Origin of the sequence: Vibrio casei (assembly GCF_002218025.2) — a bacterium.
Lineage (GTDB): Bacteria > Pseudomonadota > Gammaproteobacteria > Enterobacterales > Vibrionaceae > Vibrio > Vibrio casei.
This window is the reverse complement of the sequence record NZ_AP018680.1, coordinates 1,845,483-1,903,153: the sequence shown is the minus strand read 5'-3', so window position 1 is coordinate 1,903,153 and position 57,671 is coordinate 1,845,483. Positions and strand designations below refer to the sequence as shown.

Annotated in this window: 49 protein-coding genes and 2 pseudogenes (2 of these 51 cut by a window edge); 29 read left to right on the top strand and 22 right to left on the bottom strand. The window is 39.6% G+C overall.

The features are described 5' to 3' along the window. Positions 1 to 393: the 5' portion of a cysteine synthase A gene (gene cysK, locus VCASEI_RS08925; protein ID WP_086962611.1), read on the bottom strand. It extends 576 nt beyond the left edge of the window; 393 of the gene's 969 nt are visible here — the first part of the coding sequence; its start codon is at positions 391 to 393; its stop codon lies off the left edge, out of view. A 355-nt stretch (positions 394 to 748) separates the two neighbouring features. Next, complete coding sequence (gene cysZ / locus VCASEI_RS08920) at positions 749 to 1,510, bottom strand: sulfate transporter CysZ (RefSeq protein ID WP_086962609.1); 762 nt, start codon at positions 1,508 to 1,510, stop codon at positions 749 to 751. Between the two features lie 338 nt (positions 1,511 to 1,848). On the opposite strand from cysZ, the gene zipA reads away from it, so the two are divergent. The 5 genes from zipA to cueR all read left to right on the top strand — a co-directional run bounded on the left by zipA (position 1,849) and on the right by cueR (position 7,794). After that, a complete protein-coding gene (zipA, locus tag VCASEI_RS08915) occupies positions 1,849 to 2,811 on the top strand; it encodes a cell division protein ZipA (RefSeq protein WP_086962607.1) in 963 nt (320 codons plus the stop codon). 78 nt (positions 2,812 to 2,889) lie between these two features. Next, the gene (gene ligA / locus VCASEI_RS08910; protein WP_086962605.1) at positions 2,890 to 4,902 is read left to right on the top strand and encodes an NAD-dependent DNA ligase LigA; all 2,013 of its coding nucleotides are present in this window, start codon (positions 2,890 to 2,892) and stop codon (positions 4,900 to 4,902) included. Positions 4,903 to 5,394: 492 nt separating this feature from the next. Next, positions 5,395 to 6,453, top strand: a complete 1,059-nt coding sequence (locus VCASEI_RS08905; protein WP_086962603.1) for a porin — start codon at positions 5,395 to 5,397, stop codon at positions 6,451 to 6,453. Between the two features lie 79 nt (positions 6,454 to 6,532). Continuing rightward, complete coding sequence (locus VCASEI_RS08900) at positions 6,533 to 7,318, top strand: DUF2057 domain-containing protein (RefSeq protein ID WP_086962601.1); 786 nt, start codon at positions 6,533 to 6,535, stop codon at positions 7,316 to 7,318. Positions 7,319 to 7,401: 83 nt separating this feature from the next. Further along, complete coding sequence (gene cueR, locus VCASEI_RS08895; RefSeq protein WP_086962599.1) at positions 7,402 to 7,794, top strand: Cu(I)-responsive transcriptional regulator; 393 nt, start codon at positions 7,402 to 7,404, stop codon at positions 7,792 to 7,794. A 4-nt stretch (positions 7,795 to 7,798) separates the two neighbouring features. Here the strand turns inward: cueR and VCASEI_RS08890 are convergent, their stop codons facing one another. The 5 genes from VCASEI_RS08890 to VCASEI_RS08870 form a co-directional block, all read right to left on the bottom strand. Then, entirely contained in the window at positions 7,799 to 8,653 is an 855-nt protein-coding gene (locus VCASEI_RS08890) for a co-chaperone YbbN (RefSeq protein ID WP_086962597.1), read from the bottom strand. Positions 8,654 to 8,989: 336 nt separating this feature from the next. After that, complete coding sequence (locus VCASEI_RS08885; RefSeq protein ID WP_086962594.1) at positions 8,990 to 9,904, bottom strand: TIGR01777 family oxidoreductase; 915 nt, start codon at positions 9,902 to 9,904, stop codon at positions 8,990 to 8,992. Positions 9,905 to 10,030: 126 nt separating this feature from the next. After that, entirely contained in the window at positions 10,031 to 10,315 is a 285-nt protein-coding gene (locus tag VCASEI_RS08880) for a SelT/SelW/SelH family protein (protein ID WP_086962592.1), read from the bottom strand. A 66-nt stretch (positions 10,316 to 10,381) separates the two neighbouring features. Further along, complete coding sequence (locus VCASEI_RS08875; RefSeq protein WP_226983248.1) at positions 10,382 to 10,903, bottom strand: regulatory protein ToxS; 522 nt, start codon at positions 10,901 to 10,903, stop codon at positions 10,382 to 10,384. A 19-nt stretch (positions 10,904 to 10,922) separates the two neighbouring features. Then, entirely contained in the window at positions 10,923 to 11,771 is an 849-nt protein-coding gene (locus VCASEI_RS08870; RefSeq protein WP_086962590.1) for a transcriptional regulator, read from the bottom strand. A 207-nt stretch (positions 11,772 to 11,978) separates the two neighbouring features. Here VCASEI_RS08870 and htpG point away from each other — a divergent pair, with 207 nt between their 5' ends. The 3 genes from htpG (at position 11,979) to hemH (ending at position 15,808) form a co-directional block, all read left to right on the top strand. Continuing rightward, a complete protein-coding gene (gene htpG / locus VCASEI_RS08865; RefSeq protein ID WP_086962588.1) occupies positions 11,979 to 13,904 on the top strand; it encodes a molecular chaperone HtpG in 1,926 nt (641 codons plus the stop codon). 170 nt (positions 13,905 to 14,074) lie between these two features. Beyond that, a complete protein-coding gene (gene adk / locus VCASEI_RS08860; RefSeq protein WP_086962586.1) occupies positions 14,075 to 14,722 on the top strand; it encodes an adenylate kinase in 648 nt (215 codons plus the stop codon). A 108-nt stretch (positions 14,723 to 14,830) separates the two neighbouring features. Then, the gene (hemH, locus tag VCASEI_RS08855; RefSeq protein WP_086962584.1) at positions 14,831 to 15,808 is read left to right on the top strand and encodes a ferrochelatase; all 978 of its coding nucleotides are present in this window, start codon (positions 14,831 to 14,833) and stop codon (positions 15,806 to 15,808) included. 114 nt (positions 15,809 to 15,922) lie between these two features. Here hemH and VCASEI_RS08850 read toward each other — a convergent pair whose 3' ends face one another. Then, the gene (locus VCASEI_RS08850; protein ID WP_089111129.1) at positions 15,923 to 17,422 is read right to left on the bottom strand and encodes a peptide MFS transporter; all 1,500 of its coding nucleotides are present in this window, start codon (positions 17,420 to 17,422) and stop codon (positions 15,923 to 15,925) included. A gap of 388 nt (positions 17,423 to 17,810) precedes the next feature. Between VCASEI_RS08850 and rfaH the strand changes: the two genes are divergently transcribed. Further along, a complete protein-coding gene (rfaH, locus tag VCASEI_RS08845; RefSeq protein WP_086962579.1) occupies positions 17,811 to 18,305 on the top strand; it encodes a transcription/translation regulatory transformer protein RfaH in 495 nt (164 codons plus the stop codon). A 143-nt stretch (positions 18,306 to 18,448) separates the two neighbouring features. On the opposite strand, the gene asnB is transcribed toward rfaH, so the two are convergent. The 5 genes and pseudogenes from asnB to nagB all read right to left on the bottom strand — a co-directional run bounded on the left by asnB (position 18,449) and on the right by nagB (position 25,247). Then, positions 18,449 to 20,113, bottom strand: a complete 1,665-nt coding sequence (asnB, locus tag VCASEI_RS08840; protein WP_086962577.1) for an asparagine synthase B — start codon at positions 20,111 to 20,113, stop codon at positions 18,449 to 18,451. Positions 20,114 to 20,334: 221 nt separating this feature from the next. After that, positions 20,335 to 21,964: pseudogene (locus tag VCASEI_RS08835) on the bottom strand (cation:proton antiporter domain-containing protein). An 88-nt stretch (positions 21,965 to 22,052) separates the two neighbouring features. Then, entirely contained in the window at positions 22,053 to 23,267 is a 1,215-nt protein-coding gene (gene nagC, locus VCASEI_RS08830; RefSeq protein ID WP_086962575.1) for a DNA-binding transcriptional regulator NagC, read from the bottom strand. Positions 23,268 to 23,269: 2 nt separating this feature from the next. Continuing rightward, entirely contained in the window at positions 23,270 to 24,406 is a 1,137-nt protein-coding gene (gene nagA / locus VCASEI_RS08825) for an N-acetylglucosamine-6-phosphate deacetylase (protein ID WP_086962574.1), read from the bottom strand. A 40-nt stretch (positions 24,407 to 24,446) separates the two neighbouring features. Beyond that, positions 24,447 to 25,247, bottom strand: coding sequence for a glucosamine-6-phosphate deaminase (nagB, locus tag VCASEI_RS08820; protein ID WP_086962572.1), 801 nt, complete (start codon positions 25,245 to 25,247; stop codon positions 24,447 to 24,449). 273 nt (positions 25,248 to 25,520) lie between these two features. Here nagB and nagE point away from each other — a divergent pair, with 273 nt between their 5' ends. Next, positions 25,521 to 27,014 (top strand): N-acetylglucosamine-specific PTS transporter subunit IIBC, encoded by a 1,494-nt coding sequence (nagE, locus tag VCASEI_RS08815; RefSeq protein ID WP_086962571.1) that lies wholly within the window; start codon positions 25,521 to 25,523, stop codon positions 27,012 to 27,014. A 196-nt stretch (positions 27,015 to 27,210) separates the two neighbouring features. After that, positions 27,211 to 28,875, top strand: a complete 1,665-nt coding sequence (gene glnS / locus VCASEI_RS08810) for a glutamine--tRNA ligase (RefSeq protein WP_086962569.1) — start codon at positions 27,211 to 27,213, stop codon at positions 28,873 to 28,875. A gap of 155 nt (positions 28,876 to 29,030) precedes the next feature. On the opposite strand, the gene fcrX is transcribed toward glnS, so the two are convergent. The 4 genes from fcrX to VCASEI_RS08790 all read right to left on the bottom strand — a co-directional run bounded on the left by fcrX (position 29,031) and on the right by VCASEI_RS08790 (position 31,418). After that, positions 29,031 to 29,477, bottom strand: a complete 447-nt coding sequence (fcrX, locus tag VCASEI_RS08805; protein WP_086962567.1) for a ferric iron uptake transcriptional regulator FcrX — start codon at positions 29,475 to 29,477, stop codon at positions 29,031 to 29,033. A gap of 246 nt (positions 29,478 to 29,723) precedes the next feature. Further along, on the bottom strand, positions 29,724 to 30,251 hold the full coding sequence (gene fldA / locus VCASEI_RS08800; protein ID WP_086962565.1) for a flavodoxin FldA: 528 nt from the start codon (positions 30,249 to 30,251) through the stop codon (positions 29,724 to 29,726). Positions 30,252 to 30,331: 80 nt separating this feature from the next. Further along, the gene (locus VCASEI_RS08795; RefSeq protein ID WP_027696997.1) at positions 30,332 to 30,553 is read right to left on the bottom strand and encodes a DUF2788 domain-containing protein; all 222 of its coding nucleotides are present in this window, start codon (positions 30,551 to 30,553) and stop codon (positions 30,332 to 30,334) included. 94 nt (positions 30,554 to 30,647) lie between these two features. Further along, complete coding sequence (locus VCASEI_RS08790) at positions 30,648 to 31,418, bottom strand: alpha/beta fold hydrolase (RefSeq protein ID WP_086962564.1); 771 nt, start codon at positions 31,416 to 31,418, stop codon at positions 30,648 to 30,650. A 116-nt stretch (positions 31,419 to 31,534) separates the two neighbouring features. Between VCASEI_RS08790 and VCASEI_RS08785 the strand changes: the two genes are divergently transcribed. The 5 genes and pseudogenes from VCASEI_RS08785 to pgm all read left to right on the top strand — a co-directional run bounded on the left by VCASEI_RS08785 (position 31,535) and on the right by pgm (position 35,307). Then, positions 31,535 to 31,873: a c-type cytochrome gene (locus tag VCASEI_RS08785; protein WP_089111130.1), complete on the top strand. Its 339-nt coding sequence runs from the start codon at positions 31,535 to 31,537 to the stop codon at positions 31,871 to 31,873. 8 nt (positions 31,874 to 31,881) lie between these two features. Continuing rightward, positions 31,882 to 32,793, top strand: a complete 912-nt coding sequence (locus VCASEI_RS08780; protein WP_086962560.1) for a c-type cytochrome — start codon at positions 31,882 to 31,884, stop codon at positions 32,791 to 32,793. Positions 32,794 to 33,015: 222 nt separating this feature from the next. After that, positions 33,016 to 33,069, top strand: a pseudogene (locus VCASEI_RS19875) (replication initiation negative regulator SeqA); the annotation flags it as partial. Positions 33,070 to 33,075: 6 nt separating this feature from the next. Continuing rightward, positions 33,076 to 33,558, top strand: coding sequence for a replication initiation negative regulator SeqA (gene seqA / locus VCASEI_RS08775; protein WP_374701009.1), 483 nt, complete (start codon positions 33,076 to 33,078; stop codon positions 33,556 to 33,558). Positions 33,559 to 33,672: 114 nt separating this feature from the next. Continuing rightward, entirely contained in the window at positions 33,673 to 35,307 is a 1,635-nt protein-coding gene (gene pgm, locus VCASEI_RS08770; protein ID WP_089111131.1) for a phosphoglucomutase (alpha-D-glucose-1,6-bisphosphate-dependent), read from the top strand. Positions 35,308 to 35,352: 45 nt separating this feature from the next. Here pgm and VCASEI_RS08765 read toward each other — a convergent pair whose 3' ends face one another. Further along, on the bottom strand, positions 35,353 to 36,195 hold the full coding sequence (locus VCASEI_RS08765) for a DUF1853 family protein (protein ID WP_394347158.1): 843 nt from the start codon (positions 36,193 to 36,195) through the stop codon (positions 35,353 to 35,355). Positions 36,196 to 36,389: 194 nt separating this feature from the next. Between VCASEI_RS08765 and VCASEI_RS08760 the strand changes: the two genes are divergently transcribed. Beyond that, complete coding sequence (locus VCASEI_RS08760) at positions 36,390 to 37,148, top strand: Nif3-like dinuclear metal center hexameric protein (protein WP_089111133.1); 759 nt, start codon at positions 36,390 to 36,392, stop codon at positions 37,146 to 37,148. 96 nt (positions 37,149 to 37,244) lie between these two features. Here VCASEI_RS08760 and VCASEI_RS08755 read toward each other — a convergent pair whose 3' ends face one another. Then, complete coding sequence (locus tag VCASEI_RS08755; RefSeq protein ID WP_086962553.1) at positions 37,245 to 38,534, bottom strand: citrate synthase; 1,290 nt, start codon at positions 38,532 to 38,534, stop codon at positions 37,245 to 37,247. Positions 38,535 to 38,936: 402 nt separating this feature from the next. On the opposite strand from VCASEI_RS08755, the gene sdhC reads away from it, so the two are divergent. From sdhC to sucD, 8 genes are all read left to right on the top strand, one after another. Continuing rightward, positions 38,937 to 39,329 (top strand): succinate dehydrogenase cytochrome b556 subunit, encoded by a 393-nt coding sequence (gene sdhC / locus VCASEI_RS08750; protein ID WP_086962551.1) that lies wholly within the window; start codon positions 38,937 to 38,939, stop codon positions 39,327 to 39,329. After that, complete coding sequence (gene sdhD, locus VCASEI_RS08745; protein WP_086962550.1) at positions 39,323 to 39,670, top strand: succinate dehydrogenase, hydrophobic membrane anchor protein; 348 nt, start codon at positions 39,323 to 39,325, stop codon at positions 39,668 to 39,670. The genes sdhC and sdhD overlap by 7 nt, the downstream gene beginning before the upstream one ends. Beyond that, a complete protein-coding gene (gene sdhA, locus VCASEI_RS08740; RefSeq protein ID WP_086962548.1) occupies positions 39,671 to 41,437 on the top strand; it encodes a succinate dehydrogenase flavoprotein subunit in 1,767 nt (588 codons plus the stop codon). Positions 41,438 to 41,451: 14 nt separating this feature from the next. Next, the gene (locus VCASEI_RS08735) at positions 41,452 to 42,165 is read left to right on the top strand and encodes a succinate dehydrogenase iron-sulfur subunit (protein WP_086962546.1); all 714 of its coding nucleotides are present in this window, start codon (positions 41,452 to 41,454) and stop codon (positions 42,163 to 42,165) included. Positions 42,166 to 42,307: 142 nt separating this feature from the next. After that, on the top strand, positions 42,308 to 45,121 hold the full coding sequence (sucA, locus tag VCASEI_RS08730) for a 2-oxoglutarate dehydrogenase E1 component (RefSeq protein ID WP_086962544.1): 2,814 nt from the start codon (positions 42,308 to 42,310) through the stop codon (positions 45,119 to 45,121). Positions 45,122 to 45,194: 73 nt separating this feature from the next. Then, positions 45,195 to 46,400, top strand: coding sequence for a 2-oxoglutarate dehydrogenase complex dihydrolipoyllysine-residue succinyltransferase (odhB, locus tag VCASEI_RS08725; protein WP_086962542.1), 1,206 nt, complete (start codon positions 45,195 to 45,197; stop codon positions 46,398 to 46,400). Positions 46,401 to 46,549: 149 nt separating this feature from the next. Next, on the top strand, positions 46,550 to 47,716 hold the full coding sequence (gene sucC, locus VCASEI_RS08720; protein ID WP_086962540.1) for an ADP-forming succinate--CoA ligase subunit beta: 1,167 nt from the start codon (positions 46,550 to 46,552) through the stop codon (positions 47,714 to 47,716). Next, complete coding sequence (sucD, locus tag VCASEI_RS08715; protein WP_086962538.1) at positions 47,716 to 48,588, top strand: succinate--CoA ligase subunit alpha; 873 nt, start codon at positions 47,716 to 47,718, stop codon at positions 48,586 to 48,588. Before sucC ends, sucD begins: the two co-directional genes overlap by 1 nt. Positions 48,589 to 48,700: 112 nt before the next feature. On the opposite strand, the gene VCASEI_RS08710 is transcribed toward sucD, so the two are convergent. Beyond that, complete coding sequence (locus VCASEI_RS08710) at positions 48,701 to 50,554, bottom strand: alpha-amylase family glycosyl hydrolase (protein WP_337589333.1); 1,854 nt, start codon at positions 50,552 to 50,554, stop codon at positions 48,701 to 48,703. 152 nt (positions 50,555 to 50,706) lie between these two features. Between VCASEI_RS08710 and VCASEI_RS08705 the strand changes: the two genes are divergently transcribed. Further along, positions 50,707 to 51,857, top strand: a protein-coding gene (locus VCASEI_RS08705; protein ID WP_110957783.1) for an IS3 family transposase whose coding sequence is annotated in 2 segments (ribosomal slippage) — positions 50,707 to 50,950 and positions 50,950 to 51,857 — 1,152 coding nt in all. Because the reading frame shifts where the segments join, the coding sequence is not laid out codon by codon here. A 298-nt stretch (positions 51,858 to 52,155) separates the two neighbouring features. Here the strand turns inward: VCASEI_RS08705 and znuB are convergent. Together znuB and znuC are read right to left on the bottom strand one after the other, a co-directional pair. Continuing rightward, positions 52,156 to 52,941 carry a zinc ABC transporter permease subunit ZnuB gene (gene znuB / locus VCASEI_RS08700; protein WP_086962534.1) on the bottom strand — a complete coding sequence of 262 codons (786 nt, stop codon included), beginning with the start codon at positions 52,939 to 52,941 and terminating at the stop codon, positions 52,156 to 52,158. 3 nt (positions 52,942 to 52,944) lie between these two features. Continuing rightward, positions 52,945 to 53,748 carry a zinc ABC transporter ATP-binding protein ZnuC gene (znuC, locus tag VCASEI_RS08695; RefSeq protein ID WP_086962855.1) on the bottom strand — a complete coding sequence of 268 codons (804 nt, stop codon included), beginning with the start codon at positions 53,746 to 53,748 and terminating at the stop codon, positions 52,945 to 52,947. Between the two features lie 119 nt (positions 53,749 to 53,867). Here znuC and znuA point away from each other — a divergent pair, with 119 nt between their 5' ends. From znuA to VCASEI_RS08680, 3 genes are all read left to right on the top strand, one after another. Further along, positions 53,868 to 54,785 (top strand): zinc ABC transporter substrate-binding protein ZnuA, encoded by a 918-nt coding sequence (znuA, locus tag VCASEI_RS08690; RefSeq protein WP_086962532.1) that lies wholly within the window; start codon positions 53,868 to 53,870, stop codon positions 54,783 to 54,785. 21 nt (positions 54,786 to 54,806) lie between these two features. Continuing rightward, positions 54,807 to 56,087, top strand: a complete 1,281-nt coding sequence (locus tag VCASEI_RS08685) for a peptidoglycan DD-metalloendopeptidase family protein (RefSeq protein ID WP_086962530.1) — start codon at positions 54,807 to 54,809, stop codon at positions 56,085 to 56,087. A 170-nt stretch (positions 56,088 to 56,257) separates the two neighbouring features. Then, positions 56,258 to 57,671: the beginning of a helix-turn-helix domain-containing protein gene (locus tag VCASEI_RS08680; RefSeq protein ID WP_162621040.1), read on the top strand. The gene runs 2,078 nt beyond the window's last position; only the first 1,414 of its 3,492 coding nucleotides appear in the window; its start codon is at positions 56,258 to 56,260; its stop codon lies off the right edge, out of view.

The following is a 57,671-nucleotide window of genomic DNA, read 5'->3' as shown; positions in this document are numbered from 1 at the left end:
GACAATTTCTTCTGCTTTTGCGATTGCCCCTTTCATGCCTTTTGCCGCTTCGGTTAACTCTAGATTTGCCCCTAACGCTTTAAGAAGTTTACGGCGTTCAAGGCTCATTGACTCGGGCATCGTAAGTGTCAGCTTGTAACCGCGAGCCGCTGCTACATAAGCAAGAGCGATACCCGTGTTACCGCTGGTTGGTTCAACGAGTTCAACACCAGGCTTGAGTAGACCTGCTTTTTCTGCTTCCCATACCATGTTGGCACCAATACGACATTTAACGCTGAAGCTTGGATTACGCGCTTCGATTTTAGCAAGCACATTACCTTTACTTACACGATTTAAACGGACAAGTGGCGTATTACCAATGGTTTGTGAGTTATCTTCGTAAATTTTTGTCATGTTGATGTTCCTTCATTACACGGTAGAGTAAGAAATAAATACGATATTAAAAGCATAAATCCCCTCCTATTTAGGTGAAAGGAATAAATGGTTATAAGATATGGGGAAAATGTTGTCAGAACAAAAGAGATGCGCATTATTTGAGGTAAGGCGCATCAAAAAGTCTTTTTTACATTTTATACCCAAGTGACTTTAAGATGCAGAATTCAATCAGAGCTATCATCCAAATCTTTAGGTAAGGAAGATTGGTGAAGGAATGTAAGCGTCTTTCAAATCAATCTGACGCAACATAAAGTTTGTTTTATTCTTGCTGAAACTCACGCCATGAAGTTACTTGGGTATAGATAGCAGCAATTTAATTATGTGATTTATATCGCTCAACCCACATTGCCGTTGCTCCACAAACGGCGATAGGCATAATAAATAAGTTCACGATAGGGATCATGGTAAAAACGGCAACGCTGCCACCAAAGCTGTAAGCCCTGAGTTTATCAGCTTTCAAGTCATTCTTCATTTTTTGGAAGGTTACTTTATGATTATCAAAAGGATAATCACAATATTGGATTGCCATCATCCATGCTGAAAATGTGAACCACAAGATTGGTCCTAATGTTTGCCCCAGGGCAGGAATGAGAAGAATAATGAATAAGCCAAGTGCTTTTGGTAAGTAATAAACCAATTTTATCCATTCACGATGCAGTATCCTAGGCGTGTCTTTAATTAATGAGAATAAGGATTGGTCCTGTGGCCCTTGCCCAATAAGTAGTATTTCGAGTTTTTCAGCCAGTAATCCATTAAAAGGGGCGGCTATCCAATTAGCAACGGTGCTAAAAAAGTAACTAAACGTTGCAATGATAGTTATCCCAAGTAATGGAAACAATAAATACGAAAGCCATGAAAATATATCTGGGATGGTTCCAAGCCAGTTTTCAAGCCAAACACTAAGGTTACTGTATAAATAGTAGAGTGATCCGCCAAATAAAATGATGTTGGTGAGTAATGGCAAAATGACAAAACGCCGTATTCCTGGTTTTAAACACAGCTGTGCGCCATAGATAAAGTATCCAAAGCCGCTTTTCTGTGATGAGACGGATGATGAATAAGGATGGGGTGACATGATCTCTCCATTATATTTTAGGGGGGGAAGATTAAGCGTTATTCTACTGTTATAGAAAAAGAAGAAAAGCGTGTAATCTATTACATCATGTTAAATTGGCGTTAATTAGATATAAATCGTAGATTAAATCTAGTTTATGATGACAAGATGTACTAATACTGACATTTTTTGGTTCAAAAGACATATAAAGTTTTGGTAAAGTAACCCACAGTTTTATATCACCATATTGATTATGCTATTTTTTACTAACAAGAATAGAAAACACCTTGATAGCATTGATACCCAAGCCGGTATTGGGAAATGGTTTTAAATAATTTATTAATAGTTGAGAGTGACCAATGCAGGAATTGCGACTAGTACTCATTATTGTAGGTGGATTGGCGATTGTCGGTTTGCTAGTGCATGGAATCTGGACGAGTAAAAAAGAAAGCAAAGCTAAATTTGCGGATAAACCATTAAAAAAAATGGAACCAGAATTAAAACAACCGACGGATGAAAGCATTACAGCATCTTCTAGTGAGACAGTAGAACGAAAAGAGCCCGGTTTTACTACGGATGATGCGGTAGAAGATAATGATCCTCTTTTTGGTAATTCTGATATTCCATTTTCAAATAAGAATAAATTTTCAGCGATTGATGAAAGTGTCGAAGACGTAACGCCTGCATTTGAGCAAACTGATTCGGTATTAGATACCACTCCGTTATCGGAGCCAATAACGGACACAGAATTTGAACAAGAGCAGGATGAACGAGAAAAAAATCCAACACAACAACCAGAAAAAGAACATCATTCAATAGAGCAGGGTTTGACAGAACGGTCTTCAATGAAGAAAGCGCCAGAGCCATCAACAGGTGAAAGTGACAATGTGAATGAGACGGATGTTATCGTGTTTCATGTTCATGCCGCTGGAAACACTGAATTTGTTGGTACGCCGTTGTTTGATAGCATGAAACAAAATGGTTTAGTGTATGGAGCAATGGATATATTTCATCGTCATACTGATATTTCGGGAACCGGTAAGGTTTTATTTAGTGTCGCTAATATGATGCATCCAGGCACATTAGCGCATGATAATCCTGATACTTTTCAAACTAAGGGCATTTCATTTTTCATGGCTTTGCCATGTTTCGGAGAGCCAGATCAAAACTTTAAGCTAATGCTAAGAACCGCTCAACAGATTGCTGATGATCTTGGTGCGAATGTTTTGGATGATAAACGAAACTTAATGACGCCAGATCGGTTATCCGCTTACCGCCAACAAATTAGGGATTTTGCCGCACGGACCAAGGGTGAGGGTTAATTTACAGATTTTGTCTAGGCTCCTTTATTGGGGCCTTTTTTATTAATTGGCGACGGTTTTTCGTCAAGAGAGAACATAATGAACAATAATATCGAGTTGAAAATTGAGCAATTAAGAGAAACGTTACATCACCATGGTATTCGATATTACGTTGAAGATAACCCAGAAATAACTGATGCAGAATATGACCGCTTAATACGTGAGTTGATAAAACTAGAAAGTGATAATCCAGAGTTTGCATCCGATTCATCACCAAGTATGAGAGTCGGAGGGAAGCCATTAGAGGGGTTTACACAGATCAAGCATGAAATTCCTATGCTGTCTTTGGATAATGCTTTTGATGATGCAGAGCTTGAAAGCTTTCATAAGAAAATAACTACACGATTAAACCAAAAACCCAATGAAATTTATTGCTGTGAACCTAAATTAGATGGGCTTGCAGTTAGCCTACTTTATGAAAATGGAATATTAGTTCAAGCCGCTACGCGTGGTGATGGGGCAACCGGTGAGAATATTACGGCTAATGTTAAAACTATTAAATCGATCCCTTTGAAGTTACGTGGCGAGAGTTGGCCACCACGTATCGAGGTGAGAGGTGAGGTGTTCATGCTGCTTGATGGTTTTAATGCTTTTAATGAAAAAGCATTAAAAAATGGCACCAAACCTTTTGCGAATCCGCGTAATGCTGCTGCAGGGAGTTTGAGGCAGCTTGATTCTAAAGTAACGGCAACCAGACCATTAAGTTTTTATGCTTATAGTGTTGGGGTTGTAGAAGGGGCTTTACCGGATAGCCACTATCAACGGTTTTTAACATTGAACTCTTGGGGTCTACCGATGTGCCCTGAAACGAAAGTTGTTGAGGGACTAAAACAAGTAAAAGATTATTACCAGGACATTCTACAGCGTCGAGATCAATTGGCTTATGAAATTGATGGTGTTGTTATTAAAGTTGATGACATTAAATTACAAGAAGAACTAGGTTTTGTTGCCCGTGCTCCTCGTTGGGCAATCGCTTATAAATTTCCAGCACAAGAAGAAATGACCCAGCTAAATGGTGTTGAATTTCAAGTGGGAAGAACGGGAGCGATTACTCCAGTTGCAAAACTTGAACCTGTTTATGTCGGCGGGGTTACTGTGAGCAATGCAACCTTACACAATGCGGATGAAATTGAGCGCCTCGATATTCATATTGGAGATACGGTCATTGTTCGTCGTGCGGGGGATGTGATTCCGAAAATTGTTGGTGTTGTACCAGATCGAAGACCAGAAAGTGCAAAGCTAGTTCGGTATCCTGAACGTTGCCCTGTGTGTGGTTCAGATCTTGAACGAGTGGAAGGGGAAGCGGTTACTCGGTGTACCGGTGGGTTAATTTGTCAGGCTCAGCGTACTGAAGCATTAAAACATTTTGTATCCCGTAAGGCGATGGATGTTGATGGTTTAGGCGTTAAAGTGATTGAGCAACTTGTTGAGCGTGAAATGGTTCAGACACCTGCTGACTTATTTAAATTAACGCCAGGAGTTTTAACTGTATTAGATCGAATGGGCCCTAAATCAGCTCAAAATATTGTGAATGCCTTAGAAGCTTCTAAGGAAACCACATTACCTCGGTTTTTGTACTCATTAGGAATTAGAGAGGTTGGTGAAGCAACTGCACAAAACTTAGCTCAGCATTTTAAAACCTTGGATAAAGTACGTAAAGCAACAAAAGATGAGTTAATAGAGGTCCCTGATGTGGGGCAAATTGTAGCAGAGCATATCGTTCATTTCTTTGCACAAGAAAATAACTTGAAAGTTATTGAGGAGCTTGTTTTAAAAGGGATTAACTGGCCTGATGTTGCACCGGAACCTGAAAACTCTTCACAGCCCCTCAAAGGTAAAACGGTAGTCATTACCGGTGCTTTTAGTCAAATTAACCGTAATGATGTGAAGGTGGCTTTGCAGAAGTTGGGGGCTAAAGTGGCTGGAAGCGTGTCAAAGAAAACGGATATTTTATTTGCTGGTGAAGCTGCTGGATCTAAGCTGACAAAGGCTCAAGAGCTGGGAGTTGATGTGCAAAATGAAGCACAGTTGGTTCAGTATATTGAAATGTAATACTTTATTTCAATAAATAAAAAAGAAGTAAATTCAAATTAATTTTAACAAAAGCACTCAATTAGGGTGCTTTTTTTTGCTCTCATGTTCATTGCTCGCTCTCTTATCTATCAAGGTCAGTTTATCTATTCATTCAAATTATGACCTTTATCATAAGTTTGATATCTATTGAGATGCATTTAATATAACTATATGTTTTATATGATTTTTATTTTTATCCTGGCATTGTGTGACCTTAATCACTATTGATGCGGAACTTTGCGCTCGCTCATGTTTCTTTGTTAAATAATTAACTTAATGTTGATGTTTTGCGTAGCGAAGTTAGTCTGAATGCGTGGATACACATTGTGTATGCAACGATATAAATACAATATTTTGTGAGGTTAGTTTACTTAGCGAAATAATTGGAAGAATGACCTTGGTTACTTTCGGCGGCCACTTAAAGTAATTAAGGTTTCAAAAAACAGCTATGTCCATTTTTAGGAGCTTTCCATGGAAAAAATTTTTAAACGTACGCTATTAGGCGCTGTAATTTCAGCAGCAGCATTTACTGGTACTGCTAATGCTGCAGAAATTGGTATTAACTCTGATTTTACTGTTGAAGCATATGGTGTAGCAGCAATTTCAGTCGTTAATTATAATGTGACAGATAACCGTAAAGCGAGTACTGGCGCAGTTATTGAAAATGAATCACGTATTGGTTTCCGTGCTGGTAAAGATATTATCGATGGCTTAAATGTATTTATGCAAATTGAGTCTGGTTATGTAGATAACACTGATTGGGGTCAAGGTGGTAATCCCGGTGGTGTGCTAGGTTTTCGTGATACCTTTGTTGGTTTAAAAGGTGACGATTGGGGTAAAGTCCGCTTTGGTCGTATGCTTACTCCAATGTATGAAATTATTGACTGGCCTTTCTCTAACCCAGGGTTGGGTAGTGTATTTGATTGGGGTGGCGTTCAAGCAACTTATGATCGTCAATCAAACCAAATTCGATATGACTCACTAAACTACGGTGGTTTCACATTTGCAGCTTCAGTTGGTCGTGATTCTGGTGATTTTGGTGGTGGTACTGCGACGCGTGATTCTTACTTTGGTGGGTTGAATGCAAAATATACTATCAGCAAAGTTACGTTTTTAGGTGCAGTTGAAGCTGGTAACAATTTTAAAGGTGTTGAAGGCGATGATAACTTTGCTTATTTAGCTGGTGTTGATATTGCACTACCTGCAGGTTTCGGTCTTTCAGCAGCATTTAAGCACGAAGAAATCAGCTCAGATACTAAAGCTAATGAAAAGTCTCAAGATTCTTACTCTATCATAGGTCAATATTGGTATGATAACATCGGCTTTAAGCTAGGTTATGCTGCGAATCTAGACTCAGAACAAGGTGGTATTGACATGGATGATGATGCAAGTACTATTTCTGGTCAATTAATGATGACGATTAATGGTTTTGTTCCTTACATTCGCGTTGCTGGCCGTAAAACCCACCAAGATGCAACGACAAATGATACAGATCTTGTGACACGTGTTGGTATTGAATACGGATTCTAATTACTTTTCTTCGATATAATGCGTAAACCAGACGCTGGCTTAGGCCAGCGTTTTTTCTTCTTAAAGTAGTAGGTGGTATATGAAAAAGGTTTATTTTTTACTTTCAACATTATTGTTATCAGCGTGTTCAAATTTTGCTGATGATGGTGATTATACGGATGCTATTCAGTCGGTTAAAGAACGATCTAACTTTCTTGAGATCCAAGGTAAAGCATTTTCGACGAGTGATATTGTAGTTGGAAATAGTCAGATATTAAATAGCGCCGCTAATATGACGATTATTTTTCCTAAGCAAAATGATGCAAAGGTGGATTCATCATATGTAGCAATGAGTATGACTTACTTTAAATCATATAACCTTTACACTGAAGCGCATTATGGTGATAAGACAGAGCCTTTAAAGGCTTATAAAGTAACAAGTGAAACCTGCAACGATAATTGTACAACAACTCAGTATTTTACTTTCCCTGTCGATATGGCGACTTTAGAAAAAGCGAAAATAGATGGCTTTAGTTATAAAATCTCGACGCCAAGCAATTCGTCCGTTATTGATTATAAAATACCGGCTGGCTATATTCAGGCTATTTTTAATGAGAAAAATGGACACACAGCCAGTTTGCCACAAGGTACAGAAGTTGTTCCTTTCGTACTAAGTAAACCTCAAGAAATGGTCGAATACTGGTATTCAGAAGCAACGCCAGAAGAAAAATCGTCTTTCTCTAGTTGGGCATTTCAAAACCGGAAACAAGTTTCTGGTGAGCTAAACGGTAAAGGAAAACCATCTCAAATGTTGGATTATTGGTATAAGAAAGCAAGCCCTGAACAGCGCGCTGATATATTGAGCTGGCTGTTGAAAGTAGAATAATATCTAAATTCAAATATATTTTTCAAAAAGCCGATTATAGACTAGAGCTATGATCGGCTTTTACTATTTTGAGAGGAAAGAAGATGAATATTAGTCAAGTTGCTAAACTTACTAGGTTAACCGCTAAATCGATCCGGTTTTACGAATCTAAAGGTGTTGTGGCTGAGCCATTAAGGTCTGAAAATGGTTATCGTAACTATGGTGATAAACAAATAGAACAGTTAAAAATTGTTGCGAGAGCTAGGGCGGTGGGGTTTAATTTAGAACAGTGTAAGTTTTTGGTTGAACTCGCAAATGATCCATGTCGAAGTAGCTCTAATGTAAAAAAAACGGCAGAACAAAAATTACTTGAGGTCGATAAGAAACTGGCAGAGTTAACGTTGATTCGTCAACAATTGTTAAGTTGGATAAGTGAGTGCCCAGGTGACGAAGGCTCTAACTGCCCAATCATTGATGATCTGACTGGGCAGCATTAACGCGTTAATATAATAAAGAATATAAGTGGCGACGATATTTAGAAGCAATCGTATTACCTTGTCCAAGAGCGGATAGGATATCCATACATACTTTTTTTACTTCACCATCGTGAGCATTTAAATCTTTTTTCAAAACCGATAGTAGAAGTTGTAAAGCTTCTTCATTCCTTGAAACTTGATGATATTGTAAAGCCAAATCACAAAGACAAGATAAATTTAAAGGTTCCTCGGCTAATTTAGATTCTAAAGTTTTAATTTCCGGACTATCTGCTGCCTGTTCATGCAGTTCCAGCTTTGCTGTTAAACCTTTAAAGTAGTTATCTTGATATTCTAGTGGAATGCTTGAAAGTTGTACTTTAGCTAAATCGAATTGGTTTGTTTCAAGCATGCAGTCCGCAATAGCCAATTTGATATCACCGCGTAATCTTAGCGATTCCGGTAGATTTTGTAATAGAGAAAGTGCTTCTTGGTGCTGCCCTTGCTCCATTGCACTAATGGCTGATTTCAAGACTAGATCATCTTGGCTTGGTAAATGCTTTTCTAGCATTGTCGATATTGATTCAATAGGTTGTGTACCAGCCATACCATCAATAGCTTGCCCATTCGAAAATAAAGCAATTGTTGGAAGTGATTGAACACCAAATTGAGAAGCAATGGTCGGTTCAGATTCGCAATTTAAAAACGCTAATATAAAAGAGCCTTGATGTTTGTTTGCTAAGGCTTGTAGATCATTAATGATTTGGGTGCTTTCTGCAATAGATGGCGACCAAAAGTGGATCAGAACAGGTGTTTGTTGAGATTGTTCTATTGTGCGACGGAAATTTTGCTCGTTGAGCTCAATAATGAAGTCTGATTGCATCGAAATATCCTTGAAAAGTGGCGTTTGTTGAGGATAAAAGTACCTTATTTTCGATAAGAAAACCGAGTTTTTTGGAGTTTAGGTATGCCAATAACTACAATGAGGTTGATTGCGATGAATTTCAAGTCAATGCGATGAAAAGAACGTTTTCGGTTTATATTTGATTTGAATAGATCATAGTAATAAAAATAAACTTAAGACGATGCCGATGCATAGCCAATTGAGCTGGTTAAGTGTCATATGTCTCCATTCGATCTTCATTTATAAAGTTACGAACGAGATAATGGCATACAAATATTAAGGTTTAATGACATGATGCAGTTCAGCTGCTACCGTTTAATCTAGACCGTGGTGGAGTACCTGCTTTAATGCGGGCTCCAGATGCGAAAAAGTGAAAATAAAACCGATTTCAGTTAAATGCTTGGGTTTCGCCCTTACACTATCAAAGACTAATTGTGATGATTCCCCCATCACTAGTTTCATTAACCATTTTGGTGAAGAAAAAATACATGGCCTATTTAAGCCTTGGGCTAAGGCTTGGCTGAAGACTTTATTGGTAACAGGGTGAGGCGCAGTTAAATTAAAAATGCCAGAGGCTTTGGAATTTTTTAATAAATATGCGATAGCACGTGCTTCATCTTGAATGTGTATCCAAGGCATATACTGCTCACCATTACCTAATTTCCCCCCTATACCTATTTTAAAGGGGAGGAGCATGGTTTTTAAAGCCCCACCATTCCCAATAACAATCCCAGTTCTTAAAATACAAACTCGAGTTTGAGAACTTTCTGCTTCATTTGCAATGTCCTCCCATTTTTTACAAACAAGATAAGGAAAACCATGTGATGCGGTCGGAGTATTCTCATAGACATGTTGGTTTTTTTTATTGCCATATATACCCACTGCTGAACCACTTATCAAGCAAGATGGAGGAGATGAGCTTGCTTTTATTAAATCAACGATTTGTTGAGTAAGTTGCCAACGGCTTGAACAAATCTTATCTTTTTGAGCATTTGACCAACGTTTTTGTACGATGGGCTCACCAGCTAAATTGATAACAGCATCAATATTATTTAGATCGGAGAGTGTTGATAGGGTGCTAATATAATTTATATTGGAAAAATCAGCATGACGTAACTTTTCTCTTGCTCTTTTAGGAGAGCGGGTACAAACAGTGATTTTATGGCCAGTAAGGTGTTTTACTAACTCGCATCCAATAAATCCAGTTCCACCAGTAAGTAATATATGCATGCTGCCTCCTTAATTATATTTAAGTTAAGTATATACATGAATAAAGTATTAATTGGGTTATACATGCAACTATGATGCATTTTAGAAAGAGTATTATGGGATAGATATATAGCAGAGTAGCATCAATTACTTGGAATCGAGATGGCCCATCTTTCTTTCAGGAGCGATGACATCTCTAATACGTTGTTTAAGAGCCTTTGCATCAGGGAAACCTTGATCTAGTTTCCTTTCCCATACTTGAATGTTATTACAAAAAATTTCAAATCGGCCTCCTGTATCAGGATATAGGCTTACGTATTCGATATCTTCGCTGAAAGTATGAAGCAACTCTTGGCTTAGCCAAGTGGCGCGAAGCATCCAATTACATTGCTGGCAGTAGTGTATCGATATTTTTGCTTTTAACATGGTCATAAATTATATCCATTCTATTTACAATAGGAATATATCCACAAGATAAGTCATCCTCTTTCTTTTGTATCATAGAGAGAATAATACTGTTGAACCATGACCTAAATTAGTTAATAGTAATGTTTTGTCATTAATAATATCGACTCTACGACTCTGTTGTGAGCTGATTTTAAATAGTTTTTTTAGCTTACTTACTTGGCCGGGAGAAATTTGAGTAATAGGTTTAGTTGAAACATCTTTGAACTGATCAGATGTGACAACTAAATAATTATCGCTTAGCTCCCAGCTTCCAGATTCTGAAATATTAATTTCAACAGGCGATTCAATATTTTTACTTGAAAAAATAAGTGTAGACAGCTTTAAATAGGTGTTGTTGGGCAAATATTTAATAGTAGAGTTCACGGCTGCTTTATCTAAAGAATTAGTTTGTTGGTCTGAAAGTGTCATGTAAACAAAGGTCGTTGACTGCCATTCTCTAGATGTGAGTAGTTGTCTAACTTTTGAATCCCCATTCCAATAAAACCAGACACTGATTATAGTGATGATAAGAGCCATGATAGAAAGTAGTTTTTGCATTTTTAGTGCTTTCATTTTTGAACCCTTTTAATTCTTATTGACAAAGCGAATCGAAATTTGTTTGGTCAACAAAAAGTAATATAGTCTTGTTTTCACTGGATAGATCCAAACTATGGATGTAATTGAGAAATATTTTTTCTCGCTGATCCCCAGTTGCAATTATTCTGTCTAGACCTGTTTTTCCAGGGCTGTGTGAGAGATAACGTTTGGTACAACTTTTAATTATTGGAATCCACTGTTCTAATTCTGGTTGGTTTGTCGGGACTAAAACAGGTATCCCATCAACCGTTGTCAATGAAGTGAAGTCACTGGATTTTGGGACGTTTACCATCCAAGCGAGAATCGGTAATAATATCACTATTAACCATATGAACTTGATGGTTAAGGGCGCTTTCTCTTTCCTTTGAACTTCGTTTTTTTCGGTCTTAGCTTCTGATGTTTGTGCATTTGAAGAGTCGTCAATCAATTGATTTGTCGTATGCAATTTTTCAGTATTTTGGGGTGATTCTTCTAAAATCGGTTCAAGTGATGAAATTGGTGGAGCCACTTCAACTTGAGCAATGAATTGATAGCCTCGTTTTGGCACAGTTTTAACAAATTGTGGTGATTTTGTTGAATCTTGAAGCATTTTTCGTAGTGTTGATATAGCTTGTGTTAGGCTTGAGTCGTCGACTTGAAACCCTTGGTCTCTCCAGACATATTCATGTAACTGATCTCGACTTACTACGCTATTAGTGCTTTCGATTAGGATGAGTAGTATGCGGCTTTCATTACTTCCTAAGCGCACGATTTCATTTTCATCGTTTTGATCAATTAGCGTATTGCTGTAAGGATCAAAGATAAATTTGTTAGCAAGAATGTATTTAGTACCTATGTTAGTCATTTAGGTATTCTCAGCAGAAAATGGGTGTAAACAGATATTTCGATTAATAAAATACCGAAATTTAGATTTTATGAGCTTTTCTCTCTACATCATAATGAAAATTGATAAGAAAAACACGGTTTTGATGAATTTTTACCTTGAATTTATATTTCTTAACCCAACTTTAATAGATATATCTGTGTCCAACCTATGAATAATGGAGTTCAAATGAGCGATACCATGACAAATAATAAAGAAACTCGTGGATTTCAATCCGAAGTTAAGCAACTTCTACACCTAATGATTCACTCTCTTTATTCCAATAAAGAAATCTTTTTACGTGAATTAATTTCAAATGCCTCTGATGCCGCGGATAAATTACGCTTTAAAGCTTTATCTCATCCTGAACTGTATCAAGGGGATGCTGATTTGGGTGTTAAGTTGTCGTTTAATGAAGAAACTAATACGTTGACTATCTCGGATAACGGTATTGGTATGACGCGTGATGATGTTATTGAACATTTAGGCACAATTGCTAAGTCAGGGACTGCAGATTTCTTTGCCAAATTGTCTGAAGATCAGAGCAAAGACTCTCAGCTTATTGGGCAGTTTGGTGTGGGTTTCTATTCGGCATTTATCGTTGCAGACGCTGTGACGGTAAAAACCAGAGCAGCAGGTGTCGCTTCAACGGAGGCAGTCAAATGGCATTCGGCAGGTGAAGGTGATTACACAATTGAAGATATTACCAAAGAAAGCCGTGGTACTGAAATCATTCTACATATGCGTGAAGAGGGTAAAGAATTTTTATCTGAATATCGCTTACGTGATGTGATTGGTAAGTATTCTGATCATATTGGTATTCCTGTTTCTATTTGGACTGAAAAAGATGTTGAAACAGGTGAAGAAAATGAAGATGGTACTAAAATTACGAAAAAAGAGGGCGGTTGGGAGCAAATCAATAAGGCCCAAGCGCTGTGGACTCGTTCTAAATCGGAAGTGGCCGAGGAAGAATATATTGAATTCTATAAGCATGTCTCTCATGATTTTGCTGACCCTTTGACTTGGAGCCATAACAAAGTCGAAGGTAAAAACGATTACACTAGTTTGCTTTATATTCCGTCAAAAGCGCCTTGGGATATGATGAACCGCGATCATCAAGCAGGCTTAAAGTTGTACGTTCAACGTGTATTTATTATGGATGATGCAGAACAATTTATGCCTTCTTACCTACGTTTTGTCAAAGGTTTGATTGATTCGAATGACTTACCTTTGAACGTATCGCGTGAAATTCTGCAAGATAATAAAATCACTCAGTCATTACGTAACGCGTGTACCAAACGTGTGTTAAGCATGTTGGAGAAAATTGCGTCACGTGATGAAGAAAAGTACCAAGCATTCTGGAAAGAATTTGGCTTGGTGCTTAAAGAAGGTCCAGCGGAAGATTACTCTAATAAAGAGAAAATCGCAGGCTTAATGCGTTTTACTTCAACACATATTGATAGTGCTGAACAGACCGTAGCACTTGCCTCTTATATTGAGCGTATGAAGGAAGGCCAAGATAAGATTTATTATCTAACGGCTGACAGTTATGCCGCTGCGAAAAATAGCCCCCACTTAGAACAATTTGAATCTAAAGGGCTTGAAGTTATTTTGATGGTCGATCGCATCGATGAATGGTTAATGAATTATCTGACTGAGTTTGATGGCAACCAATTTCAATCGATCACCAAAGCAGGTCTGGATTTGTCTAAATTTGAAGATGAAGCAGAAAAAGAACAGCATAAGGAAACAGAAGAAGAGTTCAAGTCGGTGGTTGAGCGTACCAAAGCTTATTTGGGAAATCGCGTAAAAGATGTACGTACGACTTTTAAACTAGCGAATACGCCCTCGGTAGTCGTCACTGATGACTTTGAAATGGGTACGCAAATGGCCAAATTATTAGCGGCAGCGGGTCAAGATGTACCGGAAGTTAAGTATATCTTTGAACTTAACCCTCATCATGACTTAGTGAAACGTATGGCAGATGAAGCCGATGACGTTGCTTTTGGCCGTTGGGTTGAAGTATTGCTTGGACAGGCGATGCTTTCAGAGCGTGGTGCAATGGAAGATCCAAGTCACTTTGTGGGTGCAATCAACGCACTTCTCAATAAGTAAAAATGAAATGAGGCTAGAATTTGTGGTAAAATTCTAGCCTCAAATGATAATAGGGCAGTAATCTTTGTGATGACAAGGATATACTACCGAAATCCTTATACCGAAACTTACCGTAGTGATCATTATTACAGTGAGCTTCGGTATAAAAATATTAATTAAGAGGAATAGTCATGCGCATCATTCTTTTAGGTGCTCCGGGTGCTGGTAAAGGTACTCAAGCTCAATTCATTATGGAAAAGTTTGGTATTCCGCAAATTTCAACTGGCGATATGTTGCGTGCAGCAATTAAAGCAGGAACTGAAATGGGCAAGCAAGCTAAAGCCGTTATTGATGCGGGCCAGTTAGTTTCTGATGATATTATTCTAGGTCTTATCAAAGAACGTATTGCACAAGAAGATTGTGAAAAAGGATTTTTATTAGACGGCTTCCCACGTACCATTCCACAAGCTGATGGCTTGAAAGAATTAGGCGTGAATGTTGATTATGTAATTGAATTTGACGTCGCTGATAGCGTTATTGTTGAGCGTATGGCAGGTCGTCGTGCTCATCTTGCTTCTGGTCGTACTTACCATAACATTTATAATCCACCAAAAGTGGAAGGTAAGGATGATATTACTGGTGAAGATCTGGTTGTTCGTGACGACGATAAAGAAGAGACGGTTCGTGCTCGTTTAGGCGTTTACCATGAGCAAACATCGCCACTTATTGCTTACTACAATAAAGAAGCTCAAGCAGGCAGCACAACTTATTTGAAGTTTGACGGAACTAAGCCTGTTACTGAGGTTAGTGCGGATCTTGAAAAAGCATTAACTAAGTAAAGATGCGGTTTAATGGAAGTTAACCTGTTCTGATAAATAGAATTTGTTATATTAAGCGACTTAAATAGTCGCTTTTTTTATACCATTTATTCGGTGTTGGGAGATTGCATGAACCATGTATCACAAGATTCGCCTAGAACTCAGGGCGTACTACTCGTTAATTTAGGGACACCAGATGAAGCAACACCCGCGGCAATAAAACGTTTCTTAAAACAATTTTTAAGCGATAAACGGGTTGTAAGCATACCAAGTATCGTTTGGAAACCTTTGCTAAATGGTGTCATTTTACCGCTTAGATCACCCAAAGTAGCTAAAGTGTATCAACAAGTTTGGATGGAAGAGGGGTCACCTTTGATGGTGTATGCTAAGCGACAAGCGGCGCAACTGAAACAAAAGATAAATATGCCGGTTGAAATTGGAATGACTTATGGTAATCCAAGCCTTGACGCTGGTCTAGAAGCATTAAAAGCCCAAGGTTGCAATGATATTACGGTTTTGCCTTTGTACCCTCAATATTCGAGCACGACTACAGCAGCAGTCTCTGACGCGTTTAATCGTGTTTTGCAAAAAAGCTTAGTGATTCCTTCGTATCGTTTGATTCGAGAGTATTACCATCATCCTTTATTTATTAAAGCATTGGCGAGTAAAGTTAAACAACATTGGCAAGAGCATGGGCAGGGTGATTACTTATTGTGTTCTTATCATGGCATTCCTAAAAGGCTAGCAGAACAAGGTGATGTTTATCCTGTCCATTGTGAGCAAACAACGGAATTACTTCGCATAGAATTAGGGCTTACGGAAAACCAAATGGGCATGAGTTATCAATCTCGTTTTGGGAAAGAAGAATGGTTACAGCCTTACACGGATAAAACGTTGGAAAGTTTGGCCAAGAAGTCAGTGGGAAAATTAGATATTATTTCTCCTGCGTTTGCTTGTGATTGCATTGAAACGTTAGAAGAGATTGCTATTGAGTGTAAAGAGATCTACCAAGGTGCTGGTGGGCAAGAATATCGTTATATTGAATGTTTAAATGATTCAGATGAGCATATGGAAATGATGGTAGCCTTAATTCGAGATGATTTTTAAAGTTTATCTTTGAATTGTATTTGAGATTATTTAGGCAAAAAATATCGCATAATGAAGTGACCCCCAATAGTTAGATAACCAACCTTGGGGGTTATTTATATCTGAATCAAGGTATTAATGAATGCCTTGATGTCTTTTGTCTAGGCGACGCATCAATGGAAGAACAGCTAGAGCGATAAACGTACAGACGACTGCCGCCATACCGAGCTTATTGAACAAGCTTGTATAAATATCTAAGGTTTCGAGTGGGTTACTCATCCCTTTTGGAATACTTGCAAAGTTAGCCACTACGCCACCTAAGTATTGTGAAATACCACAAGCAACATAATAAGCACCCATCATGAAGCCACCCATACGCTCAGGAGCATAGCGTGCGATCATTGCAAGGCCTAGGCCACTTACGAGTAATTCCCCTAAAGAGTAGGCACCGTAACCGACGATCATAACCCAAGAGGTTGTTTTACCATTAACCGCAAAATTACCAGCAAAACCGTAAACAAAGAAGCCGACCGCGACAACAGCAAAGCCTAAAGCAAATTTACCTGCAATAGAAAAGTCTTTATTGTTCTTACCTGCTTTTGTATAAAGGAAAGCTAGTATTGGACTAAGTAGCATAATCCAGATTGGATTCAATGCTTGGAATTGTCCAGGAGACCAGGTCATCAAGTTGATGCCGAATATATTGAAGTTAAGATCAACGTTTCGTAAGGCAAATAGAGCCAATGAGGTCGACATTTGCTGATAGAAAATGAAGAAAAATACGGTCTGAATGATTAATACTAGTGCGGCAATCAATCCTGCACGCTCATGCTTTTCACTGCTACGAATAAGATGAATAAAAATACCAAGAACGACAATACCTGCAACATAAACGAAGATTCGAGCCAGAGTTTGGTATTCAAGAATTAACGCTGAAATACCAACGGCTGCAACGGCGCCGGTAATCACCATCGCTAGTTTACGCTGATCTACGGGTTTGGTATCTGGTTTTGAACCATATTTACTCAGTGATTTTCGCATCAAAAAGTAGTTTCCCATACCGACTAACAGACCCACACAACAAACTGCAAAAGCCGCGTGCCAGCCAAATTGATTACCGTAATGTTCATTGACGTAATCTTTAATCCATGGTGTTAGTAGCATAGAGAAAGTTGAACCAACATTTACTGCCATGTAGTAGATGGTAAATGCACTGTCAATTTTTGAGTCATCGCCTTCATAAATTTTGCGCACAAGGTTACCAGCATTGGGCTTAAAGAAACCATTACCAACAACGATGATGCCTAAGGCAAAGAATAGTACCCATGTGTTTTCTGATGGAATCGTCATTACTGCATAGCCAAGCGCTAAGATAAATGCACCTAGGAGCATTGTACGCTTGGTTCCTAAAACTTTATCGCCAATCCAGCCGCCGATAGCCGGTGATACATAAATTAATGCAGCACAAGCCCCCCAAACTAAATTTGCTCGTGAGTCTTCAAAGCCTAGACGTTGGATCATGAAGTAAACGATCAGTGCTTGCATACCGTAGTAGCCAAATCGTTCCCATAATTCAATCATGGATACTGTCATGAATGACTTAGTTTGTGACGTTTGTGTTTGGTGTGTTGTCATGTGATTGTTCCAAATAATGAATACTTACTACCATCTTTGAAAAAGTTGGTGATTGCATACTAGGAGTCCGTATATTTAGAAAACTATTTTTTTTATCTTTTATTGATAGAAAAAAGAGCCCTCATCGCATAAGTTTTTTTAATGCTTAATATTACAGAATCTAATGCTTCTATTATATATACAGACCAAATTTTAAAACTACAATGATCTGAGACATTAGTTTTTACATCTACTTACTGATTGGATAAATAAAGAACGATAATGTTATTTTTATTCGATTGATGTTAATAAATTGCTTTATTTGTTGGTGTTCTTGATATTGATATGAGGATTTTAACCGTTAAGAGATGATGGTAGGATGGATTAAAATTTTTAAGGGTAAGTGATCATGGAATCCTGGTATTTACTTTATTGTAAGCGTGGCGAACAACAAAGAGCAAAAATGCATTTAGAAAATCAATCAATAGGTTGTTATTACCCTGAAGTAGAAGTAGAAAAAATTGTTCGAGGAAAAAGAAAGCGAGTTTTAGAAGCTTTATTTCCGTCCTATATTTTTATTGGTTTAGATATGTCAACGAGTCCTAGCTTTACGACGATTCGCTCCACTCGTGGTGTTATGGACTTTGTAAGATTTGGTGGGCAACCTTATCAAGTACCAGTAAGTCTTATCGAACAATTAAAGCAGTGTGAAAATCATGATGACTTAGATTGCACTCAATTACCTCAATCAGGGCAGGTTATTCAAATAAAATCAGGGCAATTTGCTGGATTTGATGCGATATATCAAGAACCTGATGGTGAAAAACGTTCTATTCTATTCATTACACTTATTAATCAACAGGTTAAAGTTAAAGTCGATAACAACGATGTGGTGTGGCGTTAACTTACTATCAAAGTCTTTATCTTTTTATTGGGGTAAGGTTTATAGGTAACGTTATTTTTTCCTCCTGAATCCCATGAATAAGATAAATAATGCCTCTTATGAATAAGCATTAGAGGCATTATATTTATGGTTATTAAAATCGATTAATAAGCGTCGTTATGAACCGATTTTATAGCACGCCCTGAAGGGTCAGCATTATTCTTGAATGATTCATCCCATTCAATGGCTGTTGCAGAAGAACAAGCAACCGATGGACCACCAGGGACACATTTGGCCGCAGATTCTAAAGGAAACAGTTCAGAGAAAATTTCACGATATACATAACCTTCTTTAGTCGTTGGTGTGTTATACGGAAACTTGAATGCTGCTGTTTCTAATTGTTGAATTGTTACTTTCTCTTCAGCTTGGGCTTTTAGTGAGTCAATCCAGTTATAACCAACGCCATCAGAAAATTGTTCTTTTTGGCGCCATGCAATAGATTCAGGAAGATAATGTTCAAAACACTCACGTAATATGTGTTTCTCCATCTTTCCGTTACCACACATTTTATCTTCTGGGTTCAAGCGCATTGCCACATCGATAAATTCTTTATCTAAGAAAGGTACGCGGCCTTCAACTCCCCAAGCTGCTAATGATTTATTAGCACGTGCACAGTCGAACATATTAAGAGCGAGTAGTTTACGAACGGTTTCTTCATGGAATTCTTTAGCGTTAGGTGCTTTATGGAAGTATAAATAACCGCCAAATATTTCATCCGCACCTTCACCAGACAATACCATTTTAATTCCCATCGCTTTAATCTTACGTGCAAGCAAGAACATTGGGGTCGAAGCACGAATCGTAGTCACATCATAGGTTTCGATATGGTAGATAACATCACGGATCGCATCAAGGCCCTCTTGAACGGTATAAGTCATTTCATGGTGAACTGTGCCAAGTTTCTCTGCAACTTCACGAGCTGCCTTTAAGTCAGGGGCATCTTCAAGACCAATCGCGAAAGAGTGCAGTTGAGGCCACCAAGCTTGAGATTGCTCATCATCTTCAATACGCATCGCTGCAAAGCGCTTAGCGACAGCAGAAGTGATGGAGGAGTCCAATCCACCAGAAAGTAATACACCGTATGGAACGTCTGTCATTAATTGACGCTTCACTGCATCTTCTAGAGCTTTCGTTAGATCTTCTTTATTTGTTAAATTACCTTGGACTGCTGCGTATTCCATCCAATCTCGTTGATAATAACGGACGGGTTCGGAATCATCTGAGCTATAGTAACTACCCGGAGGAAATTCACTGATTGTTTTACAAACAGGTACTAAGGCTTTCATTTCTGAAGCAACATAGTAGTTACCGTGTTCATCATAACCCTGATAAAGAGGAATAATACCTATGTGGTCACGGCCAACAAGGTACTTATCTTTCTCTTCATCATAAAGAACGAAAGCAAAAATTCCGTTTAGTTCTTCCAGTAAGTTTTCGCCTAATTCTTGATATAACGCGAGAATGACTTCGCAGTCTGAATCTGTTTGAAAGTTGAATTTATCCGCATATTTCGCTCGGATTTCTTTGTGGTTATAGATTTCACCATTCACGGCTAGAATATGTTTTTTATCTTCGCTATAAAGTGGTTGTGCACCACTATTTAAACCGACAATTGATAAACGTTCATGAGCGAGAATGGCGCTGTCGGATGCATAGATGCCAGACCAGTCAGGTCCACGGTGGCGAAGTTTTTTCGACATCTCTAGTGCAATTGGACGTAAAGCGGCTGGATCTGATTTTATGTCTAAAATACCAAATATTGAACACATACTCTTTCCTTAAAAATCCATTTTGAAGTTATTATTTTTTCGTTACATTCAATTTGCCAGTATCAATAAAAAAAGCAACCAATCATTGTTAAAAAAAACCTTAAACTACACCTGTGGTGAATATTTTTTAATTAAAATCGATTTTTGATTGATATTATCCATTTCAAGTTGGTTTTTATACGCACCAGTATCCAGCAAGCGGTTCCTCATATGTAGAATAATTAGGTTAAATCGTTTGTTTTGTCCCAATTTCCATGTTGCATAAGCTTAAACTGAGGGTTTAATTTATCACAAACATGTCGAGCAAAACCTGCCCCTGCTTCGTTGTATATATTAAATGCTGCATCCACGCCATTTTGTGTGAGTTCAGTTACTTGATCTGGGAACTCTGCAATGGCCGCAACTTGGCCTTTATAGTGTCGAGCCTTTAGTTGTTCTAAAGCCGATTGATTTCCTTGATGATGCGGCATTGCTAATAGCACGAGTTTTACATTGGCTATATCTAAAATCCGTTCCCAAAAATCAGAGTCAGTAGCATCGCCTTGAATCACATTTCGGCCGCTTTGTCGGTGGGTGTGGACAACATCGCTGCGAGTTTCGATACCCAAACTAATTTTGCCATAACGGGTTCGAATTTCATCATAGGCCCCGGTTCCAATTCTCCCCATGCCTAAAATTAATACTTGAGCGTTTCCAGAGTTTATTCTTTTATCCCGGAAGTGAAGCTTTTCATCGGCGCGTTCTCTTAGCCAAGGAGAAGTATATCGGTATATTTTATGGCTTATGTTGTTGATAGGTGCCGCGATGATAAAAGAAAGTGATACGGCTAAAGCAATCGCGACCATCATCTCTCCAGGTAACCAACCAAGTTTATAAGATAAGCCTGACACAATCAGTCCAAATTCACTATAATTTAGAAGGGTGAGGGAAGAGAGTAATGAAGTCCGTACTCTAAACTTAAATAAGTTGATCACCGCAAAATAGAGGATGCCTTTTATGGGCAGTAACAAGACTAATAAGATAGCTAAAATCAGTCCATCTAAGGTTGGTGTATTTGATAAGCCGATATTTAAAAAGAAACAAACTAAGAACAGCTCTTTTATATTGAATAGTGATTTTGAAAGCTCGGAAGCTTTATGGTGACCTGCGAGCAGCATACCTAAAATTAATGCGCCCAAATCAGCCTTCATACCGACGGCAGTGAATAAACCAGCGCCCATGACCAAGGCCATGAAAAAGCCATAAAGAAGCAGCACTTCTCCATGCCCACATTTATCGAGGATTTTATAAAAAAGAGGTCGAGCGAATGGTAAAAGAAATAACGCTATAGCATACCATTCGGGAATTTTGCCGGTTGAAATGGTCAGAAATAAAACGGCGAAGATATCTTGCATGATCAAGATACCAATGGAAATTGTTGCAAAGGTGGAGTTCATACTACCTTGCTCTTCTAAGCTTTTAATAGCAAACACAGTGCTAGAAAAAGACAGGACAAAAGCCAGTAGTAACAGTTGTAAGGAATCTATATCAGTAAATAATTTGATACCAATAGATTTTAATCCGATCAAAGCAAGCGTGAAAAATACAGTAGAAAGTACATTATGTAAGGTTGCACTGGCCCATATTTCTTTTGCTAATAATGATTTAACATCTAGTTTCAGACCAATAGTAAAAAGTAAAAAGTAAAAGAGTGACACCTAGATCGGACAAGGTAGAGATAACTTCATTGCTATGAAAATCAAAATATTGAAAACCAAATCCCGCAATAAGAAAACCAACAAGCGGAGGTAAATTGAGCCTCAGGGCAATAAAGCCTGAAACAAATGCAGCGATGATTAAAAAGATATCCATTTTAAATTTCCAGAGAATTAGGAGGGATAAAAGTAAAAAGCGGATATATCTTTAGATATATCCGCTTGAGATCATAGAGTTATTTGATTTAATTTTCTAATAGTTTTTGTAATAGGACGCCATTTAGCATTGCACGCTTAATCATGGCAAACGCCCCAATAGTCGGTTTTGTGTATAGCTGTGATTCAACAATTGGTAAGTTTTTATGGAAAGCTGCTAGAGAGTGGTTTTGTATATTTCGCTGAATCGCGTGAAAAATGATCTCTTTTGACTTAACGATTTCACCCGCAATGATGATTTTTTGTGGATTAAACAAGTTAACAGTCATCGCGATGGCTTTACCAAGATGATTACCCACTCGAATGAGTGATTGAGAAGCTAGCTCATCACCTTGATTAGCATGCTCACAAATAGCCGACATTGTTAGTGATTCGATTTGTGCCAAGCTTGATGGGTAACCCTGTTCTAAGCGTTGTTTTATATGAGCGATAATTGCAGGATTGGCGGCAACGGTTTCAAGGCAGCCAAAATTTCCACATTGACAGCGATCACCGAGTGGCTCAATTTGTATATGGCCGATTTCACCAACGTTTCGGTTTGAACCCAAAAATACTTGCCCATTTACGATGATACCTGCACCTGCACCACGATAAACACTGACTAATATTGAATCTTGGCAGTCACGACTAGCACCAAAGTAATGTTCAGCTAGTGCTAAACCGCGGATATCGTTTCCAACAAATACTTCAACAGAAAATGTTTTTTGTAATAATTTACCCAGAGATAAATTGTCAATTTCTGTGTTGGGCATGTACTCAACGACACCTGTTTCTGGGTTAACTAACCCCGGCAGGGTAACTCCAATTGCAATCAGTTGGTCAATTAAATTTTTATTTTGATTAATGAAAGCTTTGGTATGTAAAACAAGACCATCCAGTAAATCTTGTTGTTTGTCATATCGAAAAGGGGAGTGGTGATTCGATAATTCGTGGCCACTAAGATCGTACAGACTAATCTGAATATAATCGCGACCAAGACGAATTGCTATTGAATGGAAAGGTCCTGTTTCTGTGGTTAAAGAAATAGCACGTCGTCCACCGGTTGAGGCTTGTTGTGCTACTTCCTTAATTAAGCCTCGCTCTAAAAGCTGACGGGTTATTTTGGTGACACTGGCGGGGGCAAGTTGGCTTACATCGGCAACTTGGATCCTTGATATTGGACCTTGTTGATCGATCAAACGATATACAGCTGCACTGTTGAGCTGTTTTACTAAATCTACATTACCAATTTGTCCGCCATTCATTATTAAGTCTGCTCGTATTGTCCGTTAACAATCGTCGCTTTTACATTAAAGTCACGATCAAATACAGTTAAGTTTGCAACCATTCCTGATTTGATTACGCCAAGCTGCTTATCGACCCCAATTGCTCGAGCTGGATAAAGCGTAGCCATACGCAGTGCTTCGTCTAAAGCGATCCCTACATGTTCAACCGTATTACGTACGGCTTCAATCATGGTTAAAGCTGAACCACCAAGTGTGCCATTTTCATCAACACATTTGCCATCTCGGTAATATACTTTCTTACCAACAAAAATAAAGTGATCCATATCAGCACCTGCCGGAGCTGTGGCATCAGTCACTAAAACAAGCTTATCACCTTTAATTTTATGGGCGATACGGATGTTTGCATAATCAACATGAAAGCCATCAGCAATGATACCAGCATATACTTCTGCTGTGTCATATATCGCACCAACAACACCAGGTTCGCGGCCAACCATTGGTGTCATTGCATTGAATAAATGCGTAGCAAAGCTAATACCATGAGCAAAGCCTTCACGGGCTTCAGTATAAGTGGCGTTAGTATGGCCTATAGATACAACTATACCAGCTTCAGTAAGTTCTTGAATATGCTCAGATTTGTTTTGTTCGGGCGCTAATGTCACTTTTGCAATAACATCATGATTATCACACATCAATTGAATCATATCATCATCAGATTTCCTAATAAAATCAGGGCGGTGGATGCCCTTTTTCAAAACATTTAAGTATGGACCTTCTAAGTGCAAACCTAATGATTGATTTTTATATTGTTGTTGATATTCTCTGCCTGCTTTAATTGCTTGTTGCATATCTTCATTTGAAGAGGTAATTAAAGTCGGAGTAAAGCTTGTACAGCCAGATTTTAAATTGGCTCTATGCATAATTTGCATGGTTTCTGCTGTGATTTCATCATTCAGCATTACGCCACCACAGCCATTCAACTGTAAGTCAATGAAACCAGGACTGAGAATCGCACCATTTAAATCTTTAATTTCAATGTTTTTTGGTAAGTCTTTACTCTTGATGACAGATTTGATTTTGCCTTTTTCAATCACGACTGCGTGTTCTGTAAGCACGTCATGACCGGTGTAAATTTTGGCATTAATCAGAGCATACATAGATAACACCCTTTGTTATTTAAAATTCATGTTGGCTATATTAAAGATTTTTGATGTTTTCAGCTTCTAACTCACGGAAGTACTTAACGGTTTTAACTTTAAGCTCTTGAGTTGATGGTTCATCACATACAATGACAGATTTAGCATGCAATTGAAGTGCTGAAACGGTCCATAAATGGTTTACTGAACCTTCAACAGCTGCTTGTAATGCAAGTGCTTTATTGTGGCCGGTAATTAAGATCATTACTTCTTCTGAATCTAATAAAGTACCGACACCGATAGTAAGTGAGTATTTTGGTACTAAGCTGATATCCCCATTAAAAAATCGAGAATTCGCAATACGTGTGTCTTCAGTTAAGGTTTTGATACGAGTACGTGATGATAAAGATGATGCAGGCTCGTTAAAAGCTATATGACCATCATTGCCTACACCACCCATGAAAAGATTGATACGACCATAAGATTTGATTTTATCTTCATAACGTTTACATTCAGCATCATGATCTTCAGTGTTACCATTTAACAAGTTGATATTTTTTTCCTGAATATCAACATGGTTAAAGAAGTTTTCATACATGAATGAACGATATGATTCTGGATGGTTAGTATCTAGTCCAACATATTCATCCATGTTAAATGTCACAACGTTTTTAAAGCTTACTTCGCCAGCGTTATGAAGTTTTATGAGTTGCTTATAAGTATTCAACGGGGAGCCACCCGTTGGTAATCCTAATACAAATGGACGATCTTCGCTTGGTTGGAACTTGTTGATTTTATTTACTATATGGCGAGCAGACCAGAGGCCTACGTCATTAGCATTACTTAATGGAATTAATCTCACAGTGCACCTCTACTGGACATAAACTAAAAATTCATATGATAAGTCACTTTCATTATTTTGCATGATAAAATAAGTTTTGGAAACTATCTAGTACAAATAAGATAATGTGTTCACAACTATTACGCAAATAGGCAAATATCTCTTGATTAAGATCACAAATACTATGGTTTTAATTTGCGGACTAAAATTAATTAAATAGACTGTGCCTGTACTAATTTTTTTTATAAAAATAAGTTTGTATCTATTCATACAAAATCCATAGGGGGAATTACGGTGAATATTTTAGGATACTTCCAAAAAGTCGGTAAGGCGTTAATGGTACCAGTTGCCACTCTGCCTGCTGCGGCAATATTAATGGGTATAGGTTACTGGATTGATCCTAATGGTTGGGGAGCAAACAGTGCTTTAGCTGCGTTTTTAATTAAAGCGGGTGCAGCGATTATTGACAATATGTCATATCTTTTCGCAATTGGTGTTGCGTATGGTATGTCGAAAGATAAAGACGGTGCAGCAGCATTAGCAGGCTTCGTTGGTTATACGGTAGTTATTACTTTATTGTCTCCAGGGGCCGTTTCACAAATTCAAGGGATTGACCCGAGTGAAGTGCCTGCAGCATTTGCAAAAATTAATAACCAGTTTGTTGGTATCTTAATGGGTATTCTAACTGCTGAAATTTATAACCGTTTCTCTCATGTTGAATTGCATAAAGCGTTATCTTTCTTTTCAGGTAAACGTTTAATCCCAATTTTAACGTCTTTTGCTGGTATTTTTGTTGCCTTTATTCTGATGTACTTATGGCCAATCGTATACGGTGGCTTAGTACACTTTGGTGAATCAATCCAAGGTCTAGGCGCAACAGGTGCTGGTATCTACGCTTTCTTCAACCGTTTATTGATTCCTGTAGGGCTTCATCATGCACTAAACTCAGTATTCTGGTTTGATGTTGCAGGTATCAATGATATTCCTAATTTCTTAGGCGGTGCTAAATCCATAGCAGAAGGCACTGGTATTCCTGGCGTAACCGGCATGTATCAAGCGGGCTTCTTCCCAATTATGATGTTTGGCCTACCTGGCGCAGCACTAGCTATTTACCATACTGCAAAACTTAAGAATAAAGAAAAAGTCGCTTCTATTATGATTGCTGCTGGCTTCGCTTCATTCTTTACTGGTGTTACTGAGCCTCTAGAATTCTCATTCATGTTCCTTGCTCCACCTTTGTATCTATTGCATGCAATCTTAACGGGTATTTCAGTTTACATTGCTGCATCTATGCACTGGATAGCTGGTTTCGGCTTCTCTGCCGGTCTTGTGGATATGGTGTTATCATCACGTAACCCACTTGCTGTTAATTGGTTCATGTTGTTACTTCAAGGTGTTGTATTCTTTGCCATCTACTACTTCGTATTCCGTACAGTGATTACTAAGTTCAATCTGAAGACACCTGGCCGTGAAGATGATGACGTAGAATCTAAGTCGAATGTTAAGGGATCAGAGAAGTCTTCTGAGCTTGCCCGCCAATATTTAAAAGCCTTAGGTGGTCATCAAAATTTATCGAGTATTGATGCATGTATTACTCGTTTACGCTTATCTGTAAATGATATGAGCGTGATTGATGAATCTCAGCTTAAAGCATTAGGTGCGATGGGAGTGATTAAACTTGGTACAAATAATTTACAGGTTATTTTAGGACCATTGGCTGAAATCATTGCTGGTGAAATGAAGAATGTTCCAGAATCTGAAGATTTAGAAAGTGTGATGCTTCCTTAATCATTATTCTGTTACCATCATTCAAAAGCCTCGTTTATCGAGGCTTTTTTGTACACTTACCATTATTTTTTGCCGTTTGACTGGGTTTTTGTTCAATTAGCAAAGAAAATATCAGTTATTGTTGTGTATCAGGCTAGAATTGTGGATCATTAGCCATAATTATTTAAGGCTCTATTATTTTACTGAGGTACTGTCGATGAGTGAAGTTGAGGCTCGTCCATCTAATTTTATCCGTCAAATTATTGACAAGGATTTAGCTGATGGAAAACACACTAGGATTCATACACGTTTCCCACCTGAACCGAATGGCTATTTACATATTGGCCATGCTAAATCTATTTGCTTAAACTTTGGTTTGGCTCAAGATTATCAGGGTCAGTGTAACCTTCGCTTTGATGATACTAACCCAGCGAAAGAAGACATTGAATACGTTGAATCAATCAAGCAAGACGTGAATTGGTTAGGCTTTAATTGGGATGGCGAGATTTGCTATTCATCTAACTATTTTGATGCGCTATATGGTTACGCTGTAGAGTTGATTGAAAAAGGCTTAGCTTATGTTGATGAGCTGACTCCTGATGAAATTCGTGAATACCGTGGCACGTTAAAAGAGCCTGGAAAAAATAGTCCATACCGCGACCGCAGCGTTGAAGAAAACTTAGTGTTATTTGAAAAAATGCGTAACGGTGGCTTTGAAGAAGGTAAGGCTTGCTTACGTGCTAAGATCGATATGGCATCTTCGTTTATCGTTATGCGCGATCCCGTGCTTTATCGTGTGCGTTTTATCAATCACCATCAAACAGGGGATAAGTGGTGCATTTACCCAATGTATGACTTCACCCACTGTATTTCCGATGCGTTAGAAGGTATTACTCACTCACTATGTACGCTGGAGTTTCAAGATAACCGTCGTTTATATGACTGGGTTTTAGAAAATATTACGATTGATACTCGGCCTCATCAGTACGAATTTAGCCGTTTAAACTTAGAATATACGGTGATGTCTAAGCGTAAACTAAACCAATTAGTCACTGAAAAATTAGTGAATGGTTGGGATGACCCTCGTATGCCAACGATTTCTGGTTTACGTCGTCGTGGCTTTACTCCGGGTTCTATTCGTGAGTTTTGTTCACGCATTGGTGTCACTAAGCAAGACAACATGATTGAGTTTAGCTCACTTGAAGCATGTATTCGTGAAGACCTAAATGAAAATGCACCGCGTGCGATGGCGGTACTCGATCCGGTTAAAGTAGTGATTGAAAACTTTGAAAGTGAAGAAGTATTGACGCTCGCGAATCACCCGAATAAGCCTGAAATGGGCAGTCGTGAGGTTCCTTTTACACGCGAAGTGTGGATTGAAGCGGATGATTTCCGTGAAGAAGCTAACAAAAAATACAAACGCTTAGTTCTTGGTAAAGAAGTTCGTCTACGTGGTGCTTACGTGATTCAAGCGAATCGTATTGAAAAAGATGAGCAAGGTAACGTAACGACGATTTACTGTACTTACGATCCAGAAACTTTGGGTAAAAACCCAAGCGATGGCCGTAAAGTAAAAGGTGTTATCCATTGGGTTTCAGCTGAAAAAGGTTTGGCAGCAGATGTCCGCTTGTATGATCGTTTATTTACGGTGCCAAATCCCGGAGCTGCTGACGACTTTGCGGCAACCATTAACCCTGATTCACTAATGGTGAAAAAGGCGTTTGTTGAACCAAGTTTGATTAGTGCTAAAGCTGGTGTAGGGATTCAATTTGAACGTACTGGTTATTTCTGTATTGATTCAAAAGATTCATCACCACAAGCTTTAGTTTTTAATCGTACCGTCGGTTTACGTGATACTTGGGCAAAGATTGAGGTTCAATAATTATTAATCATTATGTAGGGAAGGCTTGCTCTTTCCTATAATGGATGTTGAGGATGTCTTGACAAGAATGAGTAAAATAAAAAACGCATCTTAATGAATAAGATGCGTTTTTTATGTAGCGTTATTGGTCACTGTGTAACTAGGATAACTAAGGCTTACTTTGTTTTATGTGCGTTAGTTTCAGTTTTACAATTGCCATCCGCACAACGACCATATAAATAGAGGCTGTGGTTCGTCAGTACTACATTATATTTTGCGGCAATTTCTTTTTGGCGTTCTTCAATAAGATCATCGGTAAATTCAATTACCTCACCACAATCCAAACATACTAGATGGTCATGATGATGCTGAGTGGATAGCTCAAAAACAGATTTACCACCTTCAAAATGATGTCGAGTGACTATACCTGCATCATCAAATTGGTTTAAAACACGATAAACAGTCGCAAGGCCAATTTCTTCACCAAGATCGATCAGCTTTTTATATAAGTCTTCAGCACTGATATGTTGGCAGTCAGGTGTTTGTAGCACCTCTAGAATTTTGAGTCGAGGTAAGGTGACTTTTAGGCCTGCTTCCTTTAGAGCTTGGTTGTTATCTGGCATTTTACTTTCCTGTGATATTCCGTTTTGTAACAGAAGGCGTGAATAACATGATTGTATGAATACCAATCGTAATAATTATTTTCTAGCAGATTAACATGTTGATAACGATGCTAGTGGTTGAGCTTATCTGAAAGTATTCGCTATTCTTCAGATATGTTCATTAGTACTAAAGTGACTATAGCATTAGACTTGTGATAACAAAAATCGCGTACATCTGAGATGTCTTTGTAAATCACAGTTAACCTATTAATCAGCAAGCTCTGCTAAACACATTTCATCATAAATCTGTTTTGACCACGTTTTTACGCGTTCATCAGTTAATTCTGGTTGGCGATCCTCATCAATGCAAAGGCCAATGAAGCTATTATCGTCGACAAGTGCTTTTGATGCTTCAAATTCATAACCTTCAGTCGGCCAGTAACCGATGATTGTTCCACCTTTAGCTTCAACGATGTCACGTACCGTTCCCATAGCATCACAGAAGTACTCAGCATAATCTTCTTGGTCACCACAACCAAAAATAGCAACGAGTTTAGTTGAGAAGTCTATTGCTTCAAGCTCAGGGAAAAAGTCATCCCAGTCACATTGAGACTCACCGTAGTACCAAGTTGGAATGCCAAGCAGTAATAGATCAAAATTATCAATATCTTCCTTGCTGCTCTTCGCAATGTCTTGTACGTGCACAAGTTGTTTGCCAAGTTCTTTTTGTATCATTTTAGCAACCGCTTCAGTGTTACCTGTGTCGCTACCAAAGAAGAGTCCTACACTTGCCATAGAAATATTACCTATTTATCTATTACCGGAAACGCCGGTATCAATCTAATTAAAAAGAATTCGTTACGATTGTACGATGGTTAGCCTAAGCCAGTGCCTTCCCAGCTCATTTGGATTAACCCTTTGGCGATAAAGCCCGCGCAACCTAAAAATAGAACAAGCCATACAATACGACGGCCAAACACCGGGACATTACCTTGTTTTAAAACATCTTTGATGGCTAAACCAATCAATAAAAATAACGATGCAAAAAACAGATCTAAGCCTAGAGATTCTATGGTATTGATATGTTCGTAAAGCATGCGTTTGATCACCGTTGTTTTTTATTCCCGAACTATAGCATTAATACAATTGAAAGTTAATGCGAAGTAGTCCGCCGAATAAGTGAAATGCGAATTATTTCTTAATGAATCGGCGAATAGAGCGCAATACCTCAATTGGCTTTTCTGCATGTAGCCAGTGACCGGTATTGGTAATGATATGGGCTTTACTGTTTGGGAACTGTTTTTGAATAGCAGCTTGGTGTTCTGGCATTAAGTAGTCAGAATCAGCACCTTTTAAAAATAAAGTTTCGCCGTTGAAAGGGGATATATCGGCCCAGTCTTGAATGTGCTGATAATTATTAATGATCCCCTCAACATTAAACAACCACTGTAAGTATCCATCTTTATTGTGTAACGATTTAGCTAGGAACTGGCGCACACCATCTATTTCAATATGTTGTGCCAAACAGTCTAAGGCTTGTTTGCGGCTTTGAGGTTTTTCGTTGATAACGGCTTTTAAACCTGAAAAAACATTATCATGGCGTCTTTGTTGATAGGCGACTGGCGCCATATCTAATACGATGAGTTTACTGACTTTGTCAGAGGCAATATTGCAAAGAGCCATCGCCGCTTTTCCGCCCATGGAGTGGCCAATAACTATTGCAGATGAGATATTTAAATCAATGAGCAGATGGTTGAGATCTTCTGCCATGGCAGGATAGTTCATAGCATCACTATGAAAAGAATGCCCATGGTTGCGTAGATCCACACTAATTACCGTATGGTCTTGAACTAAATCTCTCGCTAATAAGCCTAGATTGCTTAAACTGCCAAAAAGGCCATGAATCAGTAGGATTGCTGGGCCTTGACCTTGAATTGTATGGTTAAGCTGTTGGTAATTCATGATAATCCTGTAGCCGAAAGTACAAATTAGCATCATAATACAGCCATAATGAGAAAGTAATCATTTAATCTTTCAAAACTTAATACTGATGTGGTTGTTAAAGTGTGCCTGATGCGATGACCTTTAAACTGCAGTGGCGTGGTGATAAGTGGCCAGGGGATATGCAATTAGGTGAAAAAATTGCCTATAGTGGGAAAATGGAAGTCAATGTACCGTCTTGCGTTGCTTGTCATGGCCCTAGTGGAGTAGGCGTTAAGCCGGGTATTCCTCGTTTGGCTGGACAAAATGCGGCTTATTTAGTTAACCAAATGAAATCGTGGAAAGAAGATACAAGACCTGCTGGTGCAATGGCGATTATGGGGCCAATTGCCAAATCTCTAAGCGATGAAGAAATCAAAGCGGTTTCGGACTATTTTGCCTCGTTAGGGACACCGGTTGCGCAGAAAACTGCGTAGGTGAAAAAATGAAATACTTATTATTAAGCCTATCGCTACTCAGTGGGATGGCTTTTGCCAATGACGGACACAAAGATCTGGGTAGTGTTGATCCGGGTAAGCCACTTGCGCAAGGTGAGGCATATCACCAAGTACCCGATTGGGGAAATGTGCCAGAAGAGCATTTTGCTGAAGCAGTAAAACGTGGTTATTCAATATTTATGAATAGTCAGCAACTGAAAGCATCAGGTGAAGTCGGTAATGGTTTAAATTGTACTAACTGTCATTTGTCTGGCGGTCGTCTAGCTAATTCTGCTCCTATGTGGGGTGCTTATGTTTCTTATCCTGCTTATCGTGGTAAGAACAAGAAAGTGAATACCTACGAAGACCGATTGCAAGGCTGCTTTGCTTACTCAATGAATGGTAAGCCGCCAGAAGCAGTCAGCCAAACGATTTTAGACCTAACCGCTTATTCTTATTGGCTAGCAACCGATGCCAAGGTGAATGCGAAAATTGCCGGTCGTGGGTTCCCTAAATTAGAACAACCGGAACTTAAACCTGACTTTGTTCGTGGCGAAGTTGTCTATGCAACCCAATGCGCGCTTTGCCATGGCGATAATGGTGAAGGGCGTAAAATGGATAACCGTTACGTGTTCCCACCGCTTTGGGGGAAAGATAGCTATAACTGGGGGGCTGGTATGCATCAAATCAGTTCAGCGGCTAACTTTATTAAAACCAATATGCCATTAAGTAAGAGCAACAGCTTGACGGATCAACAAGCGTGGGATGTGTCTGTTTTCATTAATAGCCATGAACGGCCACAAGATCCTCGTTTTAGTAAATCAGTGGCAGAAACCGCAAAAGAGTTTCATGCCAAAGATTCACTTTACGGAACGACATCGGCATTGGATAAGCATGTGTTGGGTTCTAAAGCATATTAATCACTAATACTTAAACGACAAACCTCTATGAAAATTAATTCATAGAGGTTTTTTATTGGCGCTTATTTGTGCACATTCAACAATGTGACAAGAAGAAATAAAACATTCAGTGATCAAAACGATCTTTTTTATTACTAACACCGAGCGATTAGCATAGAGTATCCGGTCAGTTATAGGTATAATCATTCCAGAGTTTAAACAGATTGAGATTGTGAAAAGCCAATGAAAACCATTGAAGTAGATGAAGAACTTTATCGTTATATTGCGAGCCAAACCCAGCATATTGGTGAAAGCGCCTCGGATATTTTACGTCGACTTTTAATCGGTGAGCAGCAAGGATCACAAGCAAATGGAACAGTGACTAAGCCTGTTGCCGTTGATTCACTGGAATCAGCTAATCCAGCTAAACAAGAAAAACAAGATGGCGTGAAAGTCATGCGATCTTTACTTATCTCTGATGAGTTCGCAGAGAAAGATAAAGCGATTGATCGTTTTATGCTGATTTTATCTTCTCTGTATCACGTTGAAGCATCCAGCTTTGCGGAAGCGGCAAAAGTGAAAGGCCGTACACGTGTTTACTTTGCTGATAATGAAGAAACTTTGTTGGCTAGCGGTAAAACAACCAAGCCTCGTTCTATCCCAAACACACCGTTTTGGGTTATTACTAATAATAATACCAATCGCAAACGTCAAATGGTGCAGCAGTTAATGACTCAAATGGGGTTTCAAATAGATTTAATTGAGAAAGTATGTAACTCAATTTAGTTGAGCTTGTCATTAAGTAAGCATTTAGTCTCCCATTGAATCGAGCCTCATAATATTTGAATCATCACATATTATGAGGCTTTTTAATTTTGAAATTATTGAAAAGGACTTGTAATGGCTATTCACCCTAGAGCAGGCACGCACACTTTACCTAAAGATTTAATTAATATTCCTTCTTTAGTCAGTGATTACTTTTTAATTGAACCAAATGCTAAAAATTCCGCACATAAAGTGTTATTTGGAACATCAGGGCATCGAGGCAGTTCTTCAAAATCGACTTTTAATCAAACGCATATTCTAGCGATTACTCAGGCAGTGGTTGATGAGAGAAAAATGGCAGGTTTAACAGGACCTATGTTCGTAGGTAAAGATACTCATGCTTTGTCTGAACCTGCATTTCGTTCTGTGATTGATGTACTTATCGCCAATGATATTAAGGTCATTGTACAAGACAATAATGGCTTCACCCCAACGCCGGGGATTTCTCATGCTATTTTGACTTATAACTTAAAACATGCGGATAAAGCAGATGGTATTGTGATTACTCCATCTCATAATCCACCCCAAGATGGTGGGATAAAATATAACCCAAGCCATGGAGGTCCAGCCGAAGGTGAAATTACACAACGTATTGAAGATTTAGCCAACCAATACATTGTGCGCCAGCTGGAGGGTGTAAAACGTTCAAGCCAAGCGTTGGAAAAAATAGTTGAGATTGATTTTGTTCAACCTTATGTCGATGACTTAATCAACGTTATTGATATGGATGTGATTCAGAAATCAAATATTAAAATAGGTATTGATCCATTAGGCGGTGCTGGAATTGAATATTGGCGACGTATTGCATCGACCTATAATCTTGATATCACTTTGGTTAACGAAATAGTAGACCCATCTTTTCAATTTATGACGTTGGATAAAGATGGTGTTATTAGAATGGATTGTTCATCACCGTACGCAATGGCGAGTTTACTCGCGTTGAAAGATGATTATGATTTAGCATTTGGTAATGACCCAGATTATGATCGGCATGGTATTGTGACGCCACAGGGTTTGATGGATCCAAACCATTATTTAGCCGTATGTATTGACTATTTATTTCGCCACCGTAATGAGTGGGGAAATGAGGTTCAAGTTGGGAAAACCTTAGTTTCAAGCGCAATTATTGACCGTGTTGTTGCCGACCTTGGGCGAGAACTTTGCGAAGTGCCTGTCGGTTTTAAATGGTTTGTTGATGGCTTATATGAAGGTCGCTTTGGATTTGGTGGTGAAGAAAGTGCAGGGGCTTCTTTCCTACGTAAAGATGGCACGCCTTGGTCTACCGATAAAGATGGCATTATTCTATGCTTACTTGCGGCAGAAATTACCGCAGTAACAGGAATGAACCCTCAGCAATATTATAACCAATTGGCTGAAAAACATGGTTCATCTGAATATAACCGTATTCAAGCGGTAGCAAATATAGAGCAGAAAAATGTCTTGAAAAATATGTCGGCTGAAATGGTAAGCGCGGATAAATTAGCAGGGGAACAAATTATCGCTCGTTTAACTCATGCGCAAGGAAATGGCGCTGCGATCGGTGGGCTAAAAGTAACAACGGAAAATGGTTGGTTTGCGGCACGCCCATCAGGTACTGAAGATATCTATAAAATTTATTGTGAAAGCTTCAAAGGAAAGGAGCATCTAAAATTAATTGAACAAGAGGCGCAAGAGATAGTTAATCAAGTCTTTTCTAATGCGGATCTGTAAAGCGCGATGATATAAAAATGATTAGAAGCGAGAGCTAAGTGATACTTAACTTCTCGCTTTTTTATGCTCAGGACTTCTGCTATTAACATTTTTTTTATGGCTGGAATGGTTATATGGCCAGTCGTTTGGTAGAACAAACCAAAAATCACCAGACTTTGACTGACAATGTACAAATTCATCTGTTTCGGATGTTAACAGTTGATTGTTATTACTTCGTCCGGTTAGCCATTGCCCTTTTTTTAACACATAAAGTGGTTCTTCCACCTTTTCAAACTCACTCCAGAAGCACCAATATCCATTAATTTGGCTACTATTTATGCCATAACCCAAGCACGATGTAGGAATATGTTGTCTTCTAAATGGGTTGGTGTACAACCGACCTTGCAATAATAACTGTGGATGTATGTTTTCTAATCGAGGGTATTGTTGTTTAAAGCATTCATGATTGGACATGTTTAATTGATGCTCTAGCATGTGAGATAACTTTAAATCCAATCGATCTTTGCTATTAGGCCCAAACCATAAATCATCAAACAGAATATAAAACTTGATGGCGACTTCCCAGTGCTCGATGGTATCAGTTGGGAGATGTTTTACAATGAAGTCTATTGCACCGATGGTTCGTCCATTATCATTGAGTTGTATTTCTTCGTCAATTAACTGGTAATCAGGATGAGCATGAAAATGCTGCAAACACAAATGTTGGTACCAAAATCCAAGGCGTGAATTGCCAGCATAAGACAGAGAAGGCACTTCAGTACTTGAGTGGAAAGGTATTTCAGCTAATGTATTATTTGGTTTTAACAATGGGGGGGTACAAGCAATCCAATCACTAATTTTTTTAAAAAGTGCGGTTTGCTCATTGAGTGAAATAACATATTTTGATATCGGCACGCTTACAGGATCCCTTAATTTAGACTTTTGACCATCAGTTGCTATAAACTCGTTGTTATAAACGTACCATGGTTATAAATACATAATGGTTATAAACCTATAAGTTGTTATAAGCCAATAGTAATAACTTGCATTGAACAAGAAAAGTATTGCCCTCAAATGAATTATTTAATAAGGCCGTAGACATAATGAATAACATACAGCTTGAACAACTTTTAAATCAAACTCTATCACCACAACTGGTAAAAGACTATTGTCCAAATGGTTTACAAGTGCAAGGTTGTAAAAACGTTCAAAAAATTGTGACGGGCGTTACTGCCTCGAAAGCGCTTATTGAAGCGGCGATAGCGGCTAAAGCGGATGCTATGCTTGTACATCATGGTTACTTCTGGAAAGGCGAAGCGGAACCAATTGTTGGTATGAAAGGGGATCGTATTCGAGCATTAATCCAAAATGACATTAATTTATATGCTTACCATTTACCTTTAGATATTCATCCTCGCTTAGGGAATAACGCACAACTTGCTGGTTTACTTGATATTAAAGTGGAAGGCGGTTTGGAAGGTCATGCTCAATCTGTCGCTATGCATGGCTCGTTTCATGTCGCATTAACTGGAAAGCAGCTTGAAGATCGTATTGATAACGCCTTGAATCGTCAACCTTTACATATTGAGCCGAATGATGCTGATAAAAAAATCAAAACGGTTGGGTGGTGCACGGGTGGTGGGCAAGATTACTTAGAGTTAGCTTCCAAATTTGGACTGGATGCTTTTATTTCAGGTGAGATATCTGAAAGGACGACTTACATTGCTCGTGAGTTAGGAATTCACTATTTTGCTGCCGGTCATCATGCTACAGAACGTTATGGTGTTAGAGCGCTCGGTGAGTGGCTTGCTAAAGAGTATAATTTTGATGTTGAATTTATTGATATTGACAATCCAGTATAGAATTGTCTTTATATTCTTGATTTAGCTGAATAGAAAAACCACTGATTAAAAGTCAGTGGTTTTTTATTTCATACGATGATTAGTATCGTACTTCGATTATTCTCTTTCTTGTAATGGCTGGAAATCACGGCTTGATAGACCAGTGTATAACTGGCGTGGGCGACCGATGCGATTGTCTGGATCTGCATGCATTTCATTCCAGTGTGCAATCCAACCAATGGTACGTGATAGTGCAAAAATTACGGTAAACATTGAAATAGGAATACCAATTGCTTTCAGAATGATACCAGAATAAAAATCGACGTTCGGGTACAGTTTCTTCTCGATAAAGTAGGGATCTGAAAGCGCAATGCGCTCAAGTTCCATAGCCACATCAAGCAGTGGGTCTTCAATGTTTAGTTCTTGTAATACGTCATGACAAGCTTGACGCATTACCGTTGCACGTGGGTCATGGTTTTTATAAACGCGGTGACCAAAGCCCATTAAACGGAATGGGTCATCTTTATCTTTTGCTTTTGCAACGTATTCTTCAATATTATCAACGCTACCAATCTCTTCTAGCATACGAAGACACGCTTCGTTAGCGCCGCCATGAGCAGGCCCCCAAAGTGATGCAATACCTGCAGCAATACAAGCAAATGGATTCGCGCCTGATGAGCCGGCAAGACGCACGGTTGATGTAGAGGCATTTTGTTCATGATCTGCATGTAATGTGAAGATTTTATCCATTGCGCGGGCAACGACAGGGTTCACATTGTACTCTTCACAAGGATTTGCAAACATCATATGTAAGAAGTTACTTGCGTAATCTAAATCATTACGCGGGTAAATGAATGGTTGTCCAATCGAGTACTTGTAACACATTGAAGCCAATGTTGGCATTTTAGACAATAAACGGAAAGCTGTAATTTCTCGGTGAGTTTCATTATTGATGTCTAAAGAATCATGGTAGAAAGCAGCTAAAGCGCCTACCACACCACACATTACCGCCATCGGGTGAGCATCGCGGCGGAAGCCATGGAAGAAGCTGGCGATTTGCTCATGAACCATTGTATGGTTTGCCACAATCTTTTTGAATTTTTCGTATTCAGCGCGAGTTGGGGCTTCGCCATAAAGTAAGATGTAGCATACTTCTAGATAATCAGCATTATTAGCAAGTTGATCGATAGGATAACCGCGGTGTAGAAGGATACCTTTACCACCATCGATGTAAGTAATTTGGGATTCGCAAGACGCAGTAGCAAGAAAACCAGGGTCAAAAGTAAAATAACCACTAGCACCTAGTTTACGAACATCCACAACATCTGGACCATTAGTTCCGCTTAAAATCGGGAGCTCAATAGGTGCTTGACCTTCGATATGAAGGGTCGCTTTCTTATCCGCCATGACATTCTCCTTTGTATATTATTAATCCATCCAGGATTTTTTGTGTGGGGTTTTTGTACTTAGATTAGAGGTTAAAGTCAATTGTTCTCGTTGGTTATGTGTGCTGCTTTTGATTTTTAACATGGAAAAAGTTAAAAATATGTTCTATGTAGCATATTTTGTTACATCAATTGAATTCATATGCTAGCGGCCGTATAGTACATCAGGAGATATTAGTTAACGCCTTATTTTATCAAGAGTTTGGAAAGCTGAATGCTGATAAAGTAGAAATTTAATTAACATAAAATTCATAGATAAACTGGGTGTTATGGACTGAAGTTGTTAATTAAATAGTAACAAGGTGTTGGCTTTTCTATGTCGATGTCGATAATTATAAATAATAATGCTCTAGTATGGAGCTGAGTGAGCACACCCGTGAAAGAAAGAAAGTCCAGACCGGTTAACTTAGATTTACAAACGATACATTTCCCTATTTCCGCAATAGCATCCATTGTGCACCGTGTGTCTGGTGTCATTATGTTTGTTTCTGTTGGTATCTTACTATGGCTACTCGCCACTTCACTATCTTCTCCTCTTGGTTTCGCTCAAGCTTCAAATCTCGTTGATGGCTTTGTAGTGAAATTTATTCTTTGGGGCATTTTAACAGCGTTGGCGTATCACATTTGTGGTGGTATCCGTCATTTGTTAATGGATCTAAAGTATTTTGAAGAGTTAGAAGGCGGCGCCCTGAGCGCGAAAGTGGTTTTCGGTTTAACAGCTGTATTATCGGTATTAGCAGGAGTTCTTGTATGGTAAAGCACATTTCTTCATTCGGACGTAATGGAGTTCATGACTACCTCTTAATTAGAGCATCAGGCATTATCATGACGCTTTACACTGCGTATATGATTGGCTTTTTTGCTTTTGGACCAGATATTAATTACCTCGCGTGGCAATCGTTTTTTGGTGGAACATTTACCAAGGTTTTTACAATGATTGCTTTAGCATGTGTATTAATTCATGCGTGGATTGGTTTATGGCAAGTATTGACAGATTACATTAAACCAACCTTGGTACGTTCTTTGTTGCAGTTTGCCATCATAGTGACATTAGTTGCGTATTTCTTTTCTGGTCTATTTATTCTGTGGGGTGTTTAAGTGAGTATTCCCGTTCGTGAATTCGATGCCGTAGTCATTGGCGCTGGTGGTGCAGGTATGCGCGCTGCCTTACAAATTTCAGAGCAAGGCCTATCTTGTGCGTTGCTATCAAAAGTATTTCCAACCCGTTCTCATACCGTTTCTGCGCAAGGTGGTATCACTGTTGCGTTAGGTAATTCACATAAAGATGATTGGCAATGGCACATGTACGATACCGTAAAAGGTTCGGATTATATTGGTGACCAAAATGCCATTGAATATATGTGTAAGAATGGTCCAGAGTCAGTTATTGAACTAGAAAAAATGGGCTTACCATTTTCTCGCTTTGAAGATGGTTCAATTTATCAGCGTCCATTTGGCGGTCAATCAAAAGATTTTGGTGGCGAGCAAGCGGCTCGAACGGCTGCTGCGGCTGACCGTACTGGACATGCATTGCTTCATACGCTTTATCAGCAAAACATCAAGCACAAAACCACCATTTTCTCTGAGTGGTACGCGCTTGATTTAGTCAAAAATGAAGAAGGTGCGGTTTTAGGTACCACTGCGCTTTGTATGGAAACCGGTGAAATTTGCTACTTCAAAGCCAAGGCAACCGTACTGGCAACTGGTGGTGCAGGTCGTATTTATCAATCGACTACCAATGCGCACATTAACACTGGCGATGGTGTTGGTATGGCATTGCGTGCTGGCGTTCCAATGCAAGATATTGAAATGTGGCAGTTCCACCCAACCGGCATTGCTGGCGCAGGTGTACTGGTTACTGAAGGTTGTCGTGGTGAAGGTGGTTATCTTCTTAATAAAGATGGCGAACGTTTCATGGAGCGTTACGCACCGAATGCGAAAGATCTAGCCGGTCGTGACGTAGTAGCACGTTCAATGATGATTGAAATTCGTGAAGGTCGTGGCTGTGATGGTCCTTGGGGCCCCCACATTAAATTGAAGCTTGATCATTTAGGTAAGGAAGTTTTAGATGCTCGCTTACCTGGTATTTTAGAATTATCCCGTACCTTTGCTCACGTTGATCCGGTGAAAGAGCCGATTCCAGTTATCCCTACTTGTCACTATATGATGGGTGGCGTGCCAACTCAGGTTTCTGGCCAAGCAATTAAGCAAGATGCCAATGGTCAAGACCAAGAAGTTCAAGGCTTGTTTGCTTGTGGTGAAATCGCCTCAGTATCGGTACATGGAGCAAACCGTTTAGGAGGCAATTCATTACTTGATTTAGTGGTATTTGGCCGAGCAACTGGTTTGCATTTAGGTGAAACACTTGCGCTTCAAGCTGAAACGCCAGAAGCAACCGATGCAGATATTGAAGCTTCTTTAGCTCGCTACAATCGTTGGGAAAATAGCACTGGTGGTGAAGACCCAGTGCAAATTCGTAAAGACTTACAAAGCTGTATGCAAAATAACTTCTCGGTATTCCGTGAAGGCGATGCAATGGCGAAAGGCTTGGAAGAGCTAAAAGTGATTCGTGAGCGTCTAAAAAATGCTTATTTATCTGATAAATCGACCGAGTTTAATACGCAGCGTATTGAATGTTTAGAATTAGACAACTTAATGGAAACGGCATTTGCAACGGCAGTAGCAGCGAATTACCGTACTGAAAGTCGTGGTGCACATGCACGTTTTGACTTCCCAGACCGTGATGATGCAAATTGGTTATGCCACTCTATTTATAATCCGGTAACGGAAGCAATGTCTAAGCGTGATGTGAATATGCAGCCAGTACTGCGTGAAGCCTTTCCACCTAAAGCTCGTGTTTACTAAGGGAGATAAAGCAAATGAAAGTTAATTTCTCTTTGTACCGTTACAATCCTGATGCTGATAAAAAGCCTTATATGAAGGATTATGTGCTTGAAGTAGAAGAAGGCTCTGACATGATGGTGTTGGATGCGTTGATTTTATTGAAAGAACAAGATCCAAGCATTTCGTTTCGACGCTCATGTCGTGAAGGCGTATGTGGTTCCGATGGCTTGAACATGAACGGTAAAAATGGCCTTGCGTGTATTACACCCTTATCGGCATTATTAGGTAAAAGCAAAGTGGTCATTCGTCCACTTCCCGGTTTACCTGTCGTGCGCGATCTTATTGTTGATATGGCTCAGTTTTATGATAACTATGCCAAGGTTAAACCCTATTTGATCAATGATAGTGAATTACCACCATCACGTGAAAACCTACAATCACCAGAAGACCGTGCTCATCTAGATGGTTTGTATGATTGCATTATGTGCGCATGTTGTACGACATCTTGTCCGTCTTTCTGGTGGAATCCGGATAAATTTATTGGCCCAGCTGGTTTATTAGCCGCCTATCGTTGGTTAATTGATAGCCGAGATACGGCGACAGATGAACGCCTGTCAAATCTTGACGATGCATTTAGCGTTTTTCGTTGTCATGAGATAATGAACTGTGTCAGTGTTTGTCCTAAGGGATTAAATCCAACAAAAGCGATTGGTCACATCAAAACAATGCTGATTAATCGTTCAGTGTAAAAATTAAGAATTGCTCTGTATGAGCGAGGAACAGTCGGCTCGCATGAGTCGGCTATCAATTCGGCACTTATTACTCGGATAATTGGTAGTTCGAATAATAATGGTCGAGGCATAATTGAAACCTAACAGGTTAAGGGAAAATATGCACAACGGCGTGATGAAGGCATGGCTCGAGTCTTCACACTTGGCTGGCGCCAATGCAACTTACGTAGAAGAACTCTACGAACTGTATCTTAGTGACCCCGATCTAGTCGGTGACGAATGGAAACAAGTGTTTGATAGCCTACCAGTAGAAGCTCCTGCTAATGGTGAACAACCACATTCTCGTGTTCGTGACTACTTCAGACGATTAGCGAAAGAAACAAAGCATTACAATGTCCAAGTTAGTGATCCTGATGTCGATGCTAAACAAGTAAAAGTCCTGCAGTTAATCAATGCTTATCGTTTCCGTGGGCATCAAGCTGCAAGTTTAGACCCTCTTAATATCTGGAAGCGTGAACCAGTTGCTGAATTGGATCCACAATTTCATAACCTCTCCCCAGAAGACTTTGAAGAGTCATTTAATGTTGGTTCGTTTGCCGTCGGGCAAGACACCATGCCTCTTAAAGATATTTACCAAGCTCTAAATAAAATTTACTGCGGCTCTATTGGCGCCGAGTACATGCATATTACTAATACTGAAGAAAAGCGTTGGATTCAAGATCGTTTAGAATCAGTGATTGGAGAAGGTTCATTCTCTAAAGAAGAAAAGCTTACCTTTCTTGATGAATTGACAGCAGCTGAAGGTTTAGAGCGTTATCTTGGTGCGAAATTTCCGGGTGCAAAACGCTTCTCTCTAGAAGGCGGTGACGCACTTATCCCAATGATGAAAGAACTGATCCGTCATGCTGGCTCAAATGGCATGCGTGAAGTCGTTATTGGTATGGCTCACCGTGGTCGCTTAAACATGTTAGTTAACGTGTTAGGTAAAAAGCCACAAGATTTATTTGATGAGTTTGCCGGTAAGCATGGCGATTCATGGGGTACAGGGGATGTAAAATACCATCAAGGTTTTTCCGCTGATTTTGCTACCCCTGGTGGTGATGTTCATTTAGCACTCGCGTTTAATCCATCTCATTTGGAAATTGTTAATCCTGTTGTTATTGGTTCAGTACGTGCTCGTCAAGACCGCTTGAATGATAAGGATGGTAGTAAAGTACTTCCTATTACTATTCATGGTGATTCTGCGATTGCAGGACAAGGTGTTGTTGCGGAAACGTTTAACATGTCACAAGCTCGTGGCTACCAAGTGGGCGGTACGGTTCGTATTGTTGTGAATAACCAAGTCGGTTTTACTACATCGAATCCTCGTGATATGCGTTCTACCATGTACTGTACTGATATTGCCAAAATGGTACAGGCTCCGATATTTCACGTGAATGCGGATGATCCAGAAGCAGTTGCTTTCATCACACGTATCGCGCTTGATTATCGTAATACTTTCAAACGTGATGTTGTGATTGATTTAGTTTGTTATCGCCGTCATGGGCATAACGAAGCAGATGAACCAAATGCAACTCAGCCTTTGATGTATCAGAAAATCAAAAAACATCCAACGCCGCGTAAAATTTATGCTGATATATTGGTTGACCGTAAAACGATTGAATTAGAAGTTTCTACTCAGTTAGTTAATGAATATCGTGATGCACTTGACCGTGGTGAAGTGGTGGTTAAAGAATGGAGGCCAATGGCTCTACATTCCGTTGATTGGACACCTTATCTTGGTCATGAATGGAATGAAGATTGGAATAATGAAGTTGACCAAGACCGCTTAATTGAGCTTGGTAACAAAATTTGCCAATTCCCAGAAAGCCACAAATTGCAAAGTCGTGTTTCAAAGCTATATAACGATCGTGTTTCTATGATCAATGGTGAAAAAGCGATTGATTGGGGCATGGCAGAAACACTGGCTTATGCAACATTAGTGGATATTGGTAAACGTATTCGTATTACCGGCCAAGATTCTGGTCGAGGGACGTTCTTCCATCGTCACGCCGTATTACATGATCAAGAAACTGCAAGTACTTATATGCCTTTGGCACATGTGCATGATCATCAAGGTCCATTCCAAGTGTTTGACTCTGTATTGTCAGAAGAAGCGGTACTGGCATTTGAGTATGGCTACGCAACGGCTGAACCTGGCGGTTTAACGGTATGGGAAGCGCAGTTTGGTGATTTTGCTAACGGCGCGCAAGTAGTCATCGACCAGTTTATTTCATCAGGCGAGCAAAAGTGGGGCCGTTTGTGTGGCTTAACCATGCTTCTTCCTCATGGTTATGAAGGTCAAGGACCTGAACACTCATCTGCACGTTTAGAGCGATATTTACAGCTTTGTGCTGAGCAAAATATTCAAGTAGTTGTCCCGTCTACACCTGCTCAGGTTTACCATATGATTCGTCGCCAAGTGGTTCGCCCTATGCGTCGTCCGCTTATCGTTATGTCACCTAAATCATTATTGCGCCATCCTCTGTGTACTTCATCAATTGAAGAGCTCGCCAGTGGTACTTTCCAAGCCGCTATTCCTGAAATGGATGAGTTAGAGGCAAATAAGGTAAAACGTGTCGTAATGTGTTCAGGTAAAGTTTATTTCGACTTGTTAGAACAACGTCGTAAAAATGAACAACATGATGTTGCCATTATTCGTGTGGAGCAGCTTTATCCATTCCCATATGAAGATGTTAGTAAAGCCATTGAGCAATATACCAATGTAGAAGATTTTGTATGGTGTCAAGAAGAGCCGCAAAACCAAGGTGCATGGTATAGCAGCCAACATAATATGCGCTTTGCACTACCAAATGGTGCCACATTGAAATATGCAGGTCGACCAGCTTCTGCATCACCAGCTGTTGGTTATATGTCAGTGCACTTAAAACAACAAAAAGCGTTGATTGACGATGCTTTGAGTTTGGATTTTTAAGTTAATTGTATTTTGTTAAGTTAAACAGCTTACTACGCTAGTGAAATAAACTAGATAAAAGGATTAAACAGTTATGACAATTGAAATTCTTGTTCCAGATCTACCTGAATCAGTTGCAGACGCAACGGTAGCAACGTGGCACAAGCAGCCTGGTGACGCGGTTTCTCGTGACGATATTTTAGTCGAAATCGAAACCGATAAAGTTATTTTAGAAGTACCGGCTCCTGAAGATGGCGTTTTAGAATCCATCATTGAAGAAGAGGGTGCTACGGTGCTTTCAAAGCAATTACTCGCGAAATTAAAAGCGGGTGCAGTTGCTGGCGAACCGACGAAAGATAAAGCAGCCTCTACGGAAGCATCTCCTGATAAACGTCATACTGCGGCATTATCAGAAGAGTCAACCGATGCATTAAGCCCAGCCGTTCGTCGTTTGCTTGCGGAGCATAATATTGATGCTTCAGCAGTAAAAGGGACGGGGGTTGGTGGTCGTATTACTCGCGAAGATGTTGATGCTCATCTTGCTAAAAAATCTTCTGCGCCAGTGGCGAAAGAAGAAGCAATTGAGGCGCCTGCAGCCGCTCGTACTGAAAAACGAGTTCCAATGACTCGTCTTCGTAAGACCGTGGCTAATCGCCTGCTTGAAGCTAAAAATTCAACGGCAATGTTAACGACATTTAATGAAGTGAACATGAAGCCTATTATGGATCTTCGTGCACAATATAAAGATCAGTTTGAAAAACGCCATGATACGCGTTTAGGCTTTATGTCTTTCTACGTAAAAGCAGTTACTGAGGCACTTAAACGCTATCCAGAAGTGAATGCTTCAATTGATGGTACGGATATCGTATACCACAATTATTTTGATATCAGCATGGCGGTATCGACGCCACGTGGTCTTGTAACACCAGTATTAAAAGACTGCGACTTACTTGGCTTTGCTGACATTGAGAAAGGCATTAAAGAGCTGGCGATTAAAGGTCGTGATGGCAAGCTTCAAGTTGAAGATTTAATGGGCGGTAATTTCACCATTACTAACGGTGGTGTGTTCGGTTCATTAATGTCTACTCCTATCATCAATCCTCCTCAAGCGGCTATTTTGGGTATGCATAAAATCCAAGATCGTCCAATGGCGGTTAATGGTAAAGTTGAAATCTTACCGATGATGTACCTTGCTTTATCTTATGATCATCGTTTAATTGATGGTCGTGAGTCTGTTGGTTTCCTAGTAACGATTAAAGAATTACTAGAAGATCCAGCTCGTTTATTACTTGATGTATAAGCGTTAAGTACATCAGTGAGTAAACTTGAGTAGGTATAAATAGGTACCTACTTAGGTTAAAAATCAGTACACCTACATGACAATGGCATTTTAGATTAGATGCCAATGGAAATTATAAATCCCTACGGATAAGAAACGGAAGTATCACAATGAATTTGCATGAATATCAAGCCAAGCAGCTATTTGCTGAATTCGGATTGCCGGTACCAGAAGGTTATGCTTGCAATACTCCACTTGAAGCTTATGAAGCAGCAGGACGAATCTCAACGGCTAAAAAAGTGGTTAAGTGTCAGGTACACGCGGGTGGACGTGGTAAAGCGGGTGGTGTAGAGCTACATGACACTAAAGATGGTGTAAAAGAGTTTGCTCAAAAGTGGCTAGGTAAAAACCTTGTAACTTACCAAACAGATGCAAAAGGTCAGCCGGTTACTAAAATTTTAGTGGAAGAAGCATCAGATATCGCAAATGAATTGTATTTAGGTGCTGTTGTTGACCGTGGCACACGTCGTATCGTGTTCATGGCATCAACGGAAGGTGGTGTTGAAATTGAAAAAGTGGCGGAAGAAACGCCGGAGCTTATCCATAAAGCAGCAATAGATCCTTTAGTTGGTCCTCAGGCTTACCAAGGTCGTGAGTTAGCCTTCAAACTTGGCCTTAAAGGCAATCAAATTAAACAGTTTACGCAGATCTTCATGGGTCTGGCAAACATGTTTGGACAGTACGATCTTGCATTACTTGAAATTAATCCACTTGTGGTGACTGGTTCTGGTGATTTAGTTTGTCTTGATGGCAAAATCAACATCGATTCAAATGCAATGTACCGTCAACCTAAGCTACGTGAAATGCACGATGCTTCTCAAGAAGATGAGCGTGAAGCACATGCGGCACAATACGAGCTAAACTACGTAGCACTTGATGGCAATGTGGGTTGTATGGTTAACGGTGCTGGCCTTGCTATGGGAACGATGGACATCGTTAACTTGCATGGTGGCAAACCAGCTAACTTCTTGGATGTTGGCGGTGGCGCAACCAAAGAACGTGTTGCTGAAGCATTTAAAATCATCCTTTCTGATGAGAATGTAAAAGCAGTTCTTGTGAATATCTTTGGCGGTATTGTTCGTTGTGACATGATTGCTGAAGGCATCATTGGCGCAGTGAAAGAAGTTGGCGTTGAAGTACCTGTTGTGGTCCGTCTTGAGGGGACGAACGCTGAGTTAGGGCGTGAAGTATTAGCCAAATCAGGTCTAGATATCATTGCAGCAACTTCTCTTAAAGATGCAGCAGTTCAAGTAGTTAAAGCGGCGGAGGGCAAATAATGTCTGTTCTAATTAATAAAGATACGAAAGTTATTTGCCAAGGTTTCACTGGCGGTCAAGGTACATTCCATTCTGAGCAAGCTATCGACTACGGTACGCAAATGGTCGGTGGTGTTTCTCCAGGCAAAGGTGGGACAGAGCACTTAGGTCTTCCTGTGTTTAATACTGTTCGCGAAGCGGTAGAAGCAACGGGCGCAACCGCTACGGTTATCTACGTACCAGCCGCATTTTGTAAAGATGCTATTTTAGAAGCCATCGATGCGGGTATCGAGCTTATTGTTACTATTACTGAAGGCATCCCAACGTTGGATATGCTTGATGTGAAAGTGAAGCTTGAAGAAACTGGCGTTCGCATGATTGGTCCAAACTGCCCAGGTGTCATCACTCCTGGTGAATGTAAGATTGGTATCATGCCAGGACATATTCATAAACCAGGCCGTGTTGGTATTGTTTCACGTTCAGGTACATTGACTTATGAAGCCGTGAAGCAAACGACGGATGCTGGCTTTGGTCAATCAACGTGTGTTGGTATCGGTGGTGATCCTATTCCTGGTACTAACTTCATCGACGTATTGGAAATGTTCCAAAACGATCCAGCGACAGAAGCAATCGTAATGATTGGCGAAATCGGTGGTACAGCAGAAGAAGAAGCGGCAGCTTACATTAAAGCAAATGTAACTAAACCGGTTGTTTCTTACATTGCTGGTGTAACTGCCCCTCCTGGTAAACGTATGGGCCATGCTGGCGCTATTATCTCAGGTGGTAAAGGTACGGCTGAAGATAAGTTTGCTGCCCTAGAAGCGGCCGGTGTTAAAACCACTAAATCCCTTGCAGAGATCGGTGAAGCACTGAAAGAAGTTACTGGCTGGTAATATAGGTAAGGCTTCGATAATCAGCTAAAACTTAGCGTGATATGAAAAGAAACCGGAGTGCATGAATGTGTTCTCCGGTTTTTTATATCCTTTATTAGTCGTTAAAAATGGCTTAATAGCATTTAGAAACCATCACTTTTTCAGGTAACCCGGACTTGGAAAACTGAAGGCTCCAAACATATTTCCCTGATATTGGCAGTAGCGCTGCGGTGTCCTTGCCATAACCACCATATTTCATCTCACTGGCTTGACCTGATGTGAGCTCTAAACCGGTTGCCGTAAATTGAGGTTTCCAGTTCTTAGTGGCATATTGCATACGGTAGCTGCCTGCTTGTTCATCCACTACCACTTGGTACACACCATTCCCCCTGTATGTAAACTGACGATTATCAACGTGCTCCCAGCCTGAATCTGTAAAATCACCCACCACATATAGCGGATCATCTATAGGGCCATTTTCACTTATGATTGGGTTATTACATTGTGCTAAAAATCCTTGCCCGCTAATCGAAGTCTGTGGCTTTTCAATGATTAACTTTTCAGGTGTTTTAATACTAAGAAAGCGAGCTTCAAAAGGTTTTAATGAAATAGAGTATTGACCATGGTTAGGTTTAAAAATAGTGCCTTTGATAAGATCAACTAATTGGTCTGATGAACCGAGCTGATGAGTACTCAATTTGAGCATTTGTGGCTTGGTTGAGGTACTGACCATAAAAATCAACGATTGGTCTTGATAAGATTTATGATCCACATATACATCTTGGGTCGCGAGAACCGATGCTCGATCTCCTTGAGAGAGTACGGGATGTTCACCCCTCAGTTTCATTAATGCAGCGACTTTTTGTTTCAGATTTTGCTCTGGTAGGGATAAAGTTGCAGTAATACCTTCAATTTTGGCGCTAGAACGAGCGACATGGTCATCACATAAACCTTGTGCAGCACATATATCATCAGGCACTTTATCGTAAAAACCTTTTACTTCATCGCCAATCTCTTCGCCATAATATAAGGTGATAGGGCCTGAATAAGCTGCCATAAAAGAAATTGCGGCTAGGTGGCGTTGCCAATAGCTATTATCTTCTGGTTGTGCGATAAATCCACGTTGTAACAGATCGCCAAATCGTACCAAATCATGGTTTCCTAACATGAGGTTCGGTCTTGCGTGCTTTGGGTTTAGATCATGTAATTGCATTCCTTGTGCCAACCAATCGCCTCCTTTATTTCCATTACCATTCTCATTGACAGCAAAAGTTTCGACTAATCGATAGCGCATTGGAAAGTCAAAAGCAGAACATAATGCGGGATTGGTGTCACTGCCGTAGCCATTCTCGGTAATGTAATTTTGGCTATTCCAGATCTCTGCTACCATATAACCAAGCGGATTTACCATTTTACCTTTGGCATTTGCGTATTGAACCTGTTCCGATGCTTGTTCAACTGAGTGACGTAATTGAACCCAAAATTGAGTAGGGACTTGATAGGCTTGATCAAGCCTCCAACCATCAATTTTCAATGTTTTAATCCAATAGGTTGCCACCTCTTGATAAAATGGCAGGCTTTCGGGATAGCTGACAGGATTATCTTTTCCGATAGGCAATAAGCCTGAAGGTGATGGTTTAATATTAGATTTATGATGGCCAAATACACCATCAAAGAAAACGTATAATCCTCGTTTATGAGCTTCTTTGACTAAGGTTTTGGCTTGTTTTAATGTGCCAAACTTAGGATCAATTTTAAAGTAATCACTGGTAAAGTAACCCGTGGCATCGAGCTTATCATCCCAATGGGATTGCCCTTTAATCGGACTTGATTCAAAAATAGGGGTGAGCCAAATGGCGTTGACACCAAGTGATTGAATGTAATCAAGAGAGTCGATAATACCTTGTAGATCTCCTTTATGATGGCTCGTACCATAGCCAGTATTGTAATCGGCCTGTTTGTCACCATCGACAAAGCTTTCGACCATGATTTGATACATTCGAAGGTTATTGGTTTCTATTTGAGAAGGTTGAGTACAGACTGAATCAACACTGTTTTCATTCGCGAGTAAAGCATGTGATCCGCTCCAGCTGTTTTGGACACTGAGTTAAGTGAGTACAATCACTAACGAGGTGAACAATGACAACTAAGAAAACTAGAATTAAACATTCCCCTGAATTTAAAGCAGAAGCCCTAAAACTAGCAGAGAGAGTGGGAGTAGCTGCGGCTGCAAGGCAGCTTTCTTTACATGAATCTCAAATCTACGGGTGGCGGAAGAACTCGAAGAAAGACACCAATACTAGTCAGCGAGAACAAGAGCTAGCCGCAGAGGTTGCCAAGCTCAAAAGGCAGTTGGCTGAGCAAGCAGAAGAGCTAGAAATTGTAAAAAAGGCCGCCACCTACTTCGCGAAAAATCTAAAGTAAATTGCTACGAATTTATGCTCGAACACCTGATGTACTTCAATATTGTACGTATGGCTAAGGTATTCGGGGTATCCCGAAGTGGGTTTTATTACTGGGTTAAACATCGCCATAAGGCTAGCCAACGCGAGGCAGTTCGCCAAGAGCTTGATACAAAGGTCAAAGAAGCTTTTGATAACAGCAAAGGCCGAGATGGCTCAAGGCGAATCCAAAAAGAACTGTCTGAGAGCGGTGATAACCACAATGTGAAAACCATTGCGGCCAGTATGAAGCGTCAAGATTTAACGCCGAAAGCGGCACGTAAATTTAAGTGCACGACAGACAGCAAGCATCAAATGCCAGTTGCTCCAAACTTGCTGGCTCAGAACTTTAACGCAGCGGCTCCGAATGAAAAATGGGCGGGAGACATCACCTATGTTGCGACAAGCGAAGGCTGGTTGTACTTGGCAGTAATTATTGACCTTTACTCAAGACAAGTAATCGGATGGTCTATGGATACCAGAATGACGGCTACGCTGGTCTGTGATGCTCTATCAATGGCTTTGTTCCGTCGCGAATTTCCTGAGCAGGTTATCGTTCATAGTGATCGAGGTAGTCAGTACTGCTCAAAAGATTATCGAGACCTCATAACTGTTTATAATCTAAAGCAAAGTATGAGTAGGAAAGGAAACTGCTGGGACAATGCTTGTGTTGAGAGCTTCTTCCATTCGATGAAAGTTGAAGCGATCCAATATGAGCCGATTATGACGAGAGACCAGATGCGTCAAACGATCTTCGAGTACATAGAGGTTGATTATAATCGGACAAGAAGGCACAGTGCTCTTGGGTATCTAAGCCCTGTTAACTTTGAACAGCAAAATGTCGCTTAATGAAGTGTCCAGTCTGGCTGGAGCAGATCAATGAGCTGAGGGGGAAAGTAAGCTTAAAGCCATTGCAGAGGAGAGGATAGAATAAAGTGGTTTCATGCTTAATGTCTCTTATTATATAAATGAGGAATAGAGTCATTATTTATTAAGAGGATATGATTTAAACCCTCCTTGAATAAGATAATTTGGGCGTAGAGGAAAGGGATGAGAGAGGGGGATCACAGACAGCGTGGTGATAAATGAAAAGAATAAAATGAAAGTGAATGATGAGTGACCATTCACCTTCATGACAGGCCGTGAATTATGCGTTCGATTTTTTAAATTGACTGAGCATGAATAAAGCGGCGGCACAAATAACAACAGAAGGACCAGCAGGCGTATCATAAAGCCAAGATAATGATAATCCACATAAAACAGAGATAATACCAAGGCATGATGCACCAATGGCCATTTGTTCTGGTGTGCGGGCAAAACGTCTTGCGGTTGCCGCTGGAATAATGAGTAGAGATGTGATGATTAAAGCGCCAACAAATTTCATTCCAACCGCGATGACTAAGCCAACTAATAACATTAATACAATGCGCATTAGTGGTACATTGATCCCTTCAACACTGGCTAATTCTTCGCTGATTGAGGTTGATAATAAGGAACGCCAAAAATAAATTAGCAATGCCATGACCACTAGGCCACCTAAGTAAATAAAGAGCAGATCAGAAAGCGATACAGCAAGTAAATCGCCAAAAAGATAGCTCATCAGATCAATGCGGACATTATCTAAAAAACTGATTGCAACAAGGCCAAGGGATAAGGAACTGTGCGCTAAAATACCGAGTAGAGTATCAGTCGCTACGACTTTTTGTTCTTGTAAGGTCGCGAGCAAAACGGCAATTCCTAGGCAACATACGACCAAGGCTAAGTATAAATTCACATCAAGTAAGAAGCCTAAGGCGAGTCCGAGTAAAGAAGCGTGAGCTAAGGTGTCGCCAAAGTAAGCCATTTTACGCCACACCACTAAAGACCCTAATGGCCCGGCAATGATAGCAATACCTAGTCCAGCAAGAACGGAAGGGAAAAGAATATCAAACATACATTAATGACCACGCTTTTGCTGGGTAGTGGAGTGATGAGAACAGCTATTATGAGAACAGGACTCGGGCTCCCCCTCAATGGCTTCGCCCGCAAGATCATGGTGGTGATGATGCTCATGATGGTAAAACGCAAGCGTGTCTTTTGCAGTTTGGCCGAACATTGCAATATAAGAGGGGTGCTTGGTAATTGCCTCAGGCGCGCCAGAGCAACAAATATGATGTTGTAAACAAATCACTTCATCTGTCTGTGCCATGACCAAGTGTAGATCGTGTGACACCATAAAAACGGCACAGCCAAAACGCTGACGAATAGTATTGATCAGGGTATAGAGATCAATCTGCCCTTGTACATCCACGCCTTGAGCGGGTTCATCCAATACTAATAAATCAGGACGTTGCAACAACGCTCGCGCGAGGAGAACTCGTTGATTTTCCCCTCCGGATAATTTATGCATATCATTTTTATATAAACTTTCAGCACCCACTAAGCGTAAAGCTTCCATGCGCTCTTGAGTACTGTAACGCCCCGCGAGCTTTAGGAAACGGTCTACGGTGAGTGGTAAACTATCATTAAGGCGTAATTTTTGTGGAACATAACCAATGCTCAGATTCTTGCTTTTGGTGACAGTACCAGAATAAGTTTTAACTAATCCTAGCATCACTTTGACTAACGTTGATTTACCCGCACCATTAGGACCGATTAATGTCGTGATTTCACCTTTCTTTATTGAAATATGAATATTACTCAGTACTGCTTTGTTGTTGTATTGAACTGATATATTGTCGAGTAGAATTAATTCACTCATGGTTAAACCAACTTGATGATGTGTAATGTTATATAGTAACATTATCGAAAATGATTACCAATACAGAAATGGGTAAGAAATCTTACCCATTTTATTTATTCACATTATGGAGAATGTAGATGCGTTCAATTTTATCACAAGCTTGGCTTGCTATGGCAACACTCATTGCAATATTTGCCGTGCCAGCATGGGCAGAGGGGCAGCGGCCTCTTACCGTCATGACATCGATTAAACCACTTCAATTGATTACCTCAGAATTAACCAATGGTGTCACGAAGACAGAAGTCTTGTTATCAACCAATACTTCACCACATGACTATGCTTTAAAGCCTTCAGATGTTAAGAAGTTAAAAACGGTTGATTTGTTTGTATGGGTAGGCCCAGGCTTAGAATCGTTTCTGGAAGGCGTGATGCAAGGGAGCAAAAATTCACTGCAGTTAGATCAGCAATCCTCGATAGAAAAAATACAATATGATGAACATGAAGAGCATGAGCACGATGATGGCCACCACCATCATGGTAATTATAATCCTCATTTATGGTTAGGCCCTATTCAAGCAACACAAATGGCCAAGGTGATTTCAGATAAGTTAATCGCTATTGACCCAGTGCATACGAAAGAGTATCAAGCTAATTTCCAAGTCTTTATTCTTAATTTGAATACGACAGTTGACAGCATTAAGCATCAATTAGAGCCTGTAAAGTCACATGGTTACTATGTTTTTCACGATGCTTATGATTATTATGAACAATATTTTGGTCTGAATAATTTAGGACATTTTACGGTCTCCCCAGAACGTCGCCCAGGTGCAAAAACACTTATTAATATTCGTACAGCATTACAATCGGATAATGTGTATTGTGTGTTTTCTGAACCACAGTTTACCCCTGCGGTGATTGATTCTGTTATGCGTGGCACTAAAGCTAAGCATGGTGTATTGGATCCGCTGGCCAGTAAGTATAATGTCGAACCAGGTGCTTATTTTCAGTTTATTCAAGATCTTGCTAATAGTTATAGCGAGTGTTTAACACGTTAAGGTTTTACTTTGTATCATCCCATGCAATATAGAAAATGGAAGCATCAGCGTATACGTCGTAAGGCATATGTGTCGTTGTGGGCTATGTTGTTTGGGGTGATCATTGCAGGATTATGTTATTACAGTAATGTTTTTTCTTGGTTATCTTGGACACCGTCTACCGGATATACTGAACCTTATGGTGCCATTTTAGAAAAAGATGACCCTGAGTTTGCAGTACCGAAAGATGCGATAGAACAAAATCAATATAAAGTTACGAATACTCATAAGGTGCTAGAGCATCAAAGTTTAAGTGATATTTTTCAGCTTTATGGCTTAGACCCTAATGACTTATTAGGTGTAATAAAAGCTAATGCTCAAGCAACTCATTTGTCGGTTGGACAGGTCGTTGAGTGGGAGCAAGATCAACGTGGTGGTTTACTGTCTCTAACCATCTATCGGAATGCTCGCTTAAATAGCCGATATGTTCGAATTGATAATAAATTTGAATTCACTCCAAAGCGTGTTCAAGGTGATCGCAAAACACAGATTAAACGGGCTGAAGTCAGGCAAAGTTTTTATCAAGCTGCTCGTTCTATCGGGTTGTCATTGGATCAGATACAAGCCATTGCGAATGCATTGTATTGGCAAGTTGATGTGACGAAACAGGCAAGATTAGGTGACAAATTAGCGGTTCAGCTGTCCCTGTATTATGTTGGGCAAGAGACCATTGATACTGGCGAAATTAGCGCAATATGGTATCAGCATAATAATAAAAATTACCAGGTGATACGTGCTAGTGATGGTAATTTTTATCATTTAGATGGTTCAAGTATTGAGAAGCCATTGGATCGCTTCCCTTTAAAATCTGATTTTCGAATCAGCTCTAAGTTTAATCCTCATCGTTTAAATCCAGTTTCTTATCGTTACGCTCCTCATTATGGTACTGATTTTGCCACACCAATGAATACACCAGTGTACGCGACCGGTGATGGTATTGTGGTTAAAGTTGGTATGCACCCCTTAGCTGGGCATTATCTGGTTATTAAAAATGGGAGAACGTACAGTACCCGATTTTTACATCTAAATAAGGTGCTTGTTGACGTCGGCCAGGTTGTTTCACGTGGGCAAAAAGTGGCTTTTTCGGGGAATAGTGGCCGTTCTACGGGACCTCATTTACATTACGAATTAAGAAAAAATGGTCAACCTATTGATGCAATGTCTGCACCACTACCCGATGCTAATGGCATTCCTTCAGAGCAAAAAGTAGCATTCTTATCTTTAGCGCATAAGGTGATACGAGAAATTCGTGATCGCTTCTAGACTTATTCGCAGGTTATCTTTTCTTTATTAGGTAGGTGAACTAGTATATGTTTGTTTATTCTAATATTAATCGACACGAAATATCTATTTTGATAAGGTTTTTCATTACTTTGTCTATAAGGGTTACTGAAGTTTAAGGTTTGCTTGTGATGTCACGTATTGTGTCATGTATGATATTGTTAACTCTTTCTTTTTCAGTCTATGCAGTAGAAACCCGTTCCATTTTTTATTCTTTGCCTAGCCAAAATCAAGATCATTTTCTTACCGCTAAAAAACTTTTTCCAAACCCCAATGGTGGCGTATGGGTTCAGGATACCTATAACCATATTCATTTCTATGATGGGCAGCATTTACTACCAAAATCGAGCAGTGTAATTGATACGACAACGGATCAAGTTATCTATTTAGATGGGACGTTTTGGTATTTTGAAAATAATGATTTGTATCGAATGGATCCACTGGGACAAAAAACATTACTATTCACTTTACCAACGACGGATAAGTTTGAAAGTATAGGTGAATCTAATGGTTTCATTTGGCTTTATTCTGCGGGGATTTTTCATACTTTTAATCCTAAATCTGGTCAAATCACATCTTATCCGATTGAGCAAATCATTCAGGGCTCAATTACTGAAAATACAGTGATACAGGACGCGGTATACTTTAATTCGAGATGGTTAATTGCTACAAAATCATCACTGTATTATTTAGGCCAAAATGGTATTAAACGCGCTACTCCCACTGTTTTTTCAAATATTGCTCAAATTGTTTTTGACCCAAAACATAAGCAGCTATTAGTAGGGACCGATGAGTACTTATTCGGCTTAGACTTGAATACGAATCCTTTAGAAAAAAAGGTATTGGTATCGGGTAAAATTCAAGCTATTTTGGTTGCAGATGATGGGTATTGGGTAGGGACTCGAAAAGGATTATACGTTTACTCTTTTGAAAATAAAAACGCCATTCATATTAGCGCAAATTATCAAGATGAATACGCGTTATCCAATGACACTATTTTAGCTCTAACCGAAGATTCGAGTGGTGGTGTATGGATAGCCACGGCGAAAGGTGTTAACTATTATTCTCAAATTAGTGCTTTATTGAAAAGAATCCGGTTTGGTGACCGTAATGGATTGTTACCGTACAGCCAGATCCATCAAGTTCAAATTATGGATAATGGCATCATATGGCTTGCGACAGATATTGGTTTATTTAAGATCATTCCATCACAAGGTCAAACCCCAAACCAAGTTAAAAAAATACGAAGAGGTGAGATTAGTAATATTGCTCTAAATGATGGCGAGGTATGGTTTACAGAGGGAGATAAGTTATTCAAACTAACGATGTCTACTTCCACTATTGAGTCTGTGGCTCAAGATACTAAGTGGTCTGGGAATACTATTACTCACCTTGCTATTGGTAAATATAAAAATATATGGATTTCTACCTCAAAAGGGCTCTATCGTTATTTTCCTAAGCAACTAAAAAGCGAAAACTTTGGGAAACGCTGGATGGTGGATCAATATGAGAAATCAGACATTACGTCCCTTTATAGTGGGAGCAATGGCATCGTTTGGGTTGGTA

Excerpts from the sequence above, each read along its gene's own strand:
- cysZ (WP_086962609.1), bottom strand. The coding sequence starts at position 1,510 with ATGTCACCCCATCCTTATTCATCATCCGTCTCATCACAGAAAAGCGGC.
- zipA (WP_086962607.1), top strand. The coding sequence starts at position 1,849 with ATGCAGGAATTGCGACTAGTACTCATTATTGTAGGTGGATTGGCGATT.
- ligA (WP_086962605.1), top strand. The coding sequence starts at position 2,890 with ATGAACAATAATATCGAGTTGAAAATTGAGCAATTAAGAGAAACGTTA.
- VCASEI_RS08905 (WP_086962603.1), top strand. The coding sequence starts at position 5,395 with ATGGAAAAAATTTTTAAACGTACGCTATTAGGCGCTGTAATTTCAGCA.
- VCASEI_RS08900 (WP_086962601.1), top strand. The coding sequence starts at position 6,533 with ATGAAAAAGGTTTATTTTTTACTTTCAACATTATTGTTATCAGCGTGT.
- cueR (WP_086962599.1), top strand. The coding sequence starts at position 7,402 with ATGAATATTAGTCAAGTTGCTAAACTTACTAGGTTAACCGCTAAATCG.
- VCASEI_RS08890 (WP_086962597.1), bottom strand. The coding sequence starts at position 8,653 with ATGCAATCAGACTTCATTATTGAGCTCAACGAGCAAAATTTCCGTCGC.
- VCASEI_RS08885 (WP_086962594.1), bottom strand. The coding sequence starts at position 9,904 with ATGCATATATTACTTACTGGTGGAACTGGATTTATTGGATGCGAGTTA.
- VCASEI_RS08880 (WP_086962592.1), bottom strand. The coding sequence starts at position 10,315 with ATGACCATGTTAAAAGCAAAAATATCGATACACTACTGCCAGCAATGT.
- VCASEI_RS08875 (WP_226983248.1), bottom strand. The coding sequence starts at position 10,903 with ATGAAAGCACTAAAAATGCAAAAACTACTTTCTATCATGGCTCTTATC.
- VCASEI_RS08870 (WP_086962590.1), bottom strand. The coding sequence starts at position 11,771 with ATGACTAACATAGGTACTAAATACATTCTTGCTAACAAATTTATCTTT.
- htpG (WP_086962588.1), top strand. The coding sequence starts at position 11,979 with ATGAGCGATACCATGACAAATAATAAAGAAACTCGTGGATTTCAATCC.
- adk (WP_086962586.1), top strand. The coding sequence starts at position 14,075 with ATGCGCATCATTCTTTTAGGTGCTCCGGGTGCTGGTAAAGGTACTCAA.
- hemH (WP_086962584.1), top strand. The coding sequence starts at position 14,831 with ATGAACCATGTATCACAAGATTCGCCTAGAACTCAGGGCGTACTACTC.
- VCASEI_RS08850 (WP_089111129.1), bottom strand. The coding sequence starts at position 17,422 with ATGACAACACACCAAACACAAACGTCACAAACTAAGTCATTCATGACA.
- rfaH (WP_086962579.1), top strand. The coding sequence starts at position 17,811 with ATGGAATCCTGGTATTTACTTTATTGTAAGCGTGGCGAACAACAAAGA.
- asnB (WP_086962577.1), bottom strand. The coding sequence starts at position 20,113 with ATGTGTTCAATATTTGGTATTTTAGACATAAAATCAGATCCAGCCGCT.
- nagC (WP_086962575.1), bottom strand. The coding sequence starts at position 23,267 with ATGAATGGCGGACAAATTGGTAATGTAGATTTAGTAAAACAGCTCAAC.
- nagA (WP_086962574.1), bottom strand. The coding sequence starts at position 24,406 with ATGTATGCTCTGATTAATGCCAAAATTTACACCGGTCATGACGTGCTT.
- glnS (WP_086962569.1), top strand. The coding sequence starts at position 27,211 with ATGAGTGAAGTTGAGGCTCGTCCATCTAATTTTATCCGTCAAATTATT.
- fcrX (WP_086962567.1), bottom strand. The coding sequence starts at position 29,477 with ATGCCAGATAACAACCAAGCTCTAAAGGAAGCAGGCCTAAAAGTCACC.
- fldA (WP_086962565.1), bottom strand. The coding sequence starts at position 30,251 with ATGGCAAGTGTAGGACTCTTCTTTGGTAGCGACACAGGTAACACTGAA.
- VCASEI_RS08795 (WP_027696997.1), bottom strand. The coding sequence starts at position 30,553 with ATGCTTTACGAACATATCAATACCATAGAATCTCTAGGCTTAGATCTG.
- VCASEI_RS08790 (WP_086962564.1), bottom strand. The coding sequence starts at position 31,418 with ATGAATTACCAACAGCTTAACCATACAATTCAAGGTCAAGGCCCAGCA.
- VCASEI_RS08785 (WP_089111130.1), top strand. The coding sequence starts at position 31,535 with ATGACCTTTAAACTGCAGTGGCGTGGTGATAAGTGGCCAGGGGATATG.
- VCASEI_RS08780 (WP_086962560.1), top strand. The coding sequence starts at position 31,882 with ATGAAATACTTATTATTAAGCCTATCGCTACTCAGTGGGATGGCTTTT.
- pgm (WP_089111131.1), top strand. The coding sequence starts at position 33,673 with ATGGCTATTCACCCTAGAGCAGGCACGCACACTTTACCTAAAGATTTA.
- VCASEI_RS08760 (WP_089111133.1), top strand. The coding sequence starts at position 36,390 with ATGAATAACATACAGCTTGAACAACTTTTAAATCAAACTCTATCACCA.
- VCASEI_RS08755 (WP_086962553.1), bottom strand. The coding sequence starts at position 38,534 with ATGGCGGATAAGAAAGCGACCCTTCATATCGAAGGTCAAGCACCTATT.
- sdhD (WP_086962550.1), top strand. The coding sequence starts at position 39,323 with ATGGTAAAGCACATTTCTTCATTCGGACGTAATGGAGTTCATGACTAC.
- VCASEI_RS08735 (WP_086962546.1), top strand. The coding sequence starts at position 41,452 with ATGAAAGTTAATTTCTCTTTGTACCGTTACAATCCTGATGCTGATAAA.
- sucA (WP_086962544.1), top strand. The coding sequence starts at position 42,308 with ATGCACAACGGCGTGATGAAGGCATGGCTCGAGTCTTCACACTTGGCT.
- odhB (WP_086962542.1), top strand. The coding sequence starts at position 45,195 with ATGACAATTGAAATTCTTGTTCCAGATCTACCTGAATCAGTTGCAGAC.
- sucC (WP_086962540.1), top strand. The coding sequence starts at position 46,550 with ATGAATTTGCATGAATATCAAGCCAAGCAGCTATTTGCTGAATTCGGA.
- sucD (WP_086962538.1), top strand. The coding sequence starts at position 47,716 with ATGTCTGTTCTAATTAATAAAGATACGAAAGTTATTTGCCAAGGTTTC.
- VCASEI_RS08710 (WP_337589333.1), bottom strand. The coding sequence starts at position 50,554 with ATGGTCGAAAGCTTTGTCGATGGTGACAAACAGGCCGATTACAATACT.
- znuB (WP_086962534.1), bottom strand. The coding sequence starts at position 52,941 with ATGTTTGATATTCTTTTCCCTTCCGTTCTTGCTGGACTAGGTATTGCT.
- znuC (WP_086962855.1), bottom strand. The coding sequence starts at position 53,748 with ATGAGTGAATTAATTCTACTCGACAATATATCAGTTCAATACAACAAC.
- znuA (WP_086962532.1), top strand. The coding sequence starts at position 53,868 with ATGCGTTCAATTTTATCACAAGCTTGGCTTGCTATGGCAACACTCATT.
- VCASEI_RS08685 (WP_086962530.1), top strand. The coding sequence starts at position 54,807 with ATGCAATATAGAAAATGGAAGCATCAGCGTATACGTCGTAAGGCATAT.